The 56,236-nt window shown below is 73.4% G+C and carries 51 protein-coding genes and 4 pseudogenes (2 of these 55 only partly in view); 28 read left to right on the top strand and 27 right to left on the bottom strand.

The window, feature by feature from the left end; translation table 11 throughout:
• From OIE51_RS06190 to OIE51_RS06170, 5 genes are all read left to right on the top strand, one after another.
• Window positions 1-2,210, top strand: the 3' portion of a protein-coding gene (locus OIE51_RS06190) for an AfsR/SARP family transcriptional regulator (RefSeq protein ID WP_326596120.1). It extends 628 nt beyond the left edge of the window; 2,210 of the gene's 2,838 nt are visible here — the last part of the coding sequence; its start codon lies beyond the left edge, outside the window; the stop codon is at window positions 2,208-2,210.
• A 129-nt stretch (window positions 2,211-2,339) separates the two neighbouring features.
• The gene (locus OIE51_RS06185) at window positions 2,340-2,471 is read left to right on the top strand and encodes a hypothetical protein (protein ID WP_326596119.1); all 132 of its coding nucleotides are present in this window, start codon (window positions 2,340-2,342) and stop codon (window positions 2,469-2,471) included.
• A gap of 52 nt (window positions 2,472-2,523) precedes the next feature.
• Entirely contained in the window at window positions 2,524-3,447 is a 924-nt protein-coding gene (locus OIE51_RS06180; RefSeq protein ID WP_326596118.1) for an LLM class F420-dependent oxidoreductase, read from the top strand.
• 13 nt (window positions 3,448-3,460) lie between these two features.
• On the top strand, window positions 3,461-4,342 hold the full coding sequence (gene mmuM / locus OIE51_RS06175) for a homocysteine S-methyltransferase (RefSeq protein WP_326596116.1): 882 nt from the start codon (window positions 3,461-3,463) through the stop codon (window positions 4,340-4,342).
• A gap of 560 nt (window positions 4,343-4,902) precedes the next feature.
• A complete protein-coding gene (locus OIE51_RS06170; RefSeq protein ID WP_326596115.1) occupies window positions 4,903-5,892 on the top strand; it encodes a carbon-nitrogen hydrolase family protein in 990 nt (329 codons plus the stop codon).
• Window positions 5,893-5,909: 17 nt separating this feature from the next.
• On the opposite strand, the gene OIE51_RS06165 is transcribed toward OIE51_RS06170, so the two are convergent.
• Complete coding sequence (locus tag OIE51_RS06165; RefSeq protein ID WP_326596114.1) at window positions 5,910-6,683, bottom strand: alpha/beta fold hydrolase; 774 nt, start codon at window positions 6,681-6,683, stop codon at window positions 5,910-5,912.
• Between the two features lie 646 nt (window positions 6,684-7,329).
• Between OIE51_RS06165 and OIE51_RS06160 the strand changes: the two genes are divergently transcribed.
• From OIE51_RS06160 to OIE51_RS06150, 3 genes are all read left to right on the top strand, one after another.
• Window positions 7,330-8,787 (top strand): MFS transporter, encoded by a 1,458-nt coding sequence (locus tag OIE51_RS06160; RefSeq protein ID WP_326596113.1) that lies wholly within the window; start codon window positions 7,330-7,332, stop codon window positions 8,785-8,787.
• Window positions 8,788-8,816: 29 nt separating this feature from the next.
• Window positions 8,817-9,485 (top strand): TetR/AcrR family transcriptional regulator, encoded by a 669-nt coding sequence (locus OIE51_RS06155; RefSeq protein WP_326596112.1) that lies wholly within the window; start codon window positions 8,817-8,819, stop codon window positions 9,483-9,485.
• Between the two features lie 137 nt (window positions 9,486-9,622).
• Entirely contained in the window at window positions 9,623-10,141 is a 519-nt protein-coding gene (locus tag OIE51_RS06150) for an isochorismatase family protein (protein ID WP_326596111.1), read from the top strand.
• A gap of 77 nt (window positions 10,142-10,218) precedes the next feature.
• Here OIE51_RS06150 and OIE51_RS06145 read toward each other — a convergent pair whose 3' ends face one another.
• The 3 genes from OIE51_RS06145 to argF form a co-directional block, all read right to left on the bottom strand.
• Entirely contained in the window at window positions 10,219-10,824 is a 606-nt protein-coding gene (locus OIE51_RS06145; RefSeq protein WP_326596110.1) for a fascin domain-containing protein, read from the bottom strand.
• 356 nt (window positions 10,825-11,180) lie between these two features.
• Window positions 11,181-12,449, bottom strand: a complete 1,269-nt coding sequence (chrA, locus tag OIE51_RS06140; protein WP_326596109.1) for a chromate efflux transporter — start codon at window positions 12,447-12,449, stop codon at window positions 11,181-11,183.
• 87 nt (window positions 12,450-12,536) lie between these two features.
• Window positions 12,537-13,535, bottom strand: coding sequence for an ornithine carbamoyltransferase (argF, locus tag OIE51_RS06135; protein ID WP_326596108.1), 999 nt, complete (start codon window positions 13,533-13,535; stop codon window positions 12,537-12,539).
• A gap of 144 nt (window positions 13,536-13,679) precedes the next feature.
• On the opposite strand from argF, the pseudogene OIE51_RS06130 reads away from it, so the two are divergent.
• Window positions 13,680-13,784: pseudogene (locus OIE51_RS06130) on the top strand (DeoR family transcriptional regulator); the annotation flags it as partial.
• Window positions 13,785-13,814: 30 nt separating this feature from the next.
• Here the strand turns inward: OIE51_RS06130 and OIE51_RS06125 are convergent.
• From OIE51_RS06125 to OIE51_RS06115, 3 genes and pseudogenes are all read right to left on the bottom strand, one after another.
• Complete coding sequence (locus tag OIE51_RS06125; RefSeq protein WP_326600513.1) at window positions 13,815-15,050, bottom strand: arginine deiminase; 1,236 nt, start codon at window positions 15,048-15,050, stop codon at window positions 13,815-13,817.
• A gap of 23 nt (window positions 15,051-15,073) precedes the next feature.
• Window positions 15,074-15,465, bottom strand: a pseudogene (locus OIE51_RS06120) (polynucleotide kinase-phosphatase); the annotation flags it as partial.
• A gap of 85 nt (window positions 15,466-15,550) precedes the next feature.
• Window positions 15,551-15,712 (bottom strand): annotated as a pseudogene (locus OIE51_RS06115) (isocitrate lyase/phosphoenolpyruvate mutase family protein); the annotation flags it as partial.
• A gap of 224 nt (window positions 15,713-15,936) precedes the next feature.
• Here OIE51_RS06115 and OIE51_RS06110 point away from each other — a divergent pair.
• Window positions 15,937-17,211 (top strand): Nramp family divalent metal transporter, encoded by a 1,275-nt coding sequence (locus OIE51_RS06110; RefSeq protein ID WP_326596107.1) that lies wholly within the window; start codon window positions 15,937-15,939, stop codon window positions 17,209-17,211.
• Between the two features lie 43 nt (window positions 17,212-17,254).
• Here the strand turns inward: OIE51_RS06110 and OIE51_RS06105 are convergent, their stop codons facing one another.
• Both OIE51_RS06105 and OIE51_RS06100 read right to left on the bottom strand, forming a co-directional pair.
• Window positions 17,255-17,455, bottom strand: coding sequence for a DUF3099 domain-containing protein (locus OIE51_RS06105; RefSeq protein ID WP_326596106.1), 201 nt, complete (start codon window positions 17,453-17,455; stop codon window positions 17,255-17,257).
• Window positions 17,456-17,484: 29 nt separating this feature from the next.
• Complete coding sequence (locus OIE51_RS06100) at window positions 17,485-17,901, bottom strand: winged helix-turn-helix transcriptional regulator (protein WP_326596105.1); 417 nt, start codon at window positions 17,899-17,901, stop codon at window positions 17,485-17,487.
• A gap of 95 nt (window positions 17,902-17,996) precedes the next feature.
• On the opposite strand from OIE51_RS06100, the gene OIE51_RS06095 reads away from it, so the two are divergent.
• Together OIE51_RS06095 and OIE51_RS06090 are read left to right on the top strand one after the other, a co-directional pair.
• Complete coding sequence (locus OIE51_RS06095) at window positions 17,997-18,935, top strand: NADP-dependent oxidoreductase (protein ID WP_326596104.1); 939 nt, start codon at window positions 17,997-17,999, stop codon at window positions 18,933-18,935.
• A gap of 60 nt (window positions 18,936-18,995) precedes the next feature.
• Window positions 18,996-19,376 carry a hypothetical protein gene (locus tag OIE51_RS06090; protein ID WP_326596103.1) on the top strand — a complete coding sequence of 127 codons (381 nt, stop codon included), beginning with the start codon at window positions 18,996-18,998 and terminating at the stop codon, window positions 19,374-19,376.
• Here the strand turns inward: OIE51_RS06090 and OIE51_RS06085 are convergent.
• Window positions 19,297-19,572, bottom strand: a complete 276-nt coding sequence (locus OIE51_RS06085) for a hypothetical protein (protein ID WP_326596102.1) — start codon at window positions 19,570-19,572, stop codon at window positions 19,297-19,299. The genes OIE51_RS06090 and OIE51_RS06085 overlap by 80 nt on opposite strands.
• Before the next feature lie 398 nt (window positions 19,573-19,970).
• Here OIE51_RS06085 and OIE51_RS06080 point away from each other — a divergent pair, with 398 nt between their 5' ends.
• Genes OIE51_RS06080 through OIE51_RS06070 form a run of 3 tightly spaced genes read left to right on the top strand, consistent with a single transcriptional unit; the run spans window position 19,971 to window position 21,971 of the window.
• Window positions 19,971-20,396, top strand: coding sequence for a hypothetical protein (locus tag OIE51_RS06080; protein WP_326596101.1), 426 nt, complete (start codon window positions 19,971-19,973; stop codon window positions 20,394-20,396).
• A 23-nt stretch (window positions 20,397-20,419) separates the two neighbouring features.
• A complete protein-coding gene (locus OIE51_RS06075) occupies window positions 20,420-21,043 on the top strand; it encodes a cell wall protein (protein ID WP_326596100.1) in 624 nt (207 codons plus the stop codon).
• A gap of 16 nt (window positions 21,044-21,059) precedes the next feature.
• A complete protein-coding gene (locus OIE51_RS06070) occupies window positions 21,060-21,971 on the top strand; it encodes a MauE/DoxX family redox-associated membrane protein (protein WP_326596099.1) in 912 nt (303 codons plus the stop codon).
• A 127-nt stretch (window positions 21,972-22,098) separates the two neighbouring features.
• Here OIE51_RS06070 and OIE51_RS06065 read toward each other — a convergent pair whose 3' ends face one another.
• Complete coding sequence (locus tag OIE51_RS06065; protein WP_326596098.1) at window positions 22,099-23,628, bottom strand: helix-turn-helix domain-containing protein; 1,530 nt, start codon at window positions 23,626-23,628, stop codon at window positions 22,099-22,101.
• A gap of 401 nt (window positions 23,629-24,029) precedes the next feature.
• Entirely contained in the window at window positions 24,030-24,518 is a 489-nt protein-coding gene (locus tag OIE51_RS06060; protein ID WP_326596097.1) for a nuclear transport factor 2 family protein, read from the bottom strand.
• A 501-nt stretch (window positions 24,519-25,019) separates the two neighbouring features.
• Between OIE51_RS06060 and acnA the strand changes: the two genes are divergently transcribed.
• From acnA to dxs, 4 genes are all read left to right on the top strand, one after another.
• Complete coding sequence (gene acnA / locus OIE51_RS06055) at window positions 25,020-27,755, top strand: aconitate hydratase AcnA (RefSeq protein WP_326596096.1); 2,736 nt, start codon at window positions 25,020-25,022, stop codon at window positions 27,753-27,755.
• A gap of 191 nt (window positions 27,756-27,946) precedes the next feature.
• Window positions 27,947-28,252 (top strand): hypothetical protein, encoded by a 306-nt coding sequence (locus OIE51_RS06050; RefSeq protein WP_326596095.1) that lies wholly within the window; start codon window positions 27,947-27,949, stop codon window positions 28,250-28,252.
• Between the two features lie 152 nt (window positions 28,253-28,404).
• The gene (locus OIE51_RS06045; protein WP_326596094.1) at window positions 28,405-29,589 is read left to right on the top strand and encodes an ROK family transcriptional regulator; all 1,185 of its coding nucleotides are present in this window, start codon (window positions 28,405-28,407) and stop codon (window positions 29,587-29,589) included.
• Window positions 29,590-29,888: 299 nt separating this feature from the next.
• On the top strand, window positions 29,889-31,802 hold the full coding sequence (dxs, locus tag OIE51_RS06040) for a 1-deoxy-D-xylulose-5-phosphate synthase (protein ID WP_326596093.1): 1,914 nt from the start codon (window positions 29,889-29,891) through the stop codon (window positions 31,800-31,802).
• Window positions 31,803-31,829: 27 nt separating this feature from the next.
• Here dxs and OIE51_RS06035 read toward each other — a convergent pair whose 3' ends face one another.
• The 7 genes from OIE51_RS06035 to OIE51_RS06005 form a co-directional block, all read right to left on the bottom strand.
• Complete coding sequence (locus OIE51_RS06035) at window positions 31,830-32,234, bottom strand: VOC family protein (RefSeq protein WP_326596092.1); 405 nt, start codon at window positions 32,232-32,234, stop codon at window positions 31,830-31,832.
• A gap of 74 nt (window positions 32,235-32,308) precedes the next feature.
• Window positions 32,309-32,728, bottom strand: coding sequence for an NTP pyrophosphohydrolase (locus OIE51_RS06030; protein WP_326596091.1), 420 nt, complete (start codon window positions 32,726-32,728; stop codon window positions 32,309-32,311).
• A complete protein-coding gene (locus OIE51_RS06025) occupies window positions 32,725-34,854 on the bottom strand; it encodes a 3-hydroxyacyl-CoA dehydrogenase NAD-binding domain-containing protein (protein WP_326596090.1) in 2,130 nt (709 codons plus the stop codon). Before OIE51_RS06025 ends, OIE51_RS06030 begins: the two co-directional genes overlap by 4 nt.
• A complete protein-coding gene (locus OIE51_RS06020) occupies window positions 34,851-36,065 on the bottom strand; it encodes a thiolase family protein (protein ID WP_326596089.1) in 1,215 nt (404 codons plus the stop codon). The genes OIE51_RS06025 and OIE51_RS06020 overlap by 4 nt, the downstream gene beginning before the upstream one ends.
• Before the next feature lie 157 nt (window positions 36,066-36,222).
• The gene (locus tag OIE51_RS06015) at window positions 36,223-37,485 is read right to left on the bottom strand and encodes an HRDC domain-containing protein (protein ID WP_326596088.1); all 1,263 of its coding nucleotides are present in this window, start codon (window positions 37,483-37,485) and stop codon (window positions 36,223-36,225) included.
• A gap of 99 nt (window positions 37,486-37,584) precedes the next feature.
• Complete coding sequence (locus tag OIE51_RS06010; protein WP_059011374.1) at window positions 37,585-38,244, bottom strand: response regulator transcription factor; 660 nt, start codon at window positions 38,242-38,244, stop codon at window positions 37,585-37,587.
• Window positions 38,245-38,418: 174 nt separating this feature from the next.
• Complete coding sequence (locus OIE51_RS06005; protein WP_326596085.1) at window positions 38,419-39,009, bottom strand: DUF3000 domain-containing protein; 591 nt, start codon at window positions 39,007-39,009, stop codon at window positions 38,419-38,421.
• Window positions 39,010-39,049: 40 nt separating this feature from the next.
• On the opposite strand from OIE51_RS06005, the gene hemE reads away from it, so the two are divergent.
• The 4 genes from hemE (at window position 39,050) to OIE51_RS05985 (ending at window position 43,052) form a co-directional block, all read left to right on the top strand.
• Entirely contained in the window at window positions 39,050-40,171 is a 1,122-nt protein-coding gene (hemE, locus tag OIE51_RS06000) for a uroporphyrinogen decarboxylase (RefSeq protein ID WP_326596083.1), read from the top strand.
• Between the two features lie 226 nt (window positions 40,172-40,397).
• A complete protein-coding gene (gene hemG / locus OIE51_RS05995; RefSeq protein ID WP_326596082.1) occupies window positions 40,398-41,801 on the top strand; it encodes a protoporphyrinogen oxidase in 1,404 nt (467 codons plus the stop codon).
• A 17-nt stretch (window positions 41,802-41,818) separates the two neighbouring features.
• Entirely contained in the window at window positions 41,819-42,529 is a 711-nt protein-coding gene (gene hemQ, locus OIE51_RS05990) for a hydrogen peroxide-dependent heme synthase (RefSeq protein WP_326596081.1), read from the top strand.
• A 34-nt stretch (window positions 42,530-42,563) separates the two neighbouring features.
• On the top strand, window positions 42,564-43,052 hold the full coding sequence (locus OIE51_RS05985; protein WP_326596080.1) for a glutathione peroxidase: 489 nt from the start codon (window positions 42,564-42,566) through the stop codon (window positions 43,050-43,052).
• Window positions 43,053-43,073: 21 nt separating this feature from the next.
• Here the strand turns inward: OIE51_RS05985 and OIE51_RS05980 are convergent, their stop codons facing one another.
• The 4 genes and pseudogenes from OIE51_RS05980 to zapE form a co-directional block, all read right to left on the bottom strand.
• Complete coding sequence (locus OIE51_RS05980; RefSeq protein ID WP_326596079.1) at window positions 43,074-43,994, bottom strand: TIGR04222 domain-containing membrane protein; 921 nt, start codon at window positions 43,992-43,994, stop codon at window positions 43,074-43,076.
• A gap of 5 nt (window positions 43,995-43,999) precedes the next feature.
• Window positions 44,000-45,251: pseudogene (locus OIE51_RS05975) on the bottom strand (DUF692 domain-containing protein).
• Window positions 45,252-45,344: 93 nt separating this feature from the next.
• Window positions 45,345-46,274 (bottom strand): polyphosphate kinase 2 family protein, encoded by a 930-nt coding sequence (locus tag OIE51_RS05970; protein WP_326596078.1) that lies wholly within the window; start codon window positions 46,272-46,274, stop codon window positions 45,345-45,347.
• A gap of 13 nt (window positions 46,275-46,287) precedes the next feature.
• On the bottom strand, window positions 46,288-47,382 hold the full coding sequence (gene zapE / locus OIE51_RS05965) for a cell division protein ZapE (RefSeq protein WP_326596076.1): 1,095 nt from the start codon (window positions 47,380-47,382) through the stop codon (window positions 46,288-46,290).
• Window positions 47,383-47,475: 93 nt separating this feature from the next.
• On the opposite strand from zapE, the gene OIE51_RS05960 reads away from it, so the two are divergent.
• The 4 genes from OIE51_RS05960 (at window position 47,476) to msrB (ending at window position 50,772) form a co-directional block, all read left to right on the top strand.
• Complete coding sequence (locus OIE51_RS05960; protein ID WP_326596075.1) at window positions 47,476-48,240, top strand: pyrimidine reductase family protein; 765 nt, start codon at window positions 47,476-47,478, stop codon at window positions 48,238-48,240.
• Between the two features lie 132 nt (window positions 48,241-48,372).
• Window positions 48,373-48,840 (top strand): indole-3-glycerol phosphate synthase, encoded by a 468-nt coding sequence (locus OIE51_RS05955; RefSeq protein ID WP_326596074.1) that lies wholly within the window; start codon window positions 48,373-48,375, stop codon window positions 48,838-48,840.
• A 79-nt stretch (window positions 48,841-48,919) separates the two neighbouring features.
• Window positions 48,920-50,314: a UDP-N-acetylmuramate--L-alanine ligase gene (gene murC / locus OIE51_RS05950; RefSeq protein WP_326596073.1), complete on the top strand. Its 1,395-nt coding sequence runs from the start codon at window positions 48,920-48,922 to the stop codon at window positions 50,312-50,314.
• 41 nt (window positions 50,315-50,355) lie between these two features.
• A complete protein-coding gene (gene msrB / locus OIE51_RS05945; RefSeq protein WP_326596071.1) occupies window positions 50,356-50,772 on the top strand; it encodes a peptide-methionine (R)-S-oxide reductase MsrB in 417 nt (138 codons plus the stop codon).
• Here msrB and OIE51_RS05940 read toward each other — a convergent pair.
• Window positions 50,726-51,676 carry a carbohydrate kinase family protein gene (locus OIE51_RS05940; RefSeq protein ID WP_326596069.1) on the bottom strand — a complete coding sequence of 317 codons (951 nt, stop codon included), beginning with the start codon at window positions 51,674-51,676 and terminating at the stop codon, window positions 50,726-50,728. The genes msrB and OIE51_RS05940 overlap by 47 nt on opposite strands.
• A gap of 85 nt (window positions 51,677-51,761) precedes the next feature.
• Between OIE51_RS05940 and OIE51_RS05935 the strand changes: the two genes are divergently transcribed.
• Window positions 51,762-52,385: a LysE family translocator gene (locus OIE51_RS05935; RefSeq protein WP_326596067.1), complete on the top strand. Its 624-nt coding sequence runs from the start codon at window positions 51,762-51,764 to the stop codon at window positions 52,383-52,385.
• Window positions 52,386-53,227: 842 nt separating this feature from the next.
• On the opposite strand, the gene OIE51_RS05930 is transcribed toward OIE51_RS05935, so the two are convergent.
• The 3 genes in view from OIE51_RS05930 to OIE51_RS05920 are tightly spaced (at most 58 nt apart) and all read right to left on the bottom strand, a layout consistent with a single transcriptional unit that may run on beyond the window.
• Window positions 53,228-53,749 (bottom strand): SRPBCC domain-containing protein, encoded by a 522-nt coding sequence (locus OIE51_RS05930; RefSeq protein WP_326596066.1) that lies wholly within the window; start codon window positions 53,747-53,749, stop codon window positions 53,228-53,230.
• On the bottom strand, window positions 53,746-55,545 hold the full coding sequence (treZ, locus tag OIE51_RS05925) for a malto-oligosyltrehalose trehalohydrolase (RefSeq protein WP_326596064.1): 1,800 nt from the start codon (window positions 55,543-55,545) through the stop codon (window positions 53,746-53,748). The genes OIE51_RS05930 and treZ overlap by 4 nt, the downstream gene beginning before the upstream one ends.
• Window positions 55,546-55,603: 58 nt before the next feature.
• Window positions 55,604-56,236 carry the 3' portion of a GNAT family N-acetyltransferase gene (locus tag OIE51_RS05920; RefSeq protein WP_326596062.1) on the bottom strand. The gene runs 300 nt beyond the window's last position, so 633 of the gene's 933 nt are visible here — the last part of the coding sequence; its start codon lies beyond the right edge, outside the window; its stop codon occupies window positions 55,604-55,606.

The raw sequence follows: 56,236 nt of genomic DNA, 5'->3' as shown, positions 1-56,236 counted from the left end.
CGACCGTCCGGCGCGCGTGCGAGCGGTTCGCCGATTCCGGTGCTGGGCCGAGCGCCGAGCTGCGCGGCCTGGAACGGGCGGTGCTGCGCGCCGGTCCCCGGCCGGCGGCGCCGGCCGTGCGCCGCGCGACCTTGGCCCGGCGCGCGGTGCCCGGCGGGAACGCCGCGCCGTCCGCGGCGTTCCCGCCGGGCACCGCCACGTTCGTCGCGCGCGGGCTGGAGCTGGGCCGGATCAGGGGTCGGCTGACCAACGCGGTCGCCGCGCCCGCCGTCTGCCTGATCGACGGGCCGGGCGGGGTCGGCAAGTCGACGCTCGCGGTGCGGGCCGCCCACGAGGTCGCCGACCGGTTCCCCGACGGGCTCGTCTATGTCGACCTGCGCGGCGCCGACCCGCGCAATCCGCCCCGCGACGTGCCCGAGGCGCGGCTGCTGCTGCTCGCCACGCTGGGTACGCCGGGCAAGGAGCTGCCGCAGGACCCGGCCGCCGCCGCGGCGTTCTATCAGGAGCGGCTGCGGGGGAGACGGGTGCTGTTGCTGCTCGACAACGCGCTCGACGCCGCGCAGGTGGCGCCGCTGCTGCCCACCGAGCCGGGCTCGGCGGCCCTGGTCACGAGCCGGACCGCGCTCACCGGGCTCGGGCGCGGGCACCATCTCCATCTGACGGCGCTGACCGTCGCGGAGGCCGTGACCTTCGTGCAGGCGATCGCGGGCGGGGCGGCCGGGCGCGGGACGCGGCGCGAGTGGGAGGAGCTGGTGACGCTGTGCGGACGGCTGCCGTTGGCGTTGCGGATCGTCGCCGCCCGGATGGCCGCCCGGCCGTGCCGGCGGGTGGCGGACTGGACGGCGGTGCTGGCGGACGAGCGGCGGCGGACGGACGAGCTGACAGCGGACGACCTGGACGTGCGGGCCAGTCTGATGGTGAGCATCGACCAGCTCGCGGCGGGCGCCGAGCCGGATCATCAGCTCGCGGCCGGGATGTTCCCGCTGCTGGGCGCGGCGGCGGTGCGGTCGTTCAGCCCGGGGTCGGTGGCCGCGCTCGTCGGCTGCGGGGCCGGCGAGGCGCGGCGGGCCCTGGACCGGCTGACGGACGCGCAGATAGCGGGTAGTCCCCGGCCGGACGTGTACACGCTGCATGATCTGGTGCGGTCGGCGGCGGCGTGGCAGGCGACACGGCTGCCCCCGGAGCGGGCGACGCGGCGGCTGGCGGAGCTGGCCCGCTGGTATCTCGGCTCGCTGTACCGGGTGAACGGGCCGCTGGCGCTGCCGGAGCACTACCGCGGGCGGTACCGGGCGGGGGCCGACCGCTTTCCGGGGGGACGGCTGTTCACGTCGGTGGACGAGTCGCTGCCCTGGGCGGACGAGGTGCTGGAGGACGTGATCGCGCTGGCGCACCAGCTCGCCGCGCCCGAGTACGACACGGGGGACGAGCTGGCCGGGCAGCCGCTGTCGGCGTTCGCGCTGGAGAGCGTGCGGGCGCTGGAGAGTTACTTCGGGACGCGGCTGAGCTGGCGGGCCCAGCGGCGGCTGTGCGAGATCACGCTGGAGGTCGGGGAGCGGCGCGGTGACCGTTTCGCGCGGGCCGTGGCGTACGGGCAGTTGGGCAAGGCGGCGGGCCAGCAGGGCGGCGGCATCAGGGGAGTCGAGCTGCTGCACCGGGGCATCGCGCTCTGCCGGTCCGTCGGCGAGCGGACGGAGGCCCTCGCCATGACGCTCAATCTCGTACCGTGCCTGGGGTCTTCGGGCCGGCTGGCCGAGGCGGTCGACGTGGCCGAACGGACGCTGGCCGAGGTGCGGGCGGCGGGCGTCGACGAGTTCCGCCCACAGATCATCAACAACCTCGCCCGGTGCCACCTGTACCTCGGCCACCACGCGACGGCGCACGACCTGCTGAGCCGGAACTATGAGACCGCGCCGCTGCCGTACGAGCGGACGATCGCCGCCGGGGTGCTGGCCGAGTACCACTTGGAGGTCGGCGAGTTCGAAGAGGCGGCGCGCTGGGCCGGCCGGGCGCTGAGCCACGCCGAAGAGCAGCCGTTCGACCCGTTCGTGGTGGCGCAGCAGCGCACCTGGCTGGCGGCGGCGTTGCGCGGGCTCGGCCGCGAGGAGTCGGCGCGGGCCGAGGAGACGCAGGCCCAGGCGATACTCCAGGATCTCAACAGCCGCGAGAACAGTCACTTGCGCGTGCGCAGTGAGGAGAGGTATTCGATCTGAGGAATCGGCGTGCTTCCGGTGGCCGTTCGTTGGGGCGAGGCGGAAGTGCCGTGCCGTGCACGCTGATGGGGCGATACGCCCGCCCCATCCGGCTTCGCCGACGGGGTCGTCGGCCTTCTCGGCGAAGCCGTGGCCCGGATCACGGCGGCCCTGGCCCCCGGCCGGATCGCGCTGTTGGCCCGGCGCCGGGCTCGTCCCGCGCCCGGCATCTCCCCGGTCGAGACGGCCCCGCTCACCCCGGCCCGGCCCGCGGGCCGCTGATCCGCGGGCCGCCGATCCGCGGGCCGTCGGCGGGGGGCGGAGAATGGGCGTCATGGATCTTCGCATCTTCACCGAACCGCAGCAGGGCGCGAGCTACGACACCCTCCTCTCCGTCGCCAGGGCGACCGAGGAGCTGGGATTCGACGCCTTCTTCCGGTCCGACCACTACCTCAAGATGGGCGGGGTCGACGGGCTGCCCGGCCCCACGGACGCCTGGATCACCCTTGCCGGGCTCGCCCGGGAGACCAGCCGTATCCGGCTCGGCACCCTGATGACGGCCGGCACCTTCCGGCTGCCGGGCGTGCTCGCCATCCAGGTCGCGCAGGTGGACGCGATGTCCGGCGGCCGGGTCGAACTCGGCCTGGGCGCCGGGTGGTACGCGGCGGAGCACACGGCGTACGGGATCCCGTTCCCGAAGGAGAAGTTCTCCCGGCTGGAGGAGCAACTCGCCATCGTCACCGGGTTGTGGGAGACGCCGGCCGGGGAGACGTTCTCCCACGAAGGCGTCCACTACCGGCTCACCGACTCGCCCGCGCTGCCCAAGCCCGCGCAGCGGCGGGTGCCGGTGCTGCTCGGCGGCATGGGCAAGGAGCGCACCCCGCGCCTGGCGGCCCGGTACGCCGACGAGTTCAACGTCCCGTTCGCCTCGGCCGAGGACAGCGCCGACCAGTTCGGCCGGGTGCGCCGGGCCGCCGAGGAGGCCGGCCGCAAGCCGGACGACCTGGTCTACTCCAACGCGCTGGTCGCCTGCGTCGGCCGGGACGACGCCGAGGTGGCCCGCCGGGCGGCGGCCATCGGCCGTGAGGTCGAGGAGCTGAAGGCCAACGGCCTGGCCGGGACGCCCGAGGAGGTCGTGGAGAAGATCGGCCGCTATGCCGCGACCGGCTCCTCCCGGATCTACCTCCAGATCCTGGACCTGGACGACCTCGACCACCTGGAGCTGATCGCCGACCGGGTCCTGCCCCGGGTGCGGTGAGCGGGGAACGCCGGTGACCGCGCCACCCCTGGACCGCGCCACCCTGGTCCTCGACGGCGGCCTGTCCAACCAGCTCCGGGCCCAGGGCCGCGCCCTGTCGGACGAGCTGTGGACGGCCCGGCTGCTGACCGAGGAGCCGGAGCAGCTCACGGCGGCCCATGCCGCCTATGTGCGGGCGGGCGCCCGGGTGGTGATCACCGCCAGCTACCAGGCGTCGTTCGAGGGCTTCGCCCGCCGGGGCATCGGCCGGGCGGCGGCGGCCCGGCTGTTCGGGGACAGCGTGCGGCTGGCCCGGCGGGCCGGGGCGGAGTGGGTCGCCGCCTCGGTCGGTCCCTACGGCGCGGTGCTCGCCGACGGCAGCGAGTACCGGGGACGGTACGGGCTGAGCGTCGGCGAGCTTGCCCGGTTCCACCGGCCGCGGGTGGCGGCGCTGGCGGCGGCCGGGCCCGATGTGCTGGCCCTGGAGACGGTGCCCGATGTGACCGAGGCGGAGGCGCTGCTGCGCGCGGTCGGGGACTGCGGGATTCCGGTCTGGCTGTCGTACACGATCGCGGGCGACCGCACCCGGGCCGGGCAGCCGCTGGCCGACGCCTTCGCGCTGGCGGCGGACGAGCCGGGGGTGGTCGCGGTGGGGGTCAACTGCTGTGACCCCGGTGACGTCGCGGACGCCGTGGCGCTGGCGGCGGAGGTGACCGGCAAGCCCGTGGTGGCCTACCCGAACAGCGGCGAGGCATGGGATCCGGTGGCCCGCCGCTGGCGCGGGCCGGTGACGTACGACCCCGGGGCGGCGGTCGCCTGGCGCGCGGCGGGCGCCCGGCTGATCGGCGGGTGCTGCCGGGTTGGTCCCGGCCATATCGCCGCGGTTGCCGCCGCGTTGGCGGTGGCGCCGGGGTGAGGACGATGACATCCGTGTGAAGTAGCCCACGAAAACTGGCTGATTGATAGCGTCCTTCCGGGCGCCGACACGCCGCCGAGTGGCCGTGGACGGCCCTGGCATATGTCTCTGACCAGCCCATCCGCTGCCGATGCGGTCAAAAGCCCATGATTTCCAGCCGTGTTGCGGGTGCGGCGATTCGTCCGGTACGCGGCAGTGCGGAGCTGAATCCGCCAGGTGGCAGCCGCTGCCACGAACTTGAATCTTCACCGGTTGGTAGCTGAGAGGATACGCAACGCGACTGAAATTGTCCGTGTGGTGCTGGATTCCGGGCGATGTTCCGGCAGACTCCCGACAGGAGCCGGTACCTCCGCTGTGCAGGGCAGAGGTCCCGGCTCCTCCGGACGGTCCGCGCACCGGCACTGCCGCCTCCCCGCGTCGTAGTCGGCCGCGCGGGCCGTCCCGGAACCCGGATCGGGTAGCGTTGTCGCGTGCTTTGACGACCGCCCCGGACCAGGGGACCGCCGCAAGCTCCTTCGTGCCCGCGATTCACCGCAAGCCAGCCACGAAGGAGTCATCCCATGAGCCTGTTCCTGACCGTCGCGCTGCTCCAGCTCGACCGTCCGGGCCATGACCTCTCCGCCAACCGCGACGCGGGCGAGGCCGCCTGCCGCCGGGCCAAGGCGCTGGGCGCCGACATCGCCCTCTTCCCCGAGATGTGGAGCAACGGCTACGCCTCGGCCGCCACGCCCGAGATGGCCGAGGAGAACGTCTACCGGCACCCGGACCTGTGGGAGGGCGAGGACCCTGTCGAGGTCCCCGGCCCCCGCGCGGCGTGGCACGGCGAACCCGTGGACCGGGACTCGCCGTTCGTCACCCACTTCCGCGAGCTGGCGGCCGAGCTGGACATGGCTGTCGCCCTGACCTACCTGGAACGCCGGGAAGGGCCGGGGGGCCAGGACGGGCCGCCGCGCAACACCGTCTCCCTCATCGACCGCCACGGCGAACCGGTCCTGACCCAGGCCAAGGTGCACACCTGCGCCTTCGCCTGGTCGGAGTCCGTGCTCGCGCCGGGCGACTCCTTCGAGGTCGCCACCCTGGACACGGCGGTGGGCGAGGTCGAGGTCGGCGCGATGATCTGCTACGACCGGGAGTTCCCCGAGAGCGCCCGCGCCCTGATGCTGGCGGGCGCCGAGCTGATCCTCACCCCGAACGCCTGCGACCTCGAACAGCACCGGATCGCCCAGTTCCGCACCCGCGCCTACGAGAACACGGTCGGCGTCGCCATGGCCAACTACGCGGGCCCCGGCTGGGGTCACTCGGTGGCCTTCGACGGCATGCCGTTCGACGAGGACGGCGACTACCGCGACACCCTGTGCGTGGAGGCCGGCGAACACCCCGGTGTCTACCCGGCGGTCTTCGATCTCGAAGCCCTGCGGGAGTACCGCCGCCGCGAGACGTGGGGCGACGCCTTCCGCCGCCCGTCCGCGTACGGGCCGCTGACCGAGGGCCGCCCGCCGCGCGAGCCGTTCGTCCGCGTGCGCCACGACGGGCGCCCGGCCCGTCGCTGACGCCGGGCCCGGCCGCGCTATGGGCCCGGCTTGGTGTGCCGGGCGAGGAAGTCCAGCAGCAGCCGCGCCGTTTCGGCGGGCCGCTCCAGGCTGGGCAGGTGCCCGGCCCAGGGCAGCTCCAGATGTCGGGCGTCGGGCAGAGTCGCGGGCAGCCCGGCGGCGACCGCCCGGAAGTCGGGCAGGTCGTGCGCGCCCGCGACGGCCAGTGTCGGAGCGGTGACGCGGGCCAGATCCACGGTGACGCCCGGCTGTTCGACATCCTCCGCCGCCAACTGGACGTCGAACGCCCGGCGTCGCATCAGCCGCACCATCGCCCGGGTGTTGCCGTCCGCGTCCGGGCCCAGCCAGGTGGCCACGTTGAGCTCGACGGCGCCCGCGAGGTCGCCGGCCTCGACGAGCGCGTTCTCCCGCTCGTCGAACTCCCGCAGCGTCGCGCTCGGTTCATGACCGGGCGCCCCGGCGCTCAGCAGGGCCAGGGCCGTGACCCGGCCGGGCCGGCGGGCGGCCAGCTCCAGGGCGACCCGGCCGCCGAACGACGAGCCGACGACCGCCGTCCGCCCGATGCCGAGCGCGTCGAGCAGGTCGGCGACATCGTCCGCGTCGCGGTACGGCCCGTCCGCCGCCGGGGTGTCGCCGAAGCCGCGGAAGTCGCAGCGCAGCACGCGGTACCCCGCGTCGAGGAACATCCGCCACTGCGGGTCCCACATCCGGCGGTCGCAGACCGAGGAGTGCAGCAGCAGCAGCTCCGGGCCTTCACCATCGTCGTCATAAGTGAGAAGAGTTCGGCGCATCGGGGAAGGATTCTTGCATGCCGGTTCACGGGACCCGCGCTTACCTGGGGATCGGGACTCCGCCGCCTTGACGGCGCGGGCGGTGAAGGTGTCCGGAGGCAGGGTCTCGTGGCCCTGCTGCCGTTTTGAACGGGGGTGCCGCTCCCCGCGTTGGCCGGTGGCGCGCCCCGGGCACTCCGGCGGCCGGGACCGGGCCCGGGGTGCGGTTGACCTGGCCGGCGGCCGGGACCGGGCCCGGGGGGTGCGGCTGGTGAGCGTCGGGCGCCGGCCCGGGCTCGTTCGGGTGGCCCGGGAGCTGGTCGCCGACGACGACCGGGTCACCGTCGCACGCGGGGACCGACGACGACCGGCGGGAGATCGTGGCGCACGGGCCGTTCGACCGGGCGGTGCCGGACGGCGGCGGGGGCGGACAAGCGGGCCGGCCCGCCGCGCCCCCCGACCCCGGTGCCGCTGGGCCGGCGCCCGGCGGCACCGTGACGATCGCCGACCCCACGCCGGCCCGCCGCGCCCCCGGCCCGTCATGTGAGGACCGGCTGACGCATCCCGCGCCGCGTGCCACCGAGTCGCGGCCGGCCGCCGAACCACGCCGTGGTGGTGGGCGTCGCGCGGTTGGATCGGAGCGCTCCGCTCCGATAGCATTGAGGGCATGACAACCCCAGTCACCCAACGACCCAATCCCAACGCGCTCCTGACGGCGTTGCTGATATCGGTCGGCTCCTACACACTCATGCAGACGATGGTCGTCCCGGCGCTGCCGGTGCTGACCGAGAAACTGGAGACGGACACCGGTACCGCCGCCTGGCTGATCACCGCGTTCCTGCTCGGCTCCGCCGTGCTCACGCCCGTGATCAGCGCCCTCGGCGACCGGTTCGGGCACCGCCGGATGATGATCGTCACGCTGCTCGCCTTCCTGGCGAGCACGGTCGGCGCCGCCGCGGCGCCCAACGTCGAGACGCTGATCGCGATGCGCGCGCTGGAGGGCGTCAGCATGGCGATGCTGCCGCTCGCCCTGGCGATCATCCGCGAGTCCATGCCGCCGGAGCGGATAGCCGCCAGCTTCGGCGTCACCGCGGCCATGCTCGGCGGCGGCGCGGGCCTCGGCCTCCTCGTCGGCGGCCTCATCATCGAGGACTACTCCTGGCGCTGGATGTTCGGCTTCGAAGCCGTGCTCATCGTCGTGGCCACCGCCCTCGTGGTGCGGTTCGTGCCCGAGACCCCGCGCCGTCCGGGCGCCGCCGACCGGACTGTGGACATCCCCGGCGCGGTCGTGCTGGCCGGCGCCCTGTCGCTGCTGCTGCTCGGCATCACGCAGGGCGACTCGTGGGGCTGGGGCTCTCCCGGCGTGATCGGTCTCTTCGCCGGCTCCCTCGCGCTGTTCGCCGTGCTGGTCGCCGTCGAGTCCCGGCAGGCCGACCCGCTGGTGGACCTGCGGCTCTTCGCCCACCCGCCGATGCTCTTCACCAACCTGGCGTCGTTGCTCCTCGGCGTCGTGCCGTTCTTCTTCTACGTGCTGCTGCCGCTCCTGCTCCAGATGCCCGGCGAGATCACGGACTACGGACAGGGCCACTCGGTGGTGGAGTCCGGTCTGCTGCTGCTCCCCGCCTCGGTGTGCACGATGGCCGCCGGTGGCGCCACCGCTCCGCTCGCGGCCCGGTTCGGACCGCGCGCACCGCTGTTCGCCGCGATGATCCTGATGACGGCCGGCGCGGTGACGACGGCGCTGTGGCACGGCGGCACGTTCGAACTCGCCGCGCTCTTCTGCCTCGTGGGCGCCGGCTCCGGCTTCGGCTTCGCCGCCCTGGCCGATCTGGTGGCGTCCATCGTGCCCCGCCAGGAGCTGGCCGCGGGCAACGGCCTGAACACAGTCGTGCGCACCGTCGGCAGCGCGATCGGCGCCCAGGCCGCCGCCGCCCTGCTGGAGGCCAAGACGATCGCGAACACCGGCATCCCGTCCGAGAGCGCGTTCACCACGGGATTCTGGCTGGCCGCGGCCCTCGGCGTGGTGGGTATCGTTCTTGTCGCCGTTCTGCGTCCCCGCCCCTACCGGTCGGGGTCCGGACCGGCGGCCGGGGTGCCCGCACCGCAGGGGGCCGCCTCGCACTGACGGATTGATGAGCGGAGTCGGAGGCACCCATGCGAGCGGAGCGCCCCAAGCCCCCGAGGGGACGACAGAGGGAGGCCGGCCGGAATGACGAGCGGCTTCTGCGGGCCGCGCGGCAGGTCTTCGCCGACTTCGGCTGGGACGCCCCCGTTTCGCTGATCGCCCGCCGGGCCGGAATCGGCATGGGCAGCCTCTACCGCCGCTACGGCAGCAAGGAGGACCTCGTCCGGCGCATCCAGCTCGTGGCCATGGCCCGGCTCACCGAGGTGGCGGAGGAGGCGGGCGCGCGCGTCGATCCCTGGGAAGCCTTCGTGGAGTTCATGCGCCGGGCCCTGCGCCCGGACAACGACGGCGGCATGCTCTCCATCGTGGGCGGTCGGCTGGCCGCCACGCCCGAGATCGACGCCGCCGCCGAGCGGCTGCGGGTCGCGGTGGACGCTCTCGTCCAACGGGCCCAGGCCGCAGGGGCGTTGCGCGAGGACGTGGGCGCCGGCGATGTGATGCTCAGCCTCGATCACCTCAACGCGCGCCTGCCGGCCCCGACCGAGCGTGTCGAGCAGCTCCACCGGCGGTACGTGGACCTGCTGCTGGACGGGCTGCGCGCGCCGGCCGCCCGGCCGCTGTCGGGACCCGCCCCGAGCTGGACGGAGTTGAAGAGCATGTGGCACGCGGGGCCGACCGAGGACGACGACGCCGGCTGACCGGCCCCGCTCGCCGACCTTCCGGCGATCTTCCGCCGGGGCGGCCGTGGACTCCCGGGTCCCCGGCCGCCCCGGCGGTTTACCGTCCCGACCCGCCGGGTGATCTGGGCGTCACACGCGGTTGTTAGGCTGCGCGGATGGCCTCCGTGCTGCTTCTCCTGGACGTGCAGAAGAACATGTTGTTGCCACCCGCCCCCGTGCTGGGTGCGGCGGCGGTCTCGGCCGCGATCGAGGAGCTGCTGGGCCGGGCCCGTTCCGCCGGCTCCCTCGTCGTCCACGTCCGTAACGGCGGCGTGGACGGTGACCCCGACGAACCGGGTACGCCTGGCTGGGAGTTGATCCATGAGATACGCGCCGGTGAGCATGTCGTCGACAAGGCGAAGCCGGACGCCTTCGCCGGGACCGGGCTGGGGTCGCTGATCCCGGTCGGCTCCGAGATGGTGGTGGCGGGAATGCAGAGCGAGTTCTGCGTGCGGGCCACGGCGCGGGCGGCGCTGGACCGGGGGCACCGGGTGGTGCTGGTGCGCGGGGCGCACGGGACGTACGAGGCGCGGGTGCCGCGTGAGATAGAGGCGGAGCTGCGGGCGGCGGGCGTCACCGTGTCAGGCCCCGAGGCCGTGAAGTTCGAGAAGCACGGGCGCGAGGACGGGATCTGACGGCCGGTGAGCCAGCCGCGCGGCACGCGCCCCAAGGGGGGGCACGCTCCGCGCCGCGCGGCCGGCCGGCCATCGGGTCAGCCCCAGAAGTCGAACTCTTCCCACGAGCCGTTGATGTCCGTGGAGCGGGCCCGCAGCGCGTACTGGCGGGTGCCGGTCCAGCTGTTCTCCATGGCCACGAAGCGGCCGTTCGCCAGGGACTGCAGGGCGTAGTGGCCGCTGTCCTCGTTGAACCACACGGAGAACCGCTCCCAGCCGCCCACACTGGTGGAACGGGCCCGCAGCAGGCCGTTGTCCGAGCCCGACCAGTTCTTCTCGACCGCCACGTACAGGCCGGTGGCGCCGGAGAAGATGGCGTAGGACTCCGTGGCCTCGTTCCACTCGAGGTAGAGGTCCTCCCACGAGCCGTTCCACCCGGTGGAGCGGGCCCGCTGCAGACCGGTGTACGGCGCCCTGTACGTGACCTCGTTCGCCACGAACAGGCCGTTCTTGACGGACTGGAGCCCGTACGGCCCCTCGACGTTGTCCGCGGCCAGCGTGTTGAGCTCGCCGCCGGCCAGGGAGGCGAGCTCCGGACCCTCGACCAGCTCCCACCCCTCCGGCGCGACCGGCTCCGCGGCGCTCCGCCCGGCGGCTTCCGCCGTCGCTGTGCCCAGCGCCGAAGCGGCCAGCAGACCGCTCAAGGAGAAGAGAAGCGCGGCTCTCCGTCTCACGTTTCGTGTCACGTCGTTCCTTCGATCGTCGGATCTCGCGCGTCGGCGGCATTCCAGGGAGGCAGCCGAGGCCACCGTCGCGAGGGTGATCGTGGAGTGCGGCTTCGTCCCGCGCGCCGTCGCTGACAGCGGGCGCGCGGAGATGTCCGGCATCACAGAAAGCCCCCCTTCGACCGCGGCCCCCAAGCCCGCGGCGACCACCGGACCCATGCCCCCGACTGAACCTCCCCGGTCCGTCGGCGCGGCCATGGCACCGCCCCACGGGCCCAGTCTAGAACGGGCCACGGACGGCCGGTGGCCGATCGGCACGTTCGCCGCCGCGCCGGTCAGACCACCGCCCACCCCGCCAGTGCCGCCGCCACGCCGAGGCCGCCGCAGATCAGCAGCGTGCCGACCACCCCCCTGCGCGCCGCCAGCAGCAGCACGGCCGCGAGGCCCAGCACGGCGTACTGCCAGGCGTGTTGGAGGGCGAGCGCCAGCGGCACCGCCGAGCCGCAGATGGCGCCGATCACCGCCGGCCCGGCGCCGCCGAAGAACGCCTGGACCGCGGGCGCCGAGCGGACGCGCTCGAAGTGCCCGGCGCCCAGGACGATCAGCAGGAACGACGGCCCGAACGCGACCGCCGCGGCGAGCAGTCCGCCACCGAGCCCCGCCGCCGCGTAGCCGACGACCGCGACCGTCTGCACCACCGGGCCGGGCGTGATCTGCCCGAGCGCCACCGCGTTGAGGAACTCGCCGTCCGTCATCCAGCCGTGGCCGTCCACCGCGTCCGACCGCATCAGCGGGATGATCACGAAGCCGCCGCCGTAGGACAGGGCGCCGACCTTATACGCCACCCACGTCAGCGCGGAGAGCGAGGCCGCCGCCGCGGTGACCGGGAGGGCGGCCAGCAGCGCCCACAGCCGCGCGCCGCCGCCCGGTCGGCCCCGCGTGGCGGGCGGCGCCGGGGCGCGGGCCGCGCGGGCGCGGCGCACCCCGTGCACCGCCAGCTCGGCGAGCCCGGCGGCGAGCAGCACCAGCACCAGCCACGGCCCAAGCAGCACGGCGGCGCCGGCGCCCGCGGTCAGGTAACACGCCCAGCGCGCCCGCGCCGCCCGGCCGGCGGCGCGGCGCAGGCTGTCCGGCACCATCTGGGCGCCGGCCTGGACGGCCACCGCCGCCACGGCCGAACCGGCGCCCGCCGCCGCTCCGTTGACCCAGCCGGGCGGGTCCCCCGCGAGGAAGAGCGCGGCCAGCGCCAGGATCAGCACCAACCCCGGCACGATGAAGCAGAAGCCGCCCACCACCGCGCCCCACGCGCCGCGCAGCCACCACGCGGTGAGAATCGCGAGCTGCGTCGAGGCGGGCCCCGGCAGCAGGTTGGTCACCGCGATGCCGTCCTCGAAGTCGCGCCCCGACACCCAGCGCCGGCGCTTCACGCACAGCTCCCGCAGCAGGGCGATGTGCGTGGGCGGCCCGCCGAACCCGAGGACGCCGATCCGGCCCCATTCCCGGGCGATGGTGCGCAGCGGCACCTCGGGCGGCGCGCCGGGCGGCACCTCGGGCGGGGTCCCGGACGGGGTCTCGGGCGGCATGTCGGGCGGGGCGGGGGACACTCGGGCTCCTGGGGCGGGGGAGACGCGGGGGACGGAAGTCGCCCGCGACCCTATCCCCGCCAGGTGAACGGCCCGTCGCGCGCCGCGTCAGCCGAGGGTGGCGACCATCAGCGCCTTGATGGTGTGCAGCCGGTTCTCCGCCTGGTCGAAGACCACCGAGTGCGGCGACTCGAAGACCTCGTCCGTGACTTCGAGCGACTCCAGCCCGTGCCGGGCGTGGATCTCGCGGCCCACCTGGGTGCCCAGGTCGTGGAAGGCGGGCAGGCAGTGCAGGAACCGCACGTCCGGATTGCCGGTCGCCCGCAGCACGTCCATGGTGACGGCGTACGGCGTCAGCAGCGCGATCCGCTCGTCCCACGCCTCCTTGGGCTCGCCCAGCGAGACCCAGACGTCGGTGGCCACGAAGTCCGCGCCGCGCACGCCCGCGGCGACGTCCGCGGTGAGGGTGATCCGGGCGCCGGTCCCGGCGGCGAGCCGGGCGGCCTCGGCGCGGACCGACGCCTCGGGCCAGAGCGACTCGGGCGCGACGATCCGCACGTCCATGCCGAGCAGCGCGCCGGTGATCAGGTAGGAGTTGCCCATGTTGTTGCGGGCGTCGCCGAGGTAGGCGAAGGCCATCCACTCCAGCGGCTTGCCGCTGTGCTCGGTCATGGTGAGCACGTCCGCCAGCATCTGGGTGGGGTGCCACTCGTCGGTCAGGCCGTTGTACACCGGGACCCCGGCGTGGGCGGCCAGCTCCTCGACGATCCGCTGGGCGCTGCCCCGGTACTGGATCGCGTCGAACATCCGGCCCAGCACGCGCGCGGTGTCCCGGGCCGACTCCTTGTACCCGATGTGCGAGCCCGCCGGGTCGAGATAGGTGGTGGAAGCACCCTGGTCGGCGGCGGCCACCTCGAACGCGCATCGGGTGCGTGTCGAGCTCTTCTCGAAGATCAGCGCGATGTTCTTCCCCGCGAGCCGCCGCTCCTCCGTGCCGAACCGCTTGGCGGCCTTCAGCTTGGCCGCTAGGCCGATCAGGGACCGGAACTCCTCAGGGGTGAGGTCGAGCTCCTTGAGAAAGTGGCGGCCCGTGAGCTCTGTCGCCATAGCGGCTCCTAGGTGCGTCGCTCGGATGGGCTGAAATTGTATACGTGATCCTACATGACTATGCAAGGCTGTTTTCCGGGTCGCCGGAAGGACGGTGATCCTCGCGGGAACCGGCGAAGGAGGGGGGACCGGCATGCGGACGCAGTGGACCAGCGGCACGGGCGCGTTCTGGAACTCGTGCGGTCCCGGGGCAGCTTGCGCGTCGCTGACCTCGCCCGCGAGCTGGGGGTCTCGCCCGTGACGGTCCGCCACTCGACCGGCCCCGCCCGCGGCTGACCCTCAGTGGACCGGGTCGCGTTCGACCGGGCAGCTCATGCAGCGAGGGCCGCCCCGGCCGCGGCCCAGTTCGCTGCCGGGGATCTCCAGCACCTCGAAACCCTGGTCGCGCAGGTACGTGTTGGCGGTGACGGTCCGCTCGTAGGCCACCACGACGCCGGGCTCCACGGCCAGCACGTTGCAGCCGTCGTCCCACTGCTCGCGCTCGGCCGAGCGCACGTCCTGGACCGGGGTGAGCACCCGGACGCGGTCCAGGCCCAGCGCGGCGGCGATCGCCCGGTGCATGTGCTCCGGCGGATGGTCGGTGACCTTCAGTTCCTGCCCGTCCCCGCCCGGCTCGATGGTGTAGGAGCGGAGCATGCCCAGGCCCGCGTACTGCGTGAACGTTTCGCCGTCCACCATCGTCAGCACCGTGTCCAGGTGCATGAACGCCCGCCGCTTGGGCAGGTCCACGGCCACGATGGTGCGCGCCGACCCCGCCTCGAACAGGCGCCGCGCGAGCAGCTCCACCGCCTGCGGCGTGGTCCGTTCGCTCATCCCGACCAGCACCGCGCCGTTGCCGATCACCAGCACGTCGCCGCCCTCGATCGTGGACGGGTGCGCGCCCCGCCCCTCCGACCAGAGGTGGAACGCGCCCGCCCGCCGACCGGTGAACAGCGGGTGGTGGCCGTACACCGCCTCGAAGTGCACGGTCTCCCGCTGCCTGGCCGGCCAGCGCATCGCGTTGATCGCCACCCCGTCGTACACCCACGCGGAGGCGTCCCGGGCGAAGAGGTGGTTGGGCAGCGGGTGCAGCAGGAAGTCGTCCGGCTCCATCACATGGAACCGCATGGAGGCGGGCTCCTCGTGCCGCTCCAGATACTCCCGCTTGGTCATCCCGCCGATCAGCGCCTCGGCCAGCTCTCCGGTCGGCAGCGCGTCGAAGGACGCCCGCAGCAGGTCCGTGGCCAGCGGGCCGTACTCGCGCTCGTCGAAGACCCGGTCCAGCACCAGGGCGCGCGCGGCCGGGATGTCGAGGCTCTCGGCGAGCAGCTCACCGAACAGGTGCACCTCGACGCCCCGGGCGCGCAGCAGGTCGGAGAAGACGTCGTGCTCCTGCTGCGCGCGGCGCACCCACAGCACGTCGTCGAAGAGCAGCTCGTCCTTGTTGGTCGGCGTGAGTCGCTTCAGCTCCAGACCCGGGCGGTGCAAGATCACACGGCGCAGGCGCCCGGTCTCCGAATCGACGTGGAAGGTCATGCCACCATTCTGGACGACCCCTCCTACAGCCGCGGGACGACCGGCTCCGACTCCAGCGCCAGCACCGCGAACACCGCCTCGTGCACGCGCCACAGCGGCTCGCCGTCGGCCAGCCGGTCCAGGGCCTCCAAGCCGAGGGCGTACTCGCGCAGCGCGAGAAACCGTTTGTGGCCCAGGCCGCGCTCGCGCAGCCTGGCCAGGTGCTCGGGCCGGGAGCACTCGGGACCGTAAGAGATCCGCAGGTACTCCCGGCCCCGGCACGTGATCCTCGGCTGGACCAGCCGGCCGTCCGCGCCGCGCACCCACGCCTCGCGCGGCTTGCCGACCATGCCCTCGCCGCCGTCCCCGGTCAGATCCAGCCACACCGGAGGCCGGCCGCCACCGACGCCGGGTCCCCGGTGTCCACCGCCGCACGGGCCGCCGCCAGCCGGGCGGCCTGGTCGGCGGCGGGCGCAGCGGCTTTGAGCCCCGGTGGTGGGTGTCCTCCAGTTCACGCCGACCGCGCCCGCGGCCAGCACCCCGCGCACGGTCTCGTCGACCCCGGCGGCGTCCTCGGCGAAGCCGCTCTCGACGTCCGCGGTCACCGGCACGGACACGGCCGCGGCGACCCGGGCGATCAGCGCCAGCGCCGCGCCCCGGCCGAGCCGGTCGCCCTCCGGCATCCCCCAGGCCCCGGGCGACGCCCGAGCTGAGGGTCGCGACGGCGGCGGCACCGGCCCGCATCACGAGGCGGGCACTGGCCGCGTCTCAGGCGCTGGGCAGCACCAGTGGGTGTCCGCCCGGTGCAGCGCGTGGAAGTGCCGGGCCAGGGCGGCGAGTTCACTGGTGCCGGTCAAGCGGGCCAGTACATCCGCCGCCCCGGCCCGCGCACGGGCGGGATCGCGACATGTTCGCTTTCGCGCATCGCGCGGCGCACGGTGGGCAGAAGCTCTCCGTGGACGAGGGCGGACAACTTCCCAGGGCGCGCTGGCGGTTGATCGGCCCCGGGCTGGTGGTGGCGGCGACCGGGGTGGGCGCGGGAGACCTGGTCGCGACCGCCGTGGCGGGCGGGCGGTACGGCTACACCCTGCTGTGGGCCGCCGTGCTCGGCTGCCTGGTCAAGATCTCCCTCGCGGAGGCGACCGGCCGCTGGCATCTGGCCACCGGCACCACTCTGTTCGAGGGCTGGCGCTCCCTCGGCCGGTGGCCCGTCCGGTACTTCGGGGTCTACATCGTCATCTGGGGCTTCGTCTACGGCGCGACCGCCATGTCCGCCAGCGCCCTGCCGCTCGTCGCGCTCTTCCCCGACGGGCCGTCGCTGCGCCTGTGGGGCATCCTGTCCGGCCTGCTCGGCCTGCTCTGCGTCTGGTTCAACCGCTACGCCGTCGTGGAGAAGCTGATGACGGGCTTCGTCGGCGCCATGTTCGTGATCGTCGTCGGCATCGCCGTCCGGGTCGGCCCCGACGCGGGCGCCCTGGCGGCCGGGCTGGTGCCGGTGCTGCCCGACGGGTCGGTGCTCTACACGCTCGGTCTGGTCGGCGGCGTCGGCGGCACCATCACGCTGGCCGCCTACGGGTACTGGGTCACCGCGAAGGGCTGGACCGGCCCTGCCTGGATCCCGATGATGCGCCTGGACAACCGCGTCGCCTACGCCACGACCGGCCTGTTCGTCATCGCCATGCTCGTGATCGGCGCGGAGCTGCTGCACGCCACCGACGTCGCGCTGGCGACCGGGGACCGGGGACTGCTGGACGTGGGCGAGGTGCTGCGGGACCGCTTCGGAACCGTGACCGCGAAGCTCTTCCTGGTCGGCTTCTTCGCCGCCTCCTTCAGCTCGGTGATCGGCGTCTGGCACGGGGTGAGCCTGCTGTTCACCGACTTCGTCGCCCACGGCCACCGGGAGCCGGAGCGGTCCGGGCCGTTCCGCGCGTACCTGCTGTGGCTGACGTTCCCGCCGATGGGACTGCTCTTCCTGGACGAGCCGATCGGGCTGATTTTGAGCTACGGGGTGCTCGGCGCCTTCTTCATGCCGTTCCTCGCGGCGACCCTGCTGTGGTTGCTCAACAGCCGTCGGGTGCCCGATGGTTGGCGCAACGGGCCGGTCAGCAACGTGATGCTGGCGGCGTCCGGGGCGCTCTTTGCGGCGCTGTGCGTCCAGCAGCTCCGCGACCTGCCCTGGTGAGGCCCGCGCCCCGCGCCCCGCGCCTCCCGCCGACACCCGCTGGCTACCGCTCGTCCCACCAGCGGTCGTCGGGCTCGCGCCGGTTCGCCACGATCGCCGCGATGGGCGGGATCACCGCCGCGACCACGCACATCGCGATGGCCAGCGGCACCGACCACAGCCGCACCACACCCCACGCGCCGATGAAGAGGACCAGACAGACGGCCATCAGCGCGAAGTAGCGACGGCGGCGGCGCTCGTACATGCCGCCAGCCTAGCCAGGACCGGCCGCCGCTACCCCTCGACCGGCCGGGGCTCCCGCGCCGCGCGCTCGTCGAAGCCGGCGCGGGCGTCGAGGATCTCGCCGATGTGCTCCTTGGACCACTCGGTGAGCCCCGCGATCAGGCGGCCGACGCCCACGCCGAGGCCGGTCAGCCGGTACTCCACGCGCGGCGGCACGGTCGGGTACACCGCCCGGGTCAGCAGCCCGTCCCGCTCCAACGCGCGCAGGGTCTGGGTGAGCATCTTCGGGGTGACCCCGTCCAGCCGGCGGCGCAGCTCGTTGAACCGCGTCGGCCGGCCGTCCTCCAGCGCCACCAGCACGAGCATCGTCCACTTGCTCGCGATCAGCTCCAGCACGGTCCGGGTGGGGCAGTCGCGCAGAAAAACGTCGACGCCGCCGTATTTCCTGAGGTCGAAGCCGGTATCCATGGGGAACCTTAATACCAGAAAAGTGCCTTCTTTCCCAGGGATACCGAATACGGCGAGCATGGGGGCCCAGCAGGACCCGTCCCGAGGAGCCCGATATGCCCGCCCGCATGCACGCCGTCGTCCAGCACGCCTTCGGCGGCCCCGAGGTGCTGGAGTACACCGAGACCGACGTCCCCGAGCCGGGACCGGGGGAGGTGCTGGTCAGGGTGGGCGCCGCCGCCGTGAACCCGGGAGACGCGGTGATCCGCTCCGGCCGGGTGCCGGAGCTGCTCACCCCGCCGTTCACCCTCGGCACCGACCTCTCCGGCGTGGTGGAGCGCGCCGGGGAGGGCGTCACCGCCTTCGCGCCGGGCGACGAGGTCTACGGGATGCTGCCGGTGAGTCCGCGCGGCGCGTACGCGCAGTTCACGGTGGTGGCCGCGGACGCCCTGGCGCCCAAGCCGCCGAGCCTGGACCACACCCGGGCCGCCGCCGTGCCGCTCGCCTCCGTCACGGCCTGGCAGGCGCTGGTCAACGTCGCCGCCGTCGGCCCCGGCCACCGGGTCCTGATCCACGCGGCGGCCGGCGGCGTCGGCCATGTCGCCGTCCAGCTCGCCCGGGAGCTGGACGCGCACGTCGTGGGCACCGCCCGGGCCGCCAAGCACGACTTCTTGCGGGACCTGGGCGCGGACGAGCTGATCGACTACACGGCCACCGACTTCCGCACCGCCACCGAGCCGGTCGACACCGTCCTGGACCTGGTGGGCGGCGCGTACGGTCCGCGTTCGCTGGACGTCCTCAAGCCCGGCGGCCTGCTCATCGGCGCCTCGATCGACCCGGGCACCGACGAGAAGGAGGCCGAGGCCCGCGGCCTGCGCTACACCTGGGTGACGGCCGCGCCCTCCGGGGCCGCCCTGACGGAGATCACCCGCCGCGTGGAGGACGGCCGGCTGCGGGTGAGCGTGGAGCGCGTCCGCCCGCTGACCGAGGCCGCCGCGGCCCACCGGGCGATCGAACGGAAGCGGACCACGGGCAAGCTGGTGCTGGTCCCCTAGCGTTCCGCGGCGCCGAAAGCCGGTGCGCGGCGTCCGGCCGGCCCGTTCGGGATGGGCCGCGTGACCTGGATCGTCACCGGCGATCTCGACGTCTTCCTGGCCACGGCCGGGGGCCTGTTGGGCGCCGGTCCCGCCGAGCACATCGTGCTGCTGACCGTCTCCGCGACGTCGCGCGAGCGCGGACCCGGGTCCTACGGCGCCGCGCGCCCCCGCTTCGGCTGGTGGCGCGACGGCGGTGGCCGGGTGGCCGCCGCCCTGCTGGACACCCCGCCGCATGCGGTCCAGAGCGGCGCGCTGCCGGACGAGGCCGTCGCGCCCCTGGCCGACCGCGTCCGCCCCGCGCCTCACCGGCTGAGCGGCGTCACGGCACGAACGGCGCCGCCACCAGATAGGGCAGACTGCCCGCCAGCACCCCCGCGAAGATCACGGTGGCGGTCCTGACGCCCGCGTTCTCCCTCACCCGGGCGAGCATGCCCGTGGCCACCAACCCGAACGCGCCGAGCAGGAGCTCGTGGAGGACGAACAGCGGGGAGGCGAGCACCGCGAGCAGGAAGGTGGCGCCGAAGAGCACCAGCGTCCGCCGTGTGGTCCTGTGGTCCAGCCGATTGTCCAGCCTGTTGTCCAGCGCCTGGTCCATGACGGAACTCCTCACCGCAGCCGGGTTTTTGCCGGTCCTTTGTCACTTTCCCCCGGATGAGCGCCTCTCATGCGGCACGGCGAAATTGATCGAACCGGCAGGCAAACGTGACCGGTTCGCGTCCTTGTCCGCTTCGGGTCTCGCACGGATTCGTCGTGTATCCGCCGCGTATCGTCGCGATGTCCGGTCCCCCGCCCTCTGGTATTCGCACATCGGAGCGAGGATTATGGGCGCGTCCGACGCTCCGCCTGCACTGCCATGACGTCCCCCCACGCGCCACCGGCCGGCATCAGGAGGAAAGCTCCCCACCGCCGTCGCCCCTGGATTGTCATGAGCAGGTCAGGCGAGTGTGTCATTGTCACGCGCGTGAGATCCACGCCGCGCGAAGGGAGTTCATCGTGGCCTGCTCGACCAACGCCCTGTGGGCCGGGGAAACCACCTGGTTCTGCTGCGGCGCCGCCTGGGGCCCGTGCGGCAGCGCGGGCGGCGGCGCCTGCGGCAACTGCCGCTCCGCCTCCAACCACGGCGCCTGGCCCAACGCCTCGCAGGCGTGCTGGGACATCACCCGCCCCGACCTGTGCGGCGAGGGCGGCATCGCGCGCCGCGGCTGCGGCTCGGTCATGAGGGTCAGACACCAGTGCACCGGCGCGGCCGTCTGCATCACCATCACCGACTGCGGCCCGCGCACCAAGAGCTGGTGCGGCGAACAGGCGTGCTGCAACGGGACCTGCCGGGTCAACCGCGTGCTCGACCTGACGCCCGCGGCGTTCTCGGCCATCGGCAGCCTCAGCTCCGGCAAGCTGCCGGTCGTCATCACCGAGTGAAACAGGCAGGAGGAGACCCCCCCATGACACCGATATCCTCGGCCACCGCCGGTGACCGCTTCGGCCGCCGCGGCTTCCTGACCTCCGCCGCGCTCGGCGGGGCCACCATCGTCGGCGCCTCCGCGCTCGGCGCCCTGGACGCCGACGCCGCGTTCGCCGCCCCCGCCCCCTCCCTCGACCCCGCCGTCACCGAGACTTCGTTCGTCGAGGGCCGGATCGGCGCCATCCGGGGCGGTCTGCTCACCGCGGCCAGCTCCGAGGGCGAGACGCACCGCGTCCAGCTCACCAACGCCACCAGCATCTGGAAGGCCCGCCCCACCACCGCCGACGCCATCGAGGTCGGCGACGGACTCTACGCGCGGGGAGTCCCCATGCCGGACGGTTCGATCGCCGCCGACGCCGTGTGGGTCAACATCGTCAACCTCCACACGACCATCCGCGGCATCCACCGGGACCGGTTCTATCTCTCGCACGGCAACCATGAGCTGGTCGGCCGCACCATCCCCGAGACGGCCGCCTCCTACGCGGGTGGCGCGCTCACCTCCGACCTGTCCCGGCTCCGCATCGGCCAGGCCGCGCAGGTGCTCGGCGCCTGGCGTCCGGCGGACGACTCCATCGACGTCGTGCGCGTCACGGTCGGGCACTGAGGGGAGGGCGGACCTGATGCTCACACTGACCGCGAACCTGCTGCCGCCGCTCCTCGGCGCGCTGCTCCTGTGGACCGGGGCGGCGAAGCTCACGAGCCGGAGGCTACGCGCGCAGACCGCCCGTACCGCCCTGCCCCGTCTGGTGCGGGGCCCCGGCCGGGCGGTGCTGGTGCTGCGCGCCACCGCCGCGGCCGAGGTCCTGCTCGCCGCCGGACTGCTGGCCGCGCCCGGCGCGGCGGCCCCCGCCGTCGGCGCGGCCCTGCTCGGCGCGGGCTTCCTGGGCTACCTCGGCTACGCCAGGGTGGTGGCCCCGGACTCGTCCTGCGGCTGCACGGCGAGCGACAACGCACCCATCACCTGGCACTCCTTTGCCCGTGCCGGGTTCGTCGCGGGCGCTGGGGCCGGTGCCCTGACCGCCGACGAGGCGTGGTGGACGGCGGTCGGCGACCGGCCGGCCGCCGCCGTCGCGCTGCTCCTCGCGGGCGCGGCGGCGCTGGCGTACCTCTCGGACGGCCCCGAGGGCAGGGGGCGCGTCCGGCTGCGCCGCCTGCGGCTGCGATTGTTCGGCAGCCCCCTGGGCGGCCCGGCGGGCGGCGACGGAACGGTCCCGGTGGAGGCATCCGTCGAGCTGCTGGAACGGTCGCTGGCCTGGGAGACCGTCTCCTCGCTGGTCCGCTCCGGGCTCGTGGAGCACTGGGAGGAGGACGGCTGGCGCATCCTCCACTACACCGGCGCGCGCCACGACGGCGAACGGGACCGGCCGGTCTCGGTCCTGTTCGCCCTGGACGCCGGGGCACACCTGGACCGCGCCGGCGGCCAGGTGATCCGGGTCAGCGTGGTCGACCAGGAGACCGCCGAGGTGCTGACGGGGGACCTGGTGGAGGCGGCGGCCGGTCCGCCGCGTCCGCCGCTGCCGCTGGCGGGCTGACCCGGCGCGGGGCCGGGCCGTCCGACCAACGGCCCGGCACCACACCGCCGGAGCGGATGACGTGGGGGTGACGCGGGGTGACGCCGACGACCCCGAACGACACCCCGAACGACGCCGATGGCGCCGCTCAGATGTTGCGGAACGTCTCGATCTGCGCGCCCACGGAGTTCAGCCGCTCGGCCAGATCCTCGTAGCCGCGGTTGATGACATAGACGTTGCGCAGCACCGAGGTGCCCTCGGCGGCCATCATCGCCAGCAGCACCACGACCGCGGGCCGCAGCGCCGGCGGGCACATCATCTCGGCCGCCCGCCAGCGCGTCGGCCCCTCCACCAGCACCCGGTGCGGGTCGAGGAGCTGGAGCCGGCCGCCGAGGCGGTTGAGATCCGTCAGATAGATGGCGCGGTTGTCGTAGACCCAGTCGTGGATCATCGTCGTGCCGTGCGCCGAGGCCGCGATGGCCGCGAAGAACGGGGCGTTGTCGATGTTCAGCCCGGGGAACGGCATCGGGTGGATCTTGTCGATCGGCGCCTCCAGCTTGGAGGGCCGGACGGTGAGGTCCGCCAGCCGGGTGCGGCCGTTGTCCGCCGGGTACTCCGGGCCGAGGTCGTGGTCCAGGCCCATGCCCTCCAGCACCGCGAGCTCGATCTCCAGGAACTCCATCGGCACCCGGCGGATCGTGAGCTGCGACTCGGTGACCACGGCGGCGGCGATCAGGCTCATGGCCTCGACCGGGTCCTCGGAGGGCGAGTAGTCCACGTCGCGGTCGATCTCGGGCACGCCGTGCACGGTGAGCGTGGTGGTGCCCACGCCGTCGATGCGCACGCCCAGCTCCTCCAGGAAGAAGCACAGGTCCTGGACCATGTAGTTGGACGAGGCGTTGCGGATGACGGTCACCCCGTCGTGCCGGGCGGCGGCCAGCAGCGCGTTCTCCGTCACGGTGTCGCCGCGCTCGGTCAGCACGATGGGCCGCTCCGGCGTCACCTGCCGGTTCACCGTGGCGTGGTAGACGCCCTCGGTCGCGGTGATGTCGAGGCCGAACCGCCGCAGCGCCGCCATGTGTGGCTGAACGGTCCGGGTGCCGAGGTCGCAGCCGCCCGCGTACGGGATCTTGAACTGGTCCACGCGGTGCAGCAGCGGGCCGAGGAACATGATGATGCTGCGCGTGCGCCGGGCCGCCTCGGTGTCGATGGCGTCCAGGTCGAGCTCGGCCGGGGGGACGATCTCCAGGTCGGCGCCCTCGTTGATCCAGCGGCTCCGGACCCCGATCGAGCCGAGGACCTCCAGGATGCGGAAGACCTCCTCGATGCGGGCCACGCGGCGTAGCACCGTGCGGCCGGAGTTGAGCAGGGAGGCGCACAGCAGCGCGACGCAGGCGTTCTTGCTCGTCTTGACGTCGATGGCGCCGTGCAGCCGCCGGCCGCCGACGACCCGCAGGTGCATGGGACCCGCGTAACCGAGCGACACGATCTCGCTGTCCAGGGCTTCGCCGATACGGGCGATCATCTCAAGACTGATGTTCTGATTGCCCCGCTCGATGCGGTTGACCGCGCTCTGGCTGGTCCCAAGTGCCTCGGCGAGCTGGACTTGTGTCCAGCCGCGATGCTGGCGTGCGTCCCGGATGAGCTGGCCGATCCGGGCGAGGTAGTCGTCGATCATATGCGCGACCCTATCTCAGATATGAGATGACTACCTGTTGGGACGACCATTCGGGTGACGACGCGCCATAAACCCCTCCGTGCCCCGACTCCCGCCTGCCTCGGGGAGCGGATCGCTCATATCTGTCTTACCCGGTCTGACCAGGACAAAATCCCCGACAGTGGACGAATGGCCCGCGCCGTCGGCGGTAGTCAGGCCCACGTGGCGCCCGCGACCCGGGCCGGGCGGCGCCGTCGCCGGTCCCGTGGCCCGAGTTCCTCCGTCGCTCCCCGTGACGGAACGCGACGGAAGAAGGTCACCGATGAACGGGAACGAGCGGTCGGCCGAGCGCTTCGAGGACAACCGGCTCACCTGCGGGCGTATCCGTTCGCGTATCCCGGCGCTGGTGAACAGCGCCTGACTCAGGGCCCGGGGAGCGGCGGGGCGGCCACGCCCTCGGGAAGGTCCGGTGGTTCGCCCGTCGTCCAGACCGGCTCGACGGACGCCTGGCCGATCCGCCAGCCGCCGGCCGTGCGGACCAGCGCGGCACGCCAGTAACCGCCCACGGTGAACACCGGGTTGGCGCCCTCGCCGCGCCGCCGCAGCGTCTCCTCGTGGTGCACGTGCGTCATCAGCGCGTTCCATGACGCGGTGGCCCGTCCGGACCCGGCCTCGATGTCGACCACCAGGTCGGTCGTCATGTGCTGGGTCCTGGCGAACCTCACCAGCGCCTCCTCGGTCCGCCGCCGGGCCTCCGCCCCCTGGGCCGGGCCGAACGGGGTCACGATCCGGACATCGTCGGTGCAGTACGGGCGGGCCCAGTCGTCCCCGGCGAACTTCCGCTCGTCCAGGGCGCGGAGGAAGCGGCTGATGAGCGCCCTGATGGCGGCGTGATCGGTCTGTGCGGTCATGGGGCGAGTCTCCGACCTCAACCGCGCTTGAAGTCAAGCCGTCGCGCCGCGCCCGGGGGGCGGTCCGCCGTGATCCTCACCCCGTGGGCGGTCCGGCGATCCGTTTCTCGAACAGTGGTGGGCGTACGGCCGTCGTCGAAGGACGGAGATCTCCTGGAAGCCGTGGGAGTGGTACAGGCTGATGGCGGCGGTGAGCGCGCCTTGTTGGTGTGCAGGCGGTGCACGTCGCGGCCGTGCCGGGTGGCCCGTGCCTTCAGCTCGGCCAGGAAGCGGCGGCCGGGGCCGGGACGCCGGTCGCGATGCGACGGCACGGACAGCGGGCCGCTGCGTGAACCCGGGGCGCCGATGAGTTAGGGTTATCTCGACATCGAGATATCTGGTGACAGGACGCTGCCGCCGCCTCCTCGGTGGCGCGCTAAGGATCACCTCAGCGCGCCGCGGGTCAGTGCGGGCGGCAGGATTGCGGTAGTACGCGCGAATCATGTGTTGAAGGAGACAGTCGTGTCGGCGAACAGCTTCGACGCCCGCAGCACGCTGCGGGTGGGCGACGAGTCGTACGAGATCTTCCGGCTGGACAAGGTGGCCGGGTCGGACCGCCTTCCGTACAGCCTGAAGGTGCTGCTGGAGAACCTGCTCCGCACCGAGGACGGGGCGAACATCACCGCCGACCACATCAGGGCGCTGGGCGATTGGGATCCCGACGCCCAGCCCAGCCAGGAGATCCAGTTCACGCCCGCCCGCGTGATCATGCAGGACTTCACCGGCGTGCCCTGCGTCGTGGACCTCGCCACCATGCGCGAGGCCGTCAAGGAGCTGGGCGGCGACCCGGCCCGCATCAACCCCCTGGCCCCGGCCGAGCTGGTCATCGACCACTCCGTCATCGCCGACAAGTTCGGCACGCCCAACGCCTTCCAGCAGAACGTCGAGCTGGAGTACGGCCGCAACCGCGAGCGGTACCAGTTCCTGCGCTGGGGACAGACGGCGTTCGACGAGTTCAAGGTCGTCCCGCCGGGCACCGGCATCGTCCACCAGGTCAACATCGAACACCTGGCCCGCACCGTCATGGTCCGGGGCGGTCAGGCGTACCCGGACACCCTGGTCGGCACCGACTCGCACACCACCATGGTCAACGGCCTGGGCGTGCTGGGCTGGGGCGTCGGCGGCATCGAGGCGGAGGCCGCGATGCTCGGCCAGCCGGTCTCCATGCTGATTCCGCGCGTCGTCGGCTTCAAGCTCACCGGCGAGCTGCCCACCGGCACCACCGCCACCGACCTGGTGCTGACCATCACCGAGATGCTGCGCAAGCACGGTGTGGTCGGCAAGTTCGTGGAGTTCTACGGCGAGGGCGTGGCGGCCGTCCCGCTCGCCAACCGCGCGACCATCGGCAACATGTCGCCGGAGTTCGGCTCCACCGCCGCGATCTTCCCGATCGACGCCGAGACCATCAATTACCTGCGGCTCACCGGCCGCGACGCGCAGCAGCTCGCGCTGGTCGAGGCGTACACCAAGGAGCAGGGGCTGTGGCACACGGCACCTTCTGAGGGAGGGGCCCGCGAGCCGGAGTTCTCCGAGCGCCTTGAGCTCGACCTCGCCTCCGTCGTGCCGTCCATCGCCGGCCCCAAGCGCCCGCAGGACCGCATCGCCCTCGCCGACGCCAAGCGGAAGTTCGGCGAGGACGTCCGCGTCCACGTGCCGGACACCGACGAGGACGAGGCGGGCAAGGAGTCCTTCCCGGCCTCCGACTCCCCGGCCGTCAGCGACGGCGTGCCGAGCAAGCCGGTCACCGTGACCGCCGCCGACGGCACCATGTACGAGATCGACCACGGCGCCGTCACCGTCGCCGCGATCACCTCGTGCACCAACACCTCCAACCCCTCCGTGATGATCGGCGCCGCCCTGCTGGCCAAGAAGGCGGTGGAGCGCGGCCTGACCCGCAAGCCGTGGGTCAAGACCACGCTGGCGCCCGGCTCCAAGGTCGTCATGGACTACTACGACCGGGCCGGCCTCACCCCGTATCTGGACAAGCTCGGCTTCAACCTGGTCGGTTACGGCTGCACCACCTGCATCGGCAACTCGGGCCCGCTGCCCGAGGAGGTCTCCCAGGCGGTCAACGACAACGACCTCGCCGTCGTCTCCGTCCTCTCCGGCAACCGGAACTTCGAGGGCCGCATCAACCCCGACGTCAAGATGAACTACCTGGCGTCCCCGCCCCTCGTCGTCGCCTACGCCCTCGCCGGCTCCATGCAGGTGGACATCACCGCCGAGCCGCTGGGCGCCGACCAGGACGGCAAGCCGGTCTACCTGCGGGACATCTGGCCCACCGAGCAGGAGATCGAGGAGGTCGTCGCCGCCGCCATCGGCCAGGAGATGTTCGGCCAGAGCTACGCCGACGTCTTCGCCGGCGACGCCCAGTGGAACGCGCTGTCGATCCCGACCGGCTCCACCTTCGAGTGGGACCCGCGGTCCACCTACGTCCGCAAGCCGCCGTACTTCGACGGCATGGGCATGGACCCGGAGCCGGTCACCGACATCTCCGGCGCCCGGGTGCTGGCCAAGCTCGGCGACTCGGTCACCACCGACCACATCTCGCCGGCCGGCGCCATCAAGGCCGACACCCCGGCCGGCCAGTACCTCACCGGACACGGCGTGGAGCGCCGGGACTTCAACTCCTACGGGTCCCGTCGCGGCAACCACGAGGTGATGATCCGGGGCACCTTCGCCAACATCCGGCTGCGCAACCAGATCGCGCCCGGCACCGAGGGCGGCTACACGCGGGACTTCACCCAGGACGGCGCGCCGGTCTCGTTCATCTACGACGCCTCACAGAACTACCAGGCCGCCGGCGTCCCGCTGGTCGTCCTCGCGGGCAAGGAGTACGGCTCCGGCTCCTCGCGCGACTGGGCCGCCAAGGGCACCGCGCTGCTGGGCGTACGGGCCGTCATCGCCGAGTCGTACGAGCGCATCCACCGCTCGAACCTGATCGGCATGGGCGTGCTGCCGCTCCAGTTCCCCGCCGGCCACTCCGCCGCCTCCTACGCCCTGACGGGCGAGGAGACGTTCACCATCACCGGCGTCACCGCGCTCAACGAGGGCGGCATCCCGGCGACGGTGAAGGTGACCACCGACTCGGGCGTGGAGTTCGACGCCGTCGTCCGGATCGACACCCCCGGCGAGGCGGACTACTACCGCAACGGCGGCATCATGCAGTACGTGCTGCGGTCGCTGCTGCGCAAGTGAACCGGCGCGCCTGACGGCGCGGCGGCTCGGCACGCGGAAAAGCGGGCCGCCGGACTTCCCCAGGGAGTCCGGCGGCCCGCTTTCGCGTGGTGCGGCAGGCGATCCTCCATGTTCGCGTCAATGGGCTATGCCTGTCGGGACCGGACGGCTCCCCACCCCGCCCGTGCCCCCACGAAGGCGAGGACTCGAACATGACGTCCAGTCCGGCTCTCAACCGCCGCGCGCTCCTCACCAACACCTGGCGCCACGAGGCGGTCCGGGCCGCGCGCCCGCACGCCGCCCTGGTCTCCGACCCGTTCGGCCTGCCCACCGGCCTGGAGTGGGAGAACTTCGGCCACGCCTGGACCAGCGCCGACGTCGGCCGTCACACGGGGCTACGAGGCGACTGGGGCGCTCCACGCGGGCGTGACCATGGCGATGCTCCCGGTCCCCTGGTCGTCTACGTCACCTTCCAGCACCAGGTGCCGGCCGGCCTGACGGCGGGCGCGGTCAGATGAGCCGGTCCCTGTCCGCCGTGCGTGGTTTCCGCACCGTTCTCCCACGTCGGCCCTTGAGTTCATATAGTGGGCGCGGCGCCGTCTCCCACCCTGTCGGGGCGGCCGGCGGGCCCATGGCCGTGCTCGCCCAAGTGACCGAAGTGGAGCAAGCCGTGCAGACTCCGGGGTCGCAGTCGTCGCTGCACCGCGCCAACCTGGAACGAGTGGTGCGCGCCGTGCGTGCCGCCGGCTCGCTGACCCAGGCGGACATCGCCAGGACCACCGGTCTGTCCGCGGCCACGGTGTCCAACATCGTTCGGGAGCTGAAGGAACTGGGCACCGTCGAGGTCCGGCCCACCTCGGCCGGTGGACGCCGGGCGCGCAGCGTCTCGCTCTCCTCGGACGCCGGGGTGGTGGTCGGCGTCGACTTCGGCCACTCCCACCTGCGGGTCGCCGTCGGGAACCTGGCCCACCAGGTCCTCGCCGAGGAGGCCGAGCCCATCGACGTGGACGCCTCGGCCGGCCAGGGATTCGACCGCGCCGAGAAGCTGGTCGCCCGGCTGCTCGGCGTCGCGGGCGTGGACCGGGGCAAGGTCGTCGGCATCGGCCTCGGCGTCCCGGTGCCGATCGACGTGGAGACCGGCGTGCTCGGCTCGACCGCGATCCTCCCCGGCTGGAGCGGCACGAACCCGCGCGAGGAGCTGGCCGCCAGAACCGGCGTCCAGGTGCACGTGGACAACGACGCGAACCTCGGCGCCCTGGGCGAGCTGGTCTGGGGCAGCGGCCGGGGCGTGGACGACCTGGCGTACATCAAGGTGGCCAGCGGCGTGGGCGCCGGGCTGGTGATCAACGGGCAGATCTACCGGGGCCCGGGCGGCACGGCGGGCGAGATCGGGCACATCACGCTGGACGAGTCGGGGCCGGTCTGCCGCTGCGGAAACCGGGGCTGCCTGGAGACGTTCACCGCCGCCCGGCACGTCCTGCCGCTGCTCTACGCCAGCCACGGCCGCGACCTGACGATGCAGCGGGTCGTCCAGCTCGCCCGGGAGGGCGACCCCGGATGCCGCCGCGTCGTCGTGGACATCGGCCGCCACATCGGCACCGGAGTGGCCCTGCTCTGCAATCTGCTGAATCCGAGCCGCGTGGTGCTGGGCGGCGGCCTGGCCGAGGCGGGCGAGATCGCGCTCGCCCCGATCCGCGACTCCGTCAGCCGCTACGCCATTCCCAGCGCCGCCCGCCAGCTCTCCGTGGTCTCCGGCGCCCTCGGTGGCCGGGCCGAGGTCCTGGGCGCCCTGGCCCTGGCGCTGCGGGAGATGGGCGACGGCATGTTGCTGACTCCCAGCCCCGCCACGGCCTGAGCCCGGGCAGCGAAGCGCTTGAACGGTGCATTTACTTTGTGACACCGCGCCCCGGCCCCTGCCGCACCACCGCGACCGCCGTTGTCCCCCATCCGGTCCGGTCCGGTCCGATGCGGTCCGGCCCGGAGCCCAACCTGACGCGGGACGGACGCGAACGGTCGCGGAGCGGTCCGGGCATCGGCGGCGGCCCGGCGCGCGCCCGTCGGGTGACGTATCTCCCATCCTGAGATCGCGAGGGTCCTACTGGTCACATTAAACTCGTCGGACGGCCGCCCAAGCGCCCGACGCAAGGAGGAAAGGTGCCGCTGCTGACCCGCGTTTCGGGACCGCGCGATCTCGACCGGCTGAGCCCCGCCCAACTGGAGGAGCTGGCCGCGGAAATCCGCTCCTTCCTCATCACGGCCGTCGCCAGAACCGGCGGACACCTCGGTCCCAACCTCGGCGTCGTGGAGCTCACGATCGCCCTGCACCGCGTCTTCGACTCACCCACCGACCGCATCCTGTGGGACACCGGCCACCAGTCCTACGTGCACAAGCTGCTGACCGGTCGCCGCGACTTCTCCGCGCTGCGGAGCAAGGGCGGCCTCTCCGGCTACCCCTCGCGCGAGGAGTCCGAGCACGACGTCATCGAGAACAGCCACGCCTCGACCGTCCTGGGCTGGGCCGACGGCCTCGCGAAGGCCACCCAGCTGCGCGGCGGCGACAGCCACGTGGTCGCCGTCACCGGCGACGGCGCCCTCACCGGCGGCATGGCCTGGGAGGCGATGAACAACATCGCCGCCGCCAAGGACCGCCCGCTGGTCATCGTCGTCAACGACAATGAGCGCTCCTACGGGCCGACCATCGGTGGCCTCGCCAACCACCTCGCCACCCTGCGCACCACCGACGGGTACGAGCGCTTCCTCGCCCGGGGCAAGCAGATGCTCAACCGCACCCCCGTCGTGGGCCGTTCGCTCTACGGCACGCTGCACGGCGCCAAGAAGGGCCTGAAGGACGTCATCGCCCCCCAGGGCATGTTCGAGGACCTGGGCCTGAAGTACCTCGGCCCCATCGACGGCCACGACATCCAGGCCCTGGAGTCCGCCCTCCACCGCGCCAAGCGCTTCGGCGGCCCGGTCATCGTGCACTGCCTGACCGAGAAGGGCCGCGGCTACCAGCCGGCCCGCGACGACGAGGCCGACCAGTTCCACGCGGTGGGCGTCATCCACCCCGACACCGGCCTGCCGGTCGCCGCCTCGGGCGCCGACTGGACGTCCGTCTTCGGCGACGAGATCGTCAGGATCGGCCGCGAGCGCCAGGACATCGTGGCCATCACCGCGGCCATGCTCCGCCCGGTGGGCCTCCAGGCGTTCGCCGAGGAGTTCCCCGACCGGGTCTTCGACGTCGGCATCGCCGAGCAGCACGGCGCGGTCTCCGCCGCTGGCCTGGCCACCGGCGGCCTGCATCCGGTCTTCGCGGTCTACGCGACCTTCCTCAACCGCGCCTTCGACCAGCTGCTGATGGACTGCGCCCTGCACCGCTGCGGCGTCACCTTCGTGCTCGACCGCGCCGGGGTGACCGGCCCGGACGGCGCCTCGCACCACGGCATGTGGGACATGTCGATCCTCCAGTGCGTCCCCGGCCTGCGGCTCGCCGCCCCCCGGGACGCCGAGCAGCTGCGCGCCCAGCTCCGCGAGGCCGTCGCGGTCCCCGACGCGCCCACCGTCGTGCGGTACTCCAAGGGCAAGGTCGGCACCACGGTCCCCGCCGTGGACACCGTCGGCGGCATGGACGTGCTGCGCCGCCCGGGGTCCGACCACCCCGACGTGCTGATCGTCTCCGTCGGAGCCCTCGCCACCACCTGCCTGGAGGTCGCCGAACTGCTCGGCCGGCAGGGCATCACCGCCACCGTCGTCGACCCGCGCTGGGTCAAGCCGGTGGACCCCGCGCTGCCCGCCCTGGCCGCCGGCCACCGGGTGGTCGTCACGGTCGAGGACAACAGCCGCGCGGGCGGCGTCGGATCCGCCGTCGCCCAAGCCCTGCGCGACGCCGACGTGGACGTCCCGCTGCGCGACTTCGGCATCCCGGAACGTTTCCTCGGACACGGCACCCGGGAACAGATCCTGGCCGAGGTCGGGCTCACCGCCCCCGACATCGCCCGCCAGGTCACCGGACTGGTCGCCCGCCTCGACGGCCGCTACGACGCCGCGGAGGCCCAGCTCGGCCGCGAGTGACCCGGGACCCGGCCCGGCCCGCGCGGGTCAGCCCTGCGTCGCGGCCGGGTCCATCCAGATGATCTCCCACTGGTGGCCGTCGGGGTCCAGAAAGCTCCGGCCGTACATGAACCCCTGGTCCTGGGGCTCCATGGCCGGCTGCCCCCCGGCGGCCAGCGCGCGGTCCGCCAGGTCGTCCACCTGCTCGCGGCTCTCCGCACTGAGCGCGATGATCACCGTCGTGCTCGTCGCGGGGTCCGCGATCTCCTTCTTGGTGAACGTCCTGAAGAACGGCTCGACCAGCAGCATCGCGAAGATGGTGTCGCTGATGACGAGACAGGCGGCGTTCTCGTCGGTGAACTGCGGGTTGAACGAATACCCCAGCTTCCCGAAGAACGTCTTCGAGCGCTCCAGGTCCTTCACGGGCAGGTTGACGAAGATCATCGTGGACATGCTGGCCTCATCCCTCTCGTGCGCGTCCGCGTGCCGCGGCCGTCACAGGGATAGACAGCGGTCCCGACCGGAACTCATCGGTCCCCGGGAGAAATTCTCGCCAGCAGTTCGCGCGGCCCCGCCACCTCGGCGCCCAGCGCGATCACCCGCTCCCGCAGCTCCCGGTCGGCCGTCACCACCACGCACCGCCGTTCCCGGCCCTCCTCCCGGACCAGCTCCACGATCCGGTCGTCCCCGCTGCCCGGCGCCGGCACCACCCGGACGTCCGGCACCGGCGCGACGCCCCGCGCCGCGCCCTCCACCACCAGCACCACCTCGGCCGGGTCCGGATAGCCCGTCAGCCGGTCGCGCAGCCGCTCAGCCGCGCCGTGCCGGTCCCGCCACCAGCCGTCCGGCACCGAGCCGACCACGTTGGCACCGTCCACCACGACGAGCGGCGCCCGGCCCGCCACTGGCGAGCCGGGCGCCGCGCGTCCCGTACGGTCGGACGTCACTCGGGAACGCTGGCCGTGCCCACCGGCAGGAAGCGCCGGCCGACGACCCGCTCGCTGATGCCCTCGCGGTCCAGGTACGGGGTGATACCGCCCAGGTGGAACGGCCAGCCCGCGCCGGTGATCAGGCACAGGTCGACGTCCTGCGCCTCGGCCACCACACCCTCGTCCAGCATCAGACCGATCTCCTCGGCGATCGCCTCCAGAGCCCGGTCGCGCACCTGCTCCTCGGTGAGCACCGTGGTGCCCACCTGGAAGAGCGCCTCCACCTCGGGGTCGAGCTCGGGCTTGCCCGAATCGTAGACGTAGAACGTCCGCTTGCCGGCCTCGACCACGCGGGCCAGATTCTCCGACGTGCGGAACCGATCCGGGTAGGCCCCGTGCAGGGTGCCCGCCACGTGGTGGGCGACCGCCGGGCCGACGAGGTCGAGCAGCACGACCGGGGACATCGGCAGCCCCAGCGGAGCCAGCGCCCCGTCCGCCACCTCGACCGGCGTGCCCTCGTCGATGGAGCCGAGCACCGCGCCCATGAAGCGGGTCAGGATGCGGTTGACGACGAACGCCGGGGCGTCCTTCACCAGCACGGCCGACTTCTTCAGCGTCTTGGCCACCGAGAACGCCGTCGCCAGCGAGGCGTCGTCGGTCTGCTCGGCCCGCACGATCTCCAGCAGCGGCAGCACCGCCACCGGGTTGAAGAAGTGGAAGCCGACGACCCGCTCGGGGTGCTTCAGCAGGGACGCCATCTCGGTGACCGACAGCGAGGAGGTGTTGGTCGCCAGGATCGCGTGCTCCGGGACCACGGCCTCCAGCTCGGCGAACACCTGCTGCTTGACGCCCATCTCCTCGAAGACGGCCTCGATCACGAAGTCCGCGTCGGAGAACGCCTCGGCCTTGTCCAGCGACCCGGTCACCGCGGCCTTGAGCCGGTTGGCCTTGTCCTGGTTGACGCGGCCCTTCAGGAGCTGCATGTCGATCTGCTCGTGGACCCAGCCCACGCCCTTGTCGACCCGCGCCTGGTCGATGTCGGTGAGCACCACCGGCACCTCCAGACGGCGCGCGAACAGCAGCGCGAGCTGTGAGGCCATCAGGCCCGCGCCCACGATGCCGACCTTGGACACCTTCCGGGCCAGCGACTTGTCCGGGGCGCCCGCCGGCCGCTTGGCCCGGCGCTGCACCAGATTGAACGAGTACAGACCGCTGCGCAGTTCATCGCCCATGATCAGGTCGGCCAGCGCCTGGTCCTCGGCCGCGAAGCCCTCGCGCAGGTCGCCGTTGCGGACCTGGGAGATGATGTCCAGCGCCCGGTAGGCGGCGGGAGCCGCGCCGTGCACCTTCTCATCGGCGATGGCCCTGCCGCGCGCCACCGCCTGGTCCCACGCCTCGCCGCGGTCGGGGTCCTGCCGCACGACCTCGATCTCGCCGCGCAGCACGGCCGATGTCCACAGCAGCGACTGCTCCAGGAAGTCGGCGCCCTCGAAGATGGCGTCCGCGATGCCGAGCTCGTAGACCTTCTGGCCGGAGAGCATCCGGTTCTGGTTGAGCGCGTTCTCGATGATGACGGTGACCGCGCGGTCGGCGCCGATGAGGTTCGGCAGCAGCGCGCAGCCGCCCCAGCCCGGCACCAGACCGAGGAAGACCTCGGGCAGCGCGAACGCGGCGATCGACTGCGACACCGTGCGGTAGGCGCAGTGCAGGCCGACCTCGACGCCGCCGCCCATGGCCGCGCCGTTGTAGTAGGCGAACGTCGGCACCGGCAGCGCGGCCAGACGCTTGAACACCTCGTGGCCGCCGATGCCGATGGTCAGCGCGTCCTCGCGCTTCTTCAGCACCTCGACGCCCTTGAGGTCGGCGCCCACGGCGAAGATGAACGGCTTGCCGGTGATGCCGACACCGACGATCTCGCCGGCCTCGGCCTCGGCGGCCACCTGGTCGATGGCCGCGTCGAGGTTGGTCAGCGACTGCGGCCCGAAGGTGGTCGGCTTGGTGTGGTCGAACCCGTTGTCCAGGGTGATCAGCGCGAACCGCCCGGCACCCCCGGGCAGAGCGAGGTGACGAACGGGGGCCTGGGTGACCACCTCGTCCGGGAACACCTCGGCCGCGCTCTTCAACAGCTCAGTGGTCTTGCTCACTTGCCCTCCCAGTGCGGGTTCTCCCAGATGACCGTCGCACCCATGCCGAAGCCCACGCACATGGTCGTCAGGCCATACCTGACGTGCGTGCTGTCCTCGAACTGCCGGGCGAGCTGCGTCATCAGCCGGACACCGGAGGAGGCCAGCGGGTGACCGTAGGCGATCGCGCCACCGTACTGGTTCACGCGCGGGTCGTCGTCGGCGATGCCGTAGGCGTCCAGCAGCGCCAGGACCTGGACGGCGAACGCCTCGTTGATCTCCAGCAGGCCGATGTCATCCATCGTCAGTCCGGCCTGCGCCAGCGCCTTCCGCGTGGCCGGCACGGGCCCGAAGCCCATCACCTCGGGCTCGACGCCCGCGAAGGCGAAGGAGACCAGCCGCATCTTCACCGGCAGGCCCAGCTCCCGGGCGACGTCCTCGGCGGCGATGACCGAGGCGGTCGCGCCGTCGTTGAGGCCCGCCGAGTTGCCCGCCGTGATCCGGCCGTGGGCGCGGAACGGCGTCTTCAGGCCGGTCAGCGCGTCCAGGGTGGTCCCGGGGCGCATCGGCTCGTCCGCCGTGGCCAGGCCCCAACCGACCTCGCCGGCGTCCGGGCTGGTGCGCCGGATGGCGACCGGCACCAGGTCGGGCTGGATCTTGCCGTCGGCGTACGCCTTGGCGGCCTTCTCCTGACTGCGCACCGCGTACTCGTCGGCGCGCGCCTTGGTCAGGTGCGGGAAGCGGTCGTGCAGGTTCTCCGCCGTCATGCCCATGAACAGGGCGGACTCGTCGACGAGCTTCTCGGCGACGAAGCGGGGGTTGGGGTCGACGGACTCACCCATCGGGTGCCGGCCCATGTGCTCGACGCCGCCCGCGATGGCGATGTCGGCCGAGCCGAACGCCACCGCGCCCGCGGTGGTGGTGACGGCCGTCAGCGCGCCCGCGCACATGCGGTCGATGGCGTAACCGGGAACGCTCTTGGGCAGCCCGGCGAGGATCGCGGCGGTCCGGCCGATGGTGAGGCCCTGGTCGCCGATCTGGGTGGTGGCGGCGACGGCGACTTCGTCGACGCGCTCCGGCGGGAGCTGGGGGTTGCGCCGCAGCAGCTCACGAATGCATTTGATGACGAGATCATCGGCGCGGGTCTCGTGGTAGATCCCTTTGGGACCCGCCTTGCCGAACGGGGTGCGGACGCCGTCCACAAAGACGACGTCCCTGACGGTACGCGGCACGATGGCTTCTCCTCCACGCCGAAGATGTGCGTTCCACCGCCCATGCTACTTGTCGGTAACCCTGTGGCAAGGCCGGACGATGCCCAGCGTCGTACGTCACATCGCGATTCGAACCGACTTGGCGCAAAGCCCCCGTTACGCGCCCGCCGCGAGGCCGCTACGCGCTCTCGGCGAGAGCCCCGGTCAGGAGGTCGGCCGTCTGGGCGATCTGCCACTCGCGGGCACCGAGCAGTCGCAGGGCCTGGGCGACCCGCTCGGGAGCCGGGTCCGCCGGGGGCTCCCAGCACAGCCGGCGGACCACATCGGGTGCCAGCAGGTTCTCCTGTGGGAGATTCAGCTCCTCGGCGTGCGCCGTCACGGCGGCCCGCGCCGCCGTCAGCCGGGCCGCGGCGGCCGGGTCCTTCTCGGCCCAGGCCCGCGGCGGCGGCGGGCCGGCGGTCGGCTGGCTCGGCTGCGGCAGCTCGGCCTCGGCCAGCTCCCGGGCCCGGTCGATCGCCGTCTGCCACTGCTGGAGCTGGCGGCGGCCCATCCGGTGGCCGAAGCCGTGCAGCCCGGCGAGCGCACGCACATCGGCGGGCATGGCCTGGGCGGCGGCGACGATCGCCGCGTCCGACAGCACCTTGCCCGGGGACAGGTCGCGCCGCTGGGCGACCTGGTCCCGCGCGCTCCACAGCTCCCTGACCACAGCGAGCTGTCGGCGCCTGCGCACCTTGTGCACGCCCGAGGTGCGGCGCCAGGGGTCTTTGCGGGGCGGCGGCGGGGGAGCGGCGGCGATGGCGGCGAACTCCTCCAGCGCCCACTCCAGCTTCCCCTGCCGTGTCAGCTCCTCCTCCAGCGCGTCCCGCAGGTCGGTCAACAACTCCACGTCCAGCGCGGCGTACCGCAGCCACGGCTCGGGCAAGGGGCGGCTGGACCAGTCGACGGCGGAGTGGCCCTTCTCCAGGCTGTAGCCGAGAACGGTCTCCACCATCACGCCGAGGCCGACCCGGGCGAAGCCCGCGAGCCGGCCGGCCAGCTCGGTGTCGAAGAGCCGGGTGGGCACCATGCCTATGTCCCGCAGACACGGCAGATCCTGGGTCGCCGCGTGCAGCACCCACTCGCTGGCGAGAAGCACGGAGCCGAGCCCGGAGAGATCGGGGCAGGCGATGGGGTCGATGAGCGCGGTGCCCGCGCCCTCGCGGCGGAGCTGGACGAGATAGGCGCGCTGCCCGTACCGATACCCGGAGGCGCGCTCGGCGTCGACGGCGACGGGGCCGGTGCCCGCCGCGAAGGCGGCGACGGCTTCGGCGAGCGCGGCGTCGTCCGTGATGACCGGTGGCACGCCCTCGCGGGGGGCCAGCAGAGGGACCGGCGCCGGGCCCGACGGCTCAGAGGTGGAGAGTCCGGAGGCTGTTTCGGCTGTCTGCTGGGCGTCGGTCACCTGTCAAGGGTAACTGTGTGCGCATGGTGCACGACGTCTCCGCGCGCCCCCGGCGCCCGCCCTGCGGCAAGGGGCCGGGGGTGACGAATCGGTGCCTTCTCAGTGAATGATTCCGGTACGGAGGGCGACGGCGACCATCCCGGCCCGGTCTCCCGTGCCGAGCTTGCGGGCGATACGGGCGAGGTGGCTCTTGACGGTCAGGGCGGACAGCCCCATGGAGACGCCGATGGCCTTGTTCGACTGGCCCTCCGCCACCAGCCGCAGCACCTCGACCTCGCGCCCGGAAAGCTCCCGGTACCCGCCCTGATGCGCCGGGGCGCCGGGCTGGCGACGGTGCATCCGGGCCGCGCCGCCGAGGTGGGCCGCGCCGTGCCGGGAAGGTGGACCGAGATTGTTGCGGGTGCCGGTGACGACATAGCCCTTGACGCCTCCGGCCAGGGCGTTGCGGACGGCGCCGATGTCGTCGGCGGCGGAGAGGGCCAGACCGTTGGGCCAGCCCGCCGCCCGGGTCTCGGACAGCAGGGTCAGCCCCGATCCGTCGGGGAGATGGACGTCGGCTACACAGATGTCGCGCGGATTCGCGACACGGGGACGGGCCTCGGCGATGGACGACGCCTCGATGACGTCCCGGACGCCGAGAGCCCACAGGTGGCGGGTCACGGTGGAACGGACACGAGGGTCGGCCACGACGACCATGGCCGTCGGCTTGTTGGGGCGGTAGGCGACGAGGCTTGTGGGGTGCTCAAGAAGAACAGACACCGGGCCTCCCGAGAGGGGTGGGGTGAGGACGGATCAGACTCCTGGGGAGGAGTCGGGGCGATCCGGATGGAAGGGTCACTGAACCTCTTCGGCAGGAATCTCCGGCGGCTTTAGAGAATGATCACGAACCGGTGATTCGTCATTCCGGACCCGCCCCCGCGCCGTCCGTCCCGCTCACGCCGGACGGGGGCCCCGGCGGCGGGGAAGAGCCGTCACCGCGGGGCCGCTCGTCTCCGGCGGCAGGCCCGCGCTCTGCGCCAGCAGACCGCACCAGGCCAGCAGATGTCCGCCCACCTCGGCCGGGTCCGCGGGCGTCCAGGACGCGCGCAATTCCAGCTCCGCGCGCGCGGGCCGGTCGGCCAGACCGCCGAAGAAGCTCGAACCCGCCCGCGTCACCGTCCCGTTGGCCTCGCGGTACGTCAGGGCGCGGAGGTCGAGCGACTCCGTCAGCCATGACCACGCCACCTCCGGCAGCAATGGGTCGGCGGCCAGCTCCGGTTCGAGGTCGGCGCGGGCCAGCGTCACGACCCGGAACTCCCCCTGCCACGATTCCTGACCGGCCGGATCGTGCAGCAGGACGAAACGGCCGTCGGCCAGCTCCTCCCCGTCCGCGCCCACCGTCGCCGCCAGCGCGTGCGCGAACGGCGCCAGCCGCCGCGGCGCCGGGAGCGGGGACAGCCGCACCTCGGACCTCGGCCGGGCCGCCTCCAGCGCGGCCACCGCCTCCCGGAAGGCGAACGGACCCGCTACACCAGGGTCGTTCATATCTCCGGACTCCTCCGCCTGGTGGGTTCGAGACGCTGCCATGGCCGGTAACCCTAGGCGCCCGAACGGCCGCCCGGCGGTAGCCACACCCGCGCCCGGCCAATCCGCGGGGCATGGGAGACTTCTTCCCGTGACAGTGACCGAGTCCGCGTTCCTGCGCGCCTGCCGCCGCGAGTCCGTGCCGCATACCCCCGTCTGGTTCATGCGCCAGGCCGGGCGTTCCCTCCCCGAGTACCGCAAGCTCCGCGAGGGCACCGCCATGCTCGACTCCTGCATGCGCCCCGACATGGTCACCGAGATCACGCTCCAGCCGGTGCGCAGGCACGGCGTCGACGCCGCCATCTACTTCAGCGACATCGTCGTGCCGCTCAAGGCCATCGGTGTCGACCTCGACATCAAGCCCGGTGTCGGGCCCGTCGTCGCCCGGCCCATCCGCGGCCGTGCCGACCTCGCCCAGCTCCGCCCGCTGGAGCCGGACGACGTCAAGTACGTGACGGAGGCTGTGGGCATGGTCACCGGCGAGCTGGGCGACCTCCCGCTGATCGGCTTCGCCGGTGCCCCCTTCACGCTCGCCAGCTACCTGGTCGAGGGTGGTCCGTCGCGCAACCACGAGCACACCAAGGCCCTGATGTACGGGGACCCGGAGCTGTGGGCCGAGCTGCTCGACCGGCTCGCGGGCATCACGGCGGCCTTCCTCGCCGTGCAGATCGAGGCCGGCGTCTCCGCCGTCCAGCTCTTCGACTCCTGGGTCGGCGCCCTCTCCCCGGCCGACTACCGGCGCGCGGTGCTGCCCGCCTCCACCAAGGTCTTCGACGCCGTCGCCGGGTACGGGGTGCCGCGCATCCACTTCGGCGTCGGCACCGGCGAGCTGCTCGGGCTGCTCGGCGAGGCGGGCGCGGACGTCGTCGGCGTCGACTGGCGGGTGCCGCTGGACGAGGCGGCCCGCCGCGTCGGCCCGGACAAGGCCCTCCAGGGGAACCTGGACCCGGCCGTGTTGTTCGCGCCGCGCGAGGCCGTGGAGGTCCAGGCCCGGCGCGTGCTGGACGCCGCCGCCGGGCTGCCGGGCCACATCTTCAACCTCGGCCACGGCGTGCTCCCCGACACCGACCCCGACGCCATCAGCCGTCTGGTGGCCTACGTGCACGAGCAGACCGCTCGCTGACGGCGACCCCACCGGCGGCGACGGCGACGGCACCGATGACGGTAACGCGGGGGGACCGCGCCTCGCCCGCCGAATCACCGGGCGAAGCGTGGCGCCACCGGCGCCGTGCCGAACGACCGGATACGTGTGCTTACGTTCTCTTCAACTTCCAGTGTTCGCACGGCCGTTGAGCCTTCCCGCCAGGGTCTCGCGCCGGGCCGGGCCGGGCGTCTGCGACAGTGGAGACATGCATGTGATCGTCGTCGGCGGCGGGATTTCCGGTCTCGCCGCCGCTCACCGGCTGCTGACCGCCGGGGTCCGGGTCACCCTCCTGGAGACCTCGGGGCACCTGGGCGGCAAGCTCCGCACCGGGCAGGTCGGCGGGGTCCGGGTGGACCTCGGCGCCGAATCGATTCTGGCCCGCCGTCCCGAGGGCGTGGACCTGGCCCGCGCCGTCGGCCTCGGCGACGCGCTGCGCCCGCCCGCGGTGACCAGCGCCGCGATCTGGACCAGAGGGGCCCTGCGCCCGATGCCGCGGGGGCAGGTGATGGGCGTGCCCGCGACGGCCGCCGCCCTGGCCGGGGTGCTCTCCGACGCGGGGCTGGCCCAGATCGCCCGCGACACCGAGCTGCCCCCGCTCGACCTCGGCGAGGACACCGCCGTCGGCCGCCTGGTCGCCGAGCGCATGGGCAACGAGGTCGTGGACCGGCTCGTCGATCCCCTGCTCGGCGGGGTCTACGCCGGCGACGCCTACCGGATCTCGCTGCGCTCCGCGATGCCGCGCCTCTTCGAAGCGGCCCGCGAGCACGACTCGCTGCTCGCCGCCGTCCGCTCCCTCCAGCGCCAGTCGCCCGAGGACGGCCCCGCGCGGCCGGTGTTCACCGGCATCGAGGGAGGTGTCGGGACGCTCGCCGAGGCGGTCGCCCACGCCTGCCGGGAGCAGGGCGCCGCGCTGGAGACCGGTATCTCCGTCACCGGCTTGCGCCGCACGGCCAGGGGCTGGGCGGCGGCGCTGGACGACGGCCGCTCGCTGGCCGCCGACGGCGTGGTGCTCGCCGTCCCGGCCGGGGCCGCCGCACGGCTGCTGGCCGCCGAGGCGCCCGCGGCGGCCGGTGAGCTGGCCGCCGTCGAGTACGCCTCGATGGCCATCGTCACTCTCGCCTTCCGGCGCGCCGACCTGGCCCGGCTGCCGCGCGGCAGCGGCTTCCTGGTGCCCGCGGTGGACGGACGCACCATCAAGGCGGCCACGTTCACCAGCGGCAAGTGGGACTGGGCCGCCGCGGCCGATCCCGACCTCTTCCTGCTGCGCGTCTCCATCGGCCGCTACGGCGAGGAGGGGCCGCTCGGCTGGGACGACGGCGAGCTGGTGCGGGCCGCCCTGGAGGACCTGGGCGATGCCACCGGGCTGGCCGTCAAGCCGGTCGACTCGCGAGTGACCCGCTGGATCGACGGGCTGCCGCAGTACACCGTCGGCCACTTCGCCCGGGTGGCCCGGGTCCGCGGCTATCTCGACGCGCTGCCCGGGGTGGCGCTGTGCGGCGCGGCCTACGAGGGCGTCGGAATCCCGGCGTGCGTCGCCGGCGCCCACCGGGCCGCCAGCGACCTGCTGCGTACCTTGCCGCCGGGACCGCGGGACGAGGCCGCCGAGTAGCGGGGGAGAATGGCCGTATGACTGCTGCACCCGACAGGCCCTTGGGCAAGCGCGCCAAGGAGCTCAACGACGTCATCCGTTACACCCTGTGGTCCGTCTTCCGGCTGCGCGAGGCGCTGCCCGAGGACCGCACCGGCTTCGGGGACGAGGTGACCGAGCTCTTCGAGCAGCTCGCCGCCAAGGACGTCACGGTGCGCGGCACCTACGACGTCTCCGGACTGCGCGCCGACGCGGACGTGATGATCTGGTGGCACGCGGAGACCGCGGACGCGCTCCAGGAGGCGTACAACCTCTTCCGCCGGACGCGGCTGGGCCGGGCGCTGGAGCCGGTCTGGTCGAACATGGCCCTGCACCGCCCGGCCGAGTTCAACAAGTCGCACATCCCGGCCTTCCTGGCCGACGAGCGGCCCCGCGACTACGTGAGCGTGTACCCGTTCGTCCGCTCCTACGAGTGGTATCTGCTGCCCGACGAGGACCGCCGCCGGATGCTGGCGGACCACGGCAAGATGGCCCGGGACTTCCCGGACGTGCGGGCCAACACGGTCGCCTCCTTCTCGCTGGGCGACTACGAGTGGGTCCTCGCCTTCGAGGCGGACGAGCTGCACCGCGTCGTGGACCTGATGCGCCACCTGCGCGGCTCCGAGGCCAGGCGCCACGTCCGCGAGGAGATCCCCTTCTACACCGGCCGCCGCAAGCCGGTGGCCGAGCTGATCGCCGGCCTGGCCTGACGCGGGCCCGGTCACAACGGACGAGGAGAGCGCCGTGAATCTGCTGGACACCCCCATCGCCCGGCTCGACGGAAGCCCGGCCACCCTGGCCGAGCTGACCGGGGGCAAGGTCACGCTCGTGGTGAACGTCGCGTCCCGGTGCGGCCTGACGCCCCAGTACACCGGCCTGGAGGCCCTCCAGAGGGAGCTGGAGCCCGACGGCTTCACCGTCCTGGGCATCCCCTGCAACCAGTTCGGCGGCCAGGAGCCCGGCACCGCCGGGGAGATCCAGGAATTCTGCTCCGCGACCTACGGGGTGACGTTCCCGCTGACCGAGAAGATCGAGGTCAACGGCGCCGGGCGGCACCCGCTCTACCAGGAGCTCACCGCCGTGCCGGACACCGACGGGCAGGCGGGCGACATCCAGTGGAACTTCGAGAAGTTCCTGCTGGCGAAGGATGGTTCGGTCGTCGCCCGCTTCCGCCCGGCGACCGACCCCGGTGACCCGGCCCTGCGCGCGGCGATCCAGGACGCGCTGGGCTGAGCCGCCGGTCCCGGTGGGGGCCTAACCGCCCCCGCCCCCGCCGCAGCCGCCGCCACCACCCCCGCAGCCGCCCCCTCCTCCTCCACCACAGCTGGAGCCCCCGCCGCCGCAGCCCGAGCCCCCTCCGCAGCTCGAACCGCCGCCGGAGCCTCCACCGCTGCCGCTGCCGCTGCCGCCGCCGCCCGAGGCACCGCACGCGGCGCTCCAGGTGGTGCTCGACGAGCCGCCGGTGCCGGTGCCGGCGCCGGTCCTGACGGTGGCGCTGAGCTGGGAGCGCAGTGCCGCGTCGGGCACCGCGGCGGTGCCGCTCATGGCGACCAGCGCGGCCAGTCCGTGCGAGGCGAAGGGCTTGTTCCGGCGCAGGCCGATCAGCGCACTGCGTCCCGCGTTCGTCACCATGCCGCGCGGGGCGCTGAGGAACATCCCGGTGAACACCCCGACGACCGCCACGGGTATCGCCCAGTACTCGGTCGTGATGGCGGCGACCGGGACCAGGACGAAGAGCAGCAGCCTGCTCAGCATCGCCGCCCGCCGCCAGGGGCGGTACAGCTCCGGGCGCCACAGCAGGCCGCGTGCCGCGACCCGGTCGCCGATCGCCTGCACGGCCGCGCTGCGGATCAGGGCGGCACGGATCTCGGGCAGCGACTCGTCCCAGCTCGTGAAGCAGCCCAGCAGGGCCCGCTCCACCTCGTCGTCGGCGGTCGGCAGCAGGACGCGGACGCGGTCGCCCTCGACGCTGATGCGGCGCTTCTCCCACATCGCGCACAGCACGGTGGTGGCGACCCTTCGGGATCCGCCGGTGAGGAAGGCGACCTCGTAGACCGTGGCGGGGACACCGGCGTGCCCCTTGGCGGCCTCCCGGCGGGCGCGGGCGGACACGGTGCCGAGGTGGACCAGGCCGATCACCGCCGCGCACGTGGCGACGTCGACGAGCGCGATCATCGCCCTCACCTTCCTTTCCTTGAGAAGCCGGCGGCGGACAGCAGCCGCCCGATCCGGCGGGTTGGGGTGGTGGCGGCGCCGCGCTCGCGCAGCCACTGCGCCAGGCGCCGGCGCGCCGGCCCGTCGGTCACCGCGCCGGTGTCCAGCGCGTGCCGGGCCAGGGCGGCGGCGTCCTGGCCGTATCCGCCGGTCAGCGGGTGGGAACGGGCCCAGGCGAGCGCCGCGGGCCGGTATCCGTCGCCCAGGGCGCGCGGCAGCTCGGGCGCCACCTTGGCGAGGACGTCGGCCCGTTTGGCGGCCAGCGCCTCCCGCTGGACGCGCAGCCGCGCCCGGTCGAAGCCGTCCGGCACGGGGCCGCCGGCGGTGAGCGCGCTCAGCAGCGCCGCCTGCGCGATGGCGAGCCGGTGCCGGGCCTCGGTGGTGTCAGCCACGGCGCACCGCCTCGGCCACCGCGCGGATCGCCGCCAGCTCGGCGGCCAGCTCCTCCCTTGGCGGGAAGGCGTCGTCGCGTTCGAGCAGCACCCCGGGCGGCGTGGTCCGGGCGCACAGCTCGTCCAGCACCGCCAGCACCTGCGGCGGGACCGGGTGGGCGTGGCTGTCGTGCCAGACCCCGTCCCGTTCGACGCCGCCGGCGACGTGCACATAGGCGATCGCGTCCAGCGGCAGCGCGTCGAGCGCGGCGGCCGGGTCCTCGCCGCGGTTGACGTGGTTGGTGTACAGGTTCGCCACGTCGATCAGCAGCCGGACGCCGGTCCGCTCCACGAGCTCCCGGAGGAACTGGCCCTCCGTCAACTCCTCGTCCGGCCACCCGAACAGCGCCGCGATGTTCTCCAGCGCCAGGGGAACGGGCAACGCCTCCTGGGCGATCCGCACGTTCTCGCACAGCACGTCCAGGGCGTCCCTGGTCCGGGGGACGGGCAGCAGATGCCCGGCCTCCAGCCGCGGGGTGCCGGTCAGCGGCCCGCCGGCCCGGACGAACGCGATGTGTTCGGTCACCAGCGGCGCGTCGAGCGCCTCCGCGACCCCGGCGAGTGCCATCAGGCCGCTCGGCGAGGGCCGTTCGGCCCCGCCGAGGCCCAGCGACACGCCGTGCGGCACCACCGTGGTGCCGCGGCGGCGCAAGTGCGTCAGGGGCTCGGGAAGATGGCCCGCGCAAACGTTCTCCGCGACCACCTCGACCCAGTCGACCCCCGGCAGCTCCGCTATATCGTCGGCGATGTCGGGTCTCCACCCGATCCCCGTCCCCAGCCGCTCCATGTCCGCCTCCCCAGAAGGACAGTTGTTCGCACCGTGTGTGCGTGAGCTAGTTTTCTCCCGCCGCGCGCGCCCGGAACCCTGGGGCGGGGTGTTTCAGAGCTGGGCTTGAGGTTTCGCTTTCGCAACCTTCGCTTCCGCCTTCTCCGCGCGCAGCCGCGCGCGGATCGCGGCCACGTCGAAGTCGCCCGTCGGGTACGGGGGGTCGAGCGCGCGCAGATGCTCCAGCAGCAGGCGGCTGACCGCCCAGTTCCGGTACCACTTGCGGTCGGCGGGCACGACGTACCAGGGCGCCGCGTCGGTCGAGCAGCGCTCCAGGGCGGCGGCGTACGCCCGCTGGTACTCCGGCCACCGCCGGCGTTCCTCGATGTCGCCCGCGTCGAACTTCCAGTGCTTGTGCGGCTTGTCGAGCCGGGCCAGCAGCCGCTCGCGCTGCTCCTCGTGGCCGATGTGGAGGAAGACCTTCACGAACGTGACGCCGTCGTCGGCCAGCGCCCGTTCCCAGGCGTTGATCTCGTCGTAGCGCCGCGTCCAGACCGGCTCGGGCACCAGGCCGTGGACGCGGACCACCAGCACGTCCTCGTAGTGCGAGCGGTCGAAGACGCCGATCTCGCCGGCCTTCGGCAGCGCCCTGGTCACCCGCCACAGGAAGTGCTGGGCCCGCTCCTCCTCGGTCGGCGCCTTGAAGGCTTGGATGCGGCAGCCGGATGGATTGACCTGCCCGGCGACGTGCTTGACCGTGCCGCCCTTGCCCGAGGTGTCCATGCCCTGCAGGACCAGCAGCAGCCGGCGGCGGTCGCCGCCCGTGGCCGCCGCGTACAACCGCTCCTGGAGCGCGGCCAGTTCGGCGCCCATGGCGGCGGTCTCCGCGCGGCCCGCGGCCTTGGCGCCGGCGAAGCCGGGGGTGGCGTCGGACGGGATGGCGGCCAGGTCGACGGGGGCGCCGGGGCGCAGCCGCGCCAGCGCGCGCAGTGACGTTTCCTCGGCTTCTTTCGCTTCTTCGCCGGATGTCCGATGGTGTTCCATGGATCCGATGATCTCAGCGGCGCTCCAGATCCGCGCCCGCGTCCCGCGCCAGCGCGGTCAGCCGGGAGATCGCCCGGAAGTACTTCTTGCGGTAACCGCCGCCCAGCATCTCCTCGCTGAACAGCGCGTCGAACGGGACGCCCGAGGCGAGCACCGGGATCTCGCGGTCGTACAGCCGGTCGGCCAGGACGACCAGGCGCAGCGCCGTGGCCTGGTCGGGCACCGGCCGCACGCCGGTCAGGCAGACCACCGGAACGCCGTCGCACAGGGCTCCGTAGCGGCTGGGGTGCACCCGGGCGAGATGGCCCAGCAGCGTGCCGAAGTCGTCCAGCGAGGCGCCCGGGACGGCCCGCGCGGTGGCGGTGACCTCCTCGTCCGGGCGCGGCGCCGGGGCGGCGGGCAGGCCGCGGTGGCGGAAGTCCTCGCCGTCGATGCGCAGCGCGCGGAAGTGGGCGGCCAGGCCCTGGATCTCGCGCAGGAAGTCGGCGGCGGCGAACCGGCCCTCGCCCAGCCGTCCAGGAAGCGTGTTCGAGGTGGCGGCCAGCGCCACGCCCTCCGCGACGAGGCGGGCGAGCAGCGAGGAGACCAGCACCGTGTCGCCGGGGTCGTCGAGCTCGAACTCGTCGATGCACAGCAGCCGGTGGCCGGAGAGCGTGCGGACCGTCTCCTGGAAGCCGAGGGCGCCGACCAGGTTGGTCAGCTCGACGAACGTGCCGAACGCCTTCCGCTCCGGCGGCGCCGGGGTGGCGTGCCACAGCGAGGCCAGCAGGTGCGTCTTGCCGACGCCGAAGCCGCCGTCGAGGTAGATCCCGCGCGGCTCCCGCTCGGCGGGCCGCCGCGCGCGTCGGGGCCACAGCCCGCGTCGGCCCGCGCCGGTCGCGTGCGCGCCCCCGAGCCCGGCGGCGAAGTCGGCCAGCGCCTTCACGGCCGCGCTCTGGCTGGGCTGCCGGGGATCGGGGATGTAAGTGTCGAACCGCACCGAGTCGAAGCGGGGTGGCGGGACCATCTCGGCGACGAGCCGCTCGGCGGGCACCCGCGGCTCGCGGGCACTCAGGGCCGTGGGGCCGGATATCGCCCCGGCCTGGTCCTTGCTGCTGATAGTCGACACAATCTCCCACTGTACGTGGGGGAAGGCGGCGGATCACGGCGGGCCGTGCGGACGTCCGGCCCCTGGCGGGGCATGTGTGCCACACTGCGGCCCATGCGACGCCTGTTCCCCGCGCCGGCCGGCGGTGACGACCACGAGTGGGCCCTGTCCGAGCTGGCCGACGCCTACGCGTACCCCGAGGACCACCTGCTCGGCGACGGCTGGTTGCGGGCGAACATGGTCTCCTCGGCGGACGGTGCCGCCTACCACGGGGGGCGCACGCAGCCGATCTCCAACGCCGTGGACATGCGGATCTTCGGGGTGTTGCGCGCGCTGGCGGATGTGGTGATCGTCGGCGCGGAGACGGTCCGCGAGGAGCGCTACCGACCCGCGCGCCGGCGCGCGGAGTTCGTCGGGCGCCGGACCGCCGCCGGACAGACGCCCGTGGCCGCCATCGCCGTCGTCAGCGCGAGCCTGCATCTGGACTTCTCGCTGCCGCTGTTCACCGAGGCCGAGGTGACCACGCTGATCATCACCGGCGCCAAGGCCCCGCGCACCGGGCTGGCCGCCGCCGAGGCGGCCGGGGTCGAGGTGATCACCGCGGGCGACGAGGCGCGGGTGGATCCGCTGCGGATCAAGCCCGAGCTGGTCAGGCGCGGCCACACCCGGCTGCTCACCGAGGGCGGCCCCCGGCTGCTCGGCCAGCTGGCGGCGGTCGCGGCGTTCGACGAGCTGTGCCTGACCGTCTCCCCCCGGTTCACGGTCGGCACCGCGCCCCGGGTGCTGAGCGGACCCGAACTCCCGGCGCCGCGGGAGCTGGAGCTGACGGATCTGCTGGAGGATTCCGGCTTCCTCTTCAGTCGTTACCGCAGGGTCTGACAATCTGCGGAATGTGGCGTTCCGCTTATCCTGGTCTGGGCAGGATGAAAAGCGCGATGTCCCGTGCGGCCATGTTGAAGGATGGTTTCTGCCGGGCTGCTCGGGACCCGGCCCCGACGAAGGGCGCTCACCGTGATCACGACAGTCCTCATGATCGAAAAGCCCATGGTGCCCACCGACATCGAGCTCGTCACCACCCTGCACGGTGACGAGGGCCAGTCGTTCGTCGTGCTCATGCAGCCCCGGGGCGACCAGGACCGGCTGCTGCGGGCGCTGGACGACGTGGCGCTCGGCGAGTTCGGTGACGCGGCGCGCGAGAGCGACGAGCCGGAGGGCGAGGAGGCGCACCAGTCGGCCGAGCGGGCCCTGCGCCACTCGCTGGACGCGCTGCGGGCGGCCGGCACCGAGGCCGTCGGGCAGGTCATCGACGAGGATCCGCTGGAGCTGTTGTCGTCCGTGGTCCGGCAGACCCACGCCGACGAGGTCGTCGTGCTGACCGCGCCGCACTACATCGAGGAGCTGTTCCACCGCGACTGGGCCTCCCGGGCCCGGCACAAGGTCGGAGTCCCGGTTCTGCGGCTCTTTGCGCACGGGGAATGAACCCGGCTCCCGTGCCGGGTGCGACAATCGTGGGGCACGCCTCGACCAGGGACACCAGGGACACCAGGGAGACACACGCATGACACCGGCGATCCCGCCCGCCATGGCACGGCCCCATTTCATCGGCATCGGCGGCGCGGGCATGTCGGGTATCGCCAAGATCCTCACCCGGCGCGGCGCCCGCGTCGCCGGCAGCGACTCCCGCGACTCGGAGACCGCCGCCGCCCTGCGGGCCCTGGGCGCCACCGTGCTCGTCGGCCACGACGCCGCGCACCTCGCCCCCGACGCGACCTGCGTCGTCGTCTCCAGCGCCATCCGCGAGGACAACCCGGAGCTGGCCGAGGCGGCGCGGCGCGGCATCCCCGCCGTCCACCGTTCGGAGGCGCTCGCCGCGCTGATGGCGGGGCGCCGGGCCGTCGCCGTGGCCGGCACGCACGGCAAGACCACCACCACCTCGATGCTCGCGGTCGCCCTGACCGCCCTGGGCCTCGGCCCGTCGTACGCCATCGGCGGCGACCTCGACGCCCCGGGGTCGAACGCGGAGCACGGCGAGGGCGAGCTGTTCATCGCCGAGGCCGACGAGAGCGACCGCAGCTTCCACCGCTACCGGCCCGAGGTCGCGATCATCCTCAACGTGGAGCTCGACCACCACGCCAACTACGCCTCGATGGACGAGATCCACGAGTCGTTCGAGACGTTCGCCGACCGGATCGTCCCGGGCGGCACGCTGGTGATCAACGCCGACCAGGAGGGCGCGCGGAGGCTCACCGCCCGTCTCGCCGGCCGCGAGGACCTGCGGATCGTCACCTACGGCGAGTCGCCGGACGCCGACGTGCGCGTCACGGGCGTCCGGCAGGCCCGGTTGACCAGCGAGGTCACCGTCGTGCTCGACGGCCGCGAGCTGACGTTCGGCGTCTCGGTCCCCGGCCGCCACTACGCGCACAACGCCGTCGCCGCGCTCGCCGCGGGCGTGGCCGCCGGCGTGCCCGCGCCCGAGCTGGCGCGCGCCCTGGGCAGGTACACCGGCGTGCGCCGCCGCCTCCAGCTCAAGGGTGAGGCCCGCGGCGTCCAGATCATCGACTCCTACGCTCACCACCCCACCGAGATGGCCGCCGATCTCGACGCGATCCGCGGCGGCACGGCGGACGGCCGGGTGCTCGTCGTCTTCCAGCCGCACCTCTTCAGCCGGACCAGGGAGCTGGCCGCCGAGATGGGCGAGGCCCTGGCCCTGGCCGACGCCTCCGTCGTGCTGGACATCTATCCCGCCCGCGAGGACCCCATCCCCGGCGTGACCAGCGCCCTCATCGTGGACGCCGCCCGCGCGCACGGCGCGGACGTCCGCGCCGGGCACGGCAAGGACGCCGTTCCCGAGGTGGTCGCCGGAATGGCCGGCCCGGGTGATGTGGTTCTCACCATGGGGGCGGGCGACGTCACCGAGCTCGGACCGAAGATCCTCGCCCGGCTCTCCGGCTGAGACAGGCCGGAGAGGCCGGCGGAAGAATCAGGAGGCTTCCCATGGGTTACCAGGTCAGCAAGACCGACGACGAGTGGCGCCAGGAGCTCACCGACGAGGAGTACCGGGTGCTGCGCCAGGCCGGCACCGAGGCGCCGTTCGTCGGCGAGTACACGGACACCAAGACGGTCGGCGTCTACGGCTGCCGGGCCTGCGGCGCCGAGTTGTTCCGCTCGGAGACCAAGTTCGACTCGCACTGCGGCTGGCCGTCGTTCTACGACCCGGCCGACTCCGACGCCGTCGAGACCGTGCCCGACCACTCGCTGCCCGGCCGGCCGCGCACCGAGGTCCGCTGCGCCGCCTGCGGCTCGCACCTCGGCCACGTCTTCGAGGGCGAGGGCTACGGCACGCCCACCGACCTGCGGTACTGCATCAACTCCATCTCCATCCGGCTGGACCCCCGGGAGCAGGGTTCCTGATCGCGCGCACCGCCGCGGCCAGCTCCGTGGCGGTGATGTGCCGCTCGTGCGTGCCGTGCACGGTGCAGGCGAACGCGCCGGAGACCAGGCCGGCCAGGACGGACCGGTCCAGGAGGTCGGGTCCGCCGTCGAACCAGGTGTGCAGGAAGGCCGTGACGAACGCGTCGCCCGCGCCGTTGCTGTCCACCACCGGGTCGGGCGGCGTCACGGCCGGATAGTGCCGCACTCCCTCGCCGTCCCCGCGCGCCAGCACGTGGCAGCCGTGCGCGCCGTCCGTCGCCACCGCCAGCCGCGCCCGGCCCTCGGTCACGATCATCCGCAGCACTTCGTCCACCCGGTCGCGGACGGCGGCGGCGCTCAGGAACACGTAGTCCGCGCCGAACGCCCACGGCAGCGTGCCCGCGGCCTCGCCGTCCCAGGCGTGCAGATCGGTCGAGACCGGCACGCCCCGCTCCGCCAGCACGGGGAACAACTCGCGGTTGAAGTGCGGGCGTGAGACGTGGACATGGCGCGCACGCTCGGCGTGCGGCAGCGCGAAGTCCGGCGGCATCAGCAGATCGGCCGGGTGCCGCCCGTCGTAGAACGAGAACCGCCGTCCCTCGGCGTCGACCAGATTCACGCTGCGCGGCGTCCCGTTCGGGGCGGGCAGGGCCTCGAAGGGCAGGCCGGCGCCCCGGAACCGCGCGCGGATCAGCGCGCCCTGCGCGTCGTCGCCGAGGAAGTCGATGAACCTCACCCGCCGCCCCAGCGCGTGGAAACCGAGCGCGGCCCCTGTGCCGGTGTGCGCCACGTAGTCCCGGATCGGCGGCACGTGCACCGCGTCCTGGTCCGGCACCTCCAGCCGGTCGACCCGGACGATGGTGTCCACGCCCGCCCCGCCTACCACCAACACATCGTCGTCCATGGCGGGCCATCGTACGCAAGGAAGGCGCGGGCGGTGCCGGAAAAGGAGTGGAGAACGGGGCGCCGGAGAACCGAGGATGACCGGCATGTGGAGCACTCTCCCGGCGTTTCTCGGCGCCTGCCTGCTGATCGCCGCCTCCCCGGGGCCCAGTTCGGTCCTCATCATCCGCAACTCCCTGCGCGGGCGCCGGACCGGGATGATGACCGTGCTGGGCAACGAGACCGGCGTCTTCCTGTGGGGCGTCTTCGCCGCCCTCGGCCTCACGGCGTTGCTGGACGCCTCCGAAGTCGCCTACGACGTGCTGCGCCTGGTGGGCGCGGTGGTCCTGATCGGCTTCGGCGTCCAGGGGCTGCGCGCCGCGCGCCGGACCGGGACGGCCGGCCTGGAGGTGACCGCCGCCGACGGCACCGGCTCGGACCTGCGCAGCTTCCGGGCGGGGCTGCTGCTGAACCTGGCCAATCCGAAGGTGGGCGTCTTCGCGATGGCGTTCCTCCCGCAGTTCGTCCCCTCCGGCGCTCCGCACCTGCCGACGATGCTCCTCCTGGCCGCGATCTGGTCCGTCTTCGAGGTGGGCTACTACACCACGTACGTCTGGGGTGTCGGCCGGATGCGCCGGGTCCTCGCACGGGCGGAAGTGCGCAGCCGGCTGGAGCAGGTTTCCGGCGGCGTGATGATCGCCCTGGGAATCCGGCTGGCGGTCGAGAGCTAGGCCCTGACCGGGCGGTTCTCCGGACCGGCGCCGGTGCCGGCCCGGCGCCGGGTGCGGGCCGGGTTGGGCGGCGAGGAGCGGCCGCGCCGGCTGGCGGCCACAGCCCACGACCACGCCCTCGGTCCACGCCCTCGGCCACGACTTCGGTCCACGACTTCGGTCCACGACTTCGGTCCACGACTTCGGTCCACGACTTCGGCCACGGTCCTCGACCTCGGCCACAGCCCACGAACCACGCCCTCGGTCCACGGCCTCGACCTCGGCCACAGCCCACGAACCACGGCCTCGGTCCACGGCCTCGACCTCGGCCACGGCCACGGCCACGACCTCGGGGCCTCGACCACGGCCCACCACCACGGCCACGGCCACAGCCCACGCCCTCGACCTTGGCCCACCACCACGACCACGGCCACAGCCCACGACCACAGCCCACGGCCACAGCCCACGACCTCGGCATCGGTATCCGCCTCGACCACGGCCACACCCTCGGCCTCGGCATCGTCGTGGGCATCGTGTCCAACCACATGGCCTTGCCGTCCGGCGCCGGCCTCAACGCGCCGCTGTGGGAGGTGCTCCAGAACGGCCCGGAGGCGGCCGGACCGGGGCCGGTCTGCCGGATCGCGGGTTCGGCCCGGGTCGGCCGGTGCCGCGGCGCACCGCCGAGGTCTCAAGCTCGGGACCACAGGGCTTGTCCGTGGGGTTTCCGTGGGTCGGGCCGTGGTTCCCCCCGGGGCTCTCGGAATGCGGGGGAGTGCCCCCGGGCGCCCGGCCGGCGAGGCGCCGGATCGCGGCGCGTGCGTGGTCCGCGGAGATCCGGAAGGACGGCCCCCGGCCCCGGGGCCTCAGACCTCTTCCAGGAGGGTGCCATAGCGGTCGTGCAGCTCTTCCCAGCCGTGGGCCGTGGCCGCCTCGCCGGTGACCTTCGGGAGGTCGAGTCCGGCCAGGATGCCGTCGAGGGCGGCCAGGCACAGATGCCAGCCGGCGGCGTAGCTCGGGGCCCGGGAGCGGTCGGCGAAGGTGTGGGTGAGGCGGAGCGCGGTCCCGGTGACGTCGGCGCTCAGCGCGAAGCGCAACTCGTCGCGGTCCCAGGAGAGCACGAGCAGCCGGGCCGGGTCCGCGCGGACCACCCGGGCGGGCGCGACCGGCTCTGCCTCGGCCGTCTCGGGCAACTCGACGGGGCCGGGGGAGTCGAGGTCGCGGCTGGGCGCGAAGGGCGCCCAGGCCGGGACCTCCCGGGCGCGGGTGAGCGCGGCCCACACGGCCTCGGCCGGGTGAGGGAGCAAGCGGTCGAGCGAGAGTGCCCAGTGGTCGTCGGTGGAGACGAGCTCGGCCTGCTCCGGGTGGCGGGGCAGTGCGTCGGTCATGGCACGTCCTTTCCCTCGTCGCGCTGCCTCTCACTCTGGCCGCGTTCTCCCCGCCCGGCGCGCGGGCGGAGCAGGACCGCGGCCGATTCGGGGGGCAGGGACAGGCGATCGTCGTCGGGCGGGGGACAGCGGTGGGTCGTGGCCAGGAGCTCGGCGGGGCCGGCGGGCAGCGGGACGGTGGCCGGATCGGTGGGGGAGAGATTCACCGCGACCGTGAGCGGGCCGCTGTTCAGCACCAGCCAGCCGGCCGCCTCGTCGTGGTCGGCCGTCACGTCCGCCAGGCGCAGGTCCGGCGGCAGGTGGTCCCGGCGGATCGCGATCAGCGTGCGGTGCCAGTTCCACAGCCACACCGCCGCCGGATCGTCCGGCCAATCCAGGCAGGAACGGTCCCGCGTGGCCGGGTCCTGCGGATCCGGGATCTCCTCCGCCGACCAGCCGTGGGCCGCGAACTCCCGGCGGCGGCCCGCCCGTACGGCCTCGGCGAGATCCGGGTCCGGGTGGTCCGTGAAGTACTGCCAGGGCGTGGTGGCGCCCCACTCCTCGCCCATGAACAGCATCGGCGTGAACGGCCCGCACAGCACCAGGGCGGCGGCCAGCGCCGCCCGGTCCCGGCCGATCAGGGCGGTGAGCCGGTCGCCGAGGGCGCGGTTGCCGATCTGGTCGTGGGTCTGGGCGTAGCCCACCAGCCGGTGGGCGCCGGTCGTCGCCCGGTTCAGCGGGCGGCCGTGGCGGCGGCCCCGGAACGCCGAGTACCCGCCGTCGTGGAAGAACCCGCGGGTCGCCGTTCTGGCCAGGGCCGCCAGCGGAGCCAGCGCGAAGTCGGCGTAGTAGGCCTGCCCCTCGCCGGTCAGCGCGGCGTGCAGGGCGTGGTGGAAGTCGTCGTTCCACTGCCCGTGCAGGCCGTGGCCGTTGGCCTCGCGGGGGGCCGTGGTGCGCGGGTCGTTCCGGTCGGACTCGGCGATCAGGAACAGCGGCCGGCCGGTCTCGGCCGCCAGCGCGTCCACCGCCGCCGACAGCTCGGCCAGCATGTGCTCGGCCCGGTCGTCCACCAGCGCGTGCACCGCGTCCAGCCGCAGCCCGTCCAGCCGGAAGTCGCGCAGGAACGCCACCGCGCTGCCCACGAAGTACGCCCGCACCTCGTCCGAACCGGGGGCGTCAAGGTTGACCGCCGAGCCCCACGGGGTGTGGTGCCGGTCGGTGAAGTACGGGCCGAACTCGGGCAGCCGGTTGCCCGAGGGGCCCAGGTGGTTGTGCACCACGTCCAGCACCACGCCCAGGCCGTGGCCGTGCGCCGCGTCCACGAAGCGCCGCAGCCCCTCGGGCCCGCCGTACGGCTCGTGCACCGCCCACGGCGCCACCCCGTCGTATCCCCAGCCGTGCCGGCCCGGGAAGGAGCAGACCGGCATCAGCTCCACATGGGTGATGCCCAGCTCGGCCAGGTGCCCCAGTCGCCCGGCCGCCGCGTCGAAGGTGCCCTCGCGGGTGAACGTGCCGATGTGCAGCTCGTACAGCACCGCGCCCGGCAGCCCGCGTCCCGGCCAGGGGTGCCGCCACGGGTGGGCCGCGAGGTCCACGACCGCGCCCGGCGCCTCCGGTCCGTCCGGCAGCCGGCGGGCGCGGGGGTCGGGCAGGACGGGGCCGTCGTCGAGCGCGAACCCGTAGCGCGTGCCCGGCCCGGCCTCCGCCCGGGCCCGCCACCACCCCTCCCGCTCCGGATCGGGCTCCATGGCGGAGCCGTGGTCGGACAGATGCAGCGTGACGTGCCGGGCGTGTGGTGCCCATACCTCGAACAGCATGGGCACCATGCTCCGTGCCGGGGCGGCGGACCCGCCAGTCCGCCGCTCCGGCGGCGGGTCACGGCGGGGTCATGCAGTACCGGTGCTGGGTGACCGGATACCCCGCTCGGGCGAAGGCCGCCGCCATCGGGGCGTTCTGGAGGTCGGTGGACGCCGCGATCTCCGGCACGCCCTCGGCCGCCAGCACACGCGTGCACTCGGCCAGCAGGTCATAGCCGTAGCCGTGGCCGCGATGCTCGGGCAGCACACCGATGAAACCGATGATCGGCTTGGTGTGGTTGCGCGCGGGCACGTGGATGCCGACCGGCTCGCCCTCAGGCGTCCAGGCGAGCTGCCACCACTCGCGCGGCGAGGGGCACCAGCGGAAGAAGTCCAGCTCCTCCTGGGCAGCGAGCTCGACGCCGCCGTGCTCGATCGCCCGGCGGGCGTGCGAGTCCAGCGTCGCGCCGTGCACGCGGCGCAGCACGTCGAGGATGACGTCGTCGTCCGGCTCGGGCCGGAAGACGAGCCGTCCGGGCCGCTCGGGCAGCCCGTTGGCGGGCGTCCACAGATAGCGGAACCGTTCGACCAGTGGCCGGTAGCCGGCCTCGGCGGCGGCGTCGACGCGCGCCCCGGCGCCCGCCCGGACGGCGGGGTGCTCCCGCCAGCCGGGCGGCAGGATCAGCTCGTACTCGGCACGCAGCGGTGTGGT

It is taken from the genome of Streptomyces sp. NBC_01803, assembly GCF_035917415.1.
Classification (GTDB): Bacteria; Actinomycetota; Actinomycetes; order Streptomycetales; family Streptomycetaceae; genus Streptomyces.
Note: the sequence above shows the minus strand (reverse complement) of the source record. Positions and strands in the feature narration are given on the sequence as shown.

What these genes read in the sequence shown, in the direction of transcription:
- OIE51_RS05980 (WP_326596079.1), bottom strand. Translation starts at nt 43,994, where the DNA reads ATGATCGCGCTCGTCGACGTCGCCACGTGCGCGGCGGTGATCGGCCTG.
- OIE51_RS06075 (WP_326596100.1), top strand. Translation starts at nt 20,420, where the DNA reads ATGACACCGATATCCTCGGCCACCGCCGGTGACCGCTTCGGCCGCCGC.
- treZ (WP_326596064.1), bottom strand. Translation starts at nt 55,545, where the DNA reads ATGCTGTTCGAGGTATGGGCACCACACGCCCGGCACGTCACGCTGCAT.
- OIE51_RS06070 (WP_326596099.1), top strand. Translation starts at nt 21,060, where the DNA reads ATGCTCACACTGACCGCGAACCTGCTGCCGCCGCTCCTCGGCGCGCTG.
- OIE51_RS06100 (WP_326596105.1), bottom strand. Translation starts at nt 17,901, where the DNA reads ATGGATACCGGCTTCGACCTCAGGAAATACGGCGGCGTCGACGTTTTT.
- OIE51_RS05935 (WP_326596067.1), top strand. Translation starts at nt 51,762, where the DNA reads ATGTGGAGCACTCTCCCGGCGTTTCTCGGCGCCTGCCTGCTGATCGCC.
- OIE51_RS05930 (WP_326596066.1), bottom strand. Translation starts at nt 53,749, where the DNA reads ATGACCGACGCACTGCCCCGCCACCCGGAGCAGGCCGAGCTCGTCTCC.
- OIE51_RS06065 (WP_326596098.1), bottom strand. Translation starts at nt 23,628, where the DNA reads ATGATCGACGACTACCTCGCCCGGATCGGCCAGCTCATCCGGGACGCA.
- OIE51_RS05970 (WP_326596078.1), bottom strand. Translation starts at nt 46,274, where the DNA reads ATGGAACACCATCGGACATCCGGCGAAGAAGCGAAAGAAGCCGAGGAA.
- OIE51_RS06125 (WP_326600513.1), bottom strand. Translation starts at nt 15,050, where the DNA reads ATGACCTTCCACGTCGATTCGGAGACCGGGCGCCTGCGCCGTGTGATC.
- OIE51_RS06180 (WP_326596118.1), top strand. Translation starts at nt 2,524, where the DNA reads ATGGATCTTCGCATCTTCACCGAACCGCAGCAGGGCGCGAGCTACGAC.
- hemE (WP_326596083.1), top strand. Translation starts at nt 39,050, where the DNA reads ATGGCCGGTAACCCTAGGCGCCCGAACGGCCGCCCGGCGGTAGCCACA.
- OIE51_RS06085 (WP_326596102.1), bottom strand. Translation starts at nt 19,572, where the DNA reads ATGGACCAGGCGCTGGACAACAGGCTGGACAATCGGCTGGACCACAGG.
- OIE51_RS06155 (WP_326596112.1), top strand. Translation starts at nt 8,817, where the DNA reads ATGCGAGCGGAGCGCCCCAAGCCCCCGAGGGGACGACAGAGGGAGGCC.
- argF (WP_326596108.1), bottom strand. Translation starts at nt 13,535, where the DNA reads ATGGCGACAGAGCTCACGGGCCGCCACTTTCTCAAGGAGCTCGACCTC.
- OIE51_RS06035 (WP_326596092.1), bottom strand. Translation starts at nt 32,234, where the DNA reads ATGTCCACGATGATCTTCGTCAACCTGCCCGTGAAGGACCTGGAGCGC.
- OIE51_RS06060 (WP_326596097.1), bottom strand. Translation starts at nt 24,518, where the DNA reads ATGACCGCACAGACCGATCACGCCGCCATCAGGGCGCTCATCAGCCGC.
- hemG (WP_326596082.1), top strand. Translation starts at nt 40,398, where the DNA reads ATGCATGTGATCGTCGTCGGCGGCGGGATTTCCGGTCTCGCCGCCGCT.
- OIE51_RS06150 (WP_326596111.1), top strand. Translation starts at nt 9,623, where the DNA reads ATGGCCTCCGTGCTGCTTCTCCTGGACGTGCAGAAGAACATGTTGTTG.
- OIE51_RS06095 (WP_326596104.1), top strand. Translation starts at nt 17,997, where the DNA reads ATGCCCGCCCGCATGCACGCCGTCGTCCAGCACGCCTTCGGCGGCCCC.
- OIE51_RS06110 (WP_326596107.1), top strand. Translation starts at nt 15,937, where the DNA reads ATGTTCGCTTTCGCGCATCGCGCGGCGCACGGTGGGCAGAAGCTCTCC.
- OIE51_RS06005 (WP_326596085.1), bottom strand. Translation starts at nt 39,009, where the DNA reads ATGAACGACCCTGGTGTAGCGGGTCCGTTCGCCTTCCGGGAGGCGGTG.
- OIE51_RS05960 (WP_326596075.1), top strand. Translation starts at nt 47,476, where the DNA reads ATGCGACGCCTGTTCCCCGCGCCGGCCGGCGGTGACGACCACGAGTGG.
- hemQ (WP_326596081.1), top strand. Translation starts at nt 41,819, where the DNA reads ATGACTGCTGCACCCGACAGGCCCTTGGGCAAGCGCGCCAAGGAGCTC.
- OIE51_RS06105 (WP_326596106.1), bottom strand. Translation starts at nt 17,455, where the DNA reads ATGTACGAGCGCCGCCGCCGTCGCTACTTCGCGCTGATGGCCGTCTGT.
- msrB (WP_326596071.1), top strand. Translation starts at nt 50,356, where the DNA reads ATGGGTTACCAGGTCAGCAAGACCGACGACGAGTGGCGCCAGGAGCTC.
- OIE51_RS06050 (WP_326596095.1), top strand. Translation starts at nt 27,947, where the DNA reads ATGACGTCCAGTCCGGCTCTCAACCGCCGCGCGCTCCTCACCAACACC.
- murC (WP_326596073.1), top strand. Translation starts at nt 48,920, where the DNA reads ATGACACCGGCGATCCCGCCCGCCATGGCACGGCCCCATTTCATCGGC.
- OIE51_RS05940 (WP_326596069.1), bottom strand. Translation starts at nt 51,676, where the DNA reads ATGGACGACGATGTGTTGGTGGTAGGCGGGGCGGGCGTGGACACCATC.
- OIE51_RS06170 (WP_326596115.1), top strand. Translation starts at nt 4,903, where the DNA reads ATGAGCCTGTTCCTGACCGTCGCGCTGCTCCAGCTCGACCGTCCGGGC.
- OIE51_RS06165 (WP_326596114.1), bottom strand. Translation starts at nt 6,683, where the DNA reads ATGCGCCGAACTCTTCTCACTTATGACGACGATGGTGAAGGCCCGGAG.
- OIE51_RS06160 (WP_326596113.1), top strand. Translation starts at nt 7,330, where the DNA reads ATGACAACCCCAGTCACCCAACGACCCAATCCCAACGCGCTCCTGACG.